The 52,892-nt window shown below is 66.9% G+C and carries 48 protein-coding genes, 1 tRNA gene and 1 riboswitch; of the genes, 35 read left to right on the top strand and 14 right to left on the bottom strand.

Annotation, left to right across the window (positions count from 1 at the left end; translation table 11 throughout):
- Positions 1 to 972 (bottom strand): HAMP domain-containing protein (locus AUCHE_RS13770; RefSeq protein WP_040322643.1); only part of this gene is annotated, 972 nt, incomplete at its 3' end.
- 128 nt (positions 973 to 1,100) lie between these two features.
- On the opposite strand from AUCHE_RS13770, the gene AUCHE_RS13765 reads away from it, so the two are divergent.
- Positions 1,101 to 1,889, top strand: a complete 789-nt coding sequence (locus tag AUCHE_RS13765) for an inositol monophosphatase family protein (protein ID WP_006503931.1) — start codon at positions 1,101 to 1,103, stop codon at positions 1,887 to 1,889.
- A gap of 110 nt (positions 1,890 to 1,999) precedes the next feature.
- Positions 2,000 to 2,818: an HAD hydrolase family protein gene (locus AUCHE_RS13760; protein WP_006503930.1), complete on the top strand. Its 819-nt coding sequence runs from the start codon at positions 2,000 to 2,002 to the stop codon at positions 2,816 to 2,818.
- Here the strand turns inward: AUCHE_RS13760 and AUCHE_RS13755 are convergent.
- Complete coding sequence (locus AUCHE_RS13755; protein ID WP_006503929.1) at positions 2,802 to 3,785, bottom strand: 1-phosphofructokinase family hexose kinase; 984 nt, start codon at positions 3,783 to 3,785, stop codon at positions 2,802 to 2,804. The genes AUCHE_RS13760 and AUCHE_RS13755 overlap by 17 nt on opposite strands.
- A gap of 240 nt (positions 3,786 to 4,025) precedes the next feature.
- On the opposite strand from AUCHE_RS13755, the gene AUCHE_RS13750 reads away from it, so the two are divergent.
- The 6 genes from AUCHE_RS13750 (at position 4,026) to AUCHE_RS13725 (ending at position 12,148) form a co-directional block, all read left to right on the top strand.
- Positions 4,026 to 4,913, top strand: coding sequence for a D-hexose-6-phosphate mutarotase (locus tag AUCHE_RS13750; protein ID WP_006503928.1), 888 nt, complete (start codon positions 4,026 to 4,028; stop codon positions 4,911 to 4,913).
- Positions 4,914 to 5,008: 95 nt separating this feature from the next.
- On the top strand, positions 5,009 to 7,960 hold the full coding sequence (locus tag AUCHE_RS13745; RefSeq protein ID WP_006503927.1) for an alpha/beta fold hydrolase: 2,952 nt from the start codon (positions 5,009 to 5,011) through the stop codon (positions 7,958 to 7,960).
- Positions 7,957 to 8,787 (top strand): ABC transporter permease, encoded by an 831-nt coding sequence (locus tag AUCHE_RS13740; RefSeq protein ID WP_006503926.1) that lies wholly within the window; start codon positions 7,957 to 7,959, stop codon positions 8,785 to 8,787. Before AUCHE_RS13745 ends, AUCHE_RS13740 begins: the two co-directional genes overlap by 4 nt.
- A 63-nt stretch (positions 8,788 to 8,850) precedes the next feature.
- A complete protein-coding gene (locus AUCHE_RS13735; protein ID WP_006503925.1) occupies positions 8,851 to 9,642 on the top strand; it encodes a hypothetical protein in 792 nt (263 codons plus the stop codon).
- 156 nt (positions 9,643 to 9,798) lie between these two features.
- Positions 9,799 to 10,875, top strand: a complete 1,077-nt coding sequence (locus AUCHE_RS13730) for a hypothetical protein (protein ID WP_006503924.1) — start codon at positions 9,799 to 9,801, stop codon at positions 10,873 to 10,875.
- A gap of 196 nt (positions 10,876 to 11,071) precedes the next feature.
- Complete coding sequence (locus tag AUCHE_RS13725) at positions 11,072 to 12,148, top strand: hypothetical protein (protein ID WP_006503923.1); 1,077 nt, start codon at positions 11,072 to 11,074, stop codon at positions 12,146 to 12,148.
- An 82-nt stretch (positions 12,149 to 12,230) separates the two neighbouring features.
- Here AUCHE_RS13725 and AUCHE_RS13720 read toward each other — a convergent pair whose 3' ends face one another.
- The gene (locus tag AUCHE_RS13720; protein WP_006503922.1) at positions 12,231 to 12,683 is read right to left on the bottom strand and encodes a pyridoxamine 5'-phosphate oxidase family protein; all 453 of its coding nucleotides are present in this window, start codon (positions 12,681 to 12,683) and stop codon (positions 12,231 to 12,233) included.
- 319 nt (positions 12,684 to 13,002) lie between these two features.
- Between AUCHE_RS13720 and AUCHE_RS13715 the strand changes: the two genes are divergently transcribed.
- Both AUCHE_RS13715 and AUCHE_RS13710 read left to right on the top strand, forming a co-directional pair.
- Complete coding sequence (locus tag AUCHE_RS13715) at positions 13,003 to 14,298, top strand: acetyl-CoA hydrolase/transferase family protein (RefSeq protein WP_006503921.1); 1,296 nt, start codon at positions 13,003 to 13,005, stop codon at positions 14,296 to 14,298.
- A 154-nt stretch (positions 14,299 to 14,452) separates the two neighbouring features.
- Positions 14,453 to 15,961 carry a hypothetical protein gene (locus tag AUCHE_RS13710; RefSeq protein WP_006503920.1) on the top strand — a complete coding sequence of 503 codons (1,509 nt, stop codon included), beginning with the start codon at positions 14,453 to 14,455 and terminating at the stop codon, positions 15,959 to 15,961.
- Positions 15,962 to 16,087: 126 nt separating this feature from the next.
- Here AUCHE_RS13710 and dhaM read toward each other — a convergent pair whose 3' ends face one another.
- The 3 genes from dhaM to dhaK are packed head-to-tail and all read right to left on the bottom strand — an operon-like array spanning position 16,088 to position 18,482.
- Entirely contained in the window at positions 16,088 to 16,852 is a 765-nt protein-coding gene (gene dhaM, locus AUCHE_RS13705; RefSeq protein WP_006503919.1) for a dihydroxyacetone kinase phosphoryl donor subunit DhaM, read from the bottom strand.
- Complete coding sequence (gene dhaL, locus AUCHE_RS13700) at positions 16,849 to 17,481, bottom strand: dihydroxyacetone kinase subunit DhaL (protein ID WP_006503918.1); 633 nt, start codon at positions 17,479 to 17,481, stop codon at positions 16,849 to 16,851. The genes dhaM and dhaL overlap by 4 nt, the downstream gene beginning before the upstream one ends.
- Entirely contained in the window at positions 17,481 to 18,482 is a 1,002-nt protein-coding gene (gene dhaK, locus AUCHE_RS13695) for a dihydroxyacetone kinase subunit DhaK (RefSeq protein WP_006503917.1), read from the bottom strand. The genes dhaL and dhaK overlap by 1 nt, the downstream gene beginning before the upstream one ends.
- A gap of 270 nt (positions 18,483 to 18,752) precedes the next feature.
- On the opposite strand from dhaK, the gene AUCHE_RS13690 reads away from it, so the two are divergent.
- Together AUCHE_RS13690 and AUCHE_RS13685 are read left to right on the top strand one after the other, a co-directional pair.
- Positions 18,753 to 20,246: a hypothetical protein gene (locus AUCHE_RS13690; protein WP_040322638.1), complete on the top strand. Its 1,494-nt coding sequence runs from the start codon at positions 18,753 to 18,755 to the stop codon at positions 20,244 to 20,246.
- A 229-nt stretch (positions 20,247 to 20,475) separates the two neighbouring features.
- Complete coding sequence (locus AUCHE_RS13685) at positions 20,476 to 21,804, top strand: anaerobic C4-dicarboxylate transporter (RefSeq protein ID WP_006503915.1); 1,329 nt, start codon at positions 20,476 to 20,478, stop codon at positions 21,802 to 21,804.
- A gap of 103 nt (positions 21,805 to 21,907) precedes the next feature.
- Here AUCHE_RS13685 and AUCHE_RS13680 read toward each other — a convergent pair whose 3' ends face one another.
- Complete coding sequence (locus tag AUCHE_RS13680) at positions 21,908 to 22,228, bottom strand: hypothetical protein (RefSeq protein ID WP_006503914.1); 321 nt, start codon at positions 22,226 to 22,228, stop codon at positions 21,908 to 21,910.
- Positions 22,229 to 22,377: 149 nt separating this feature from the next.
- Here AUCHE_RS13680 and AUCHE_RS17615 point away from each other — a divergent pair, with 149 nt between their 5' ends.
- Entirely contained in the window at positions 22,378 to 22,986 is a 609-nt protein-coding gene (locus AUCHE_RS17615) for an excalibur calcium-binding domain-containing protein (protein ID WP_006503913.1), read from the top strand.
- Here AUCHE_RS17615 and AUCHE_RS13670 read toward each other — a convergent pair.
- Positions 22,929 to 23,648 carry a response regulator gene (locus AUCHE_RS13670; RefSeq protein ID WP_006503912.1) on the bottom strand — a complete coding sequence of 240 codons (720 nt, stop codon included), beginning with the start codon at positions 23,646 to 23,648 and terminating at the stop codon, positions 22,929 to 22,931. The genes AUCHE_RS17615 and AUCHE_RS13670 overlap by 58 nt on opposite strands.
- Positions 23,645 to 24,850, bottom strand: a complete 1,206-nt coding sequence (locus tag AUCHE_RS15910; protein ID WP_143115254.1) for a sensor histidine kinase — start codon at positions 24,848 to 24,850, stop codon at positions 23,645 to 23,647. Before AUCHE_RS15910 ends, AUCHE_RS13670 begins: the two co-directional genes overlap by 4 nt.
- Before the next feature lie 119 nt (positions 24,851 to 24,969).
- Here AUCHE_RS15910 and AUCHE_RS15905 point away from each other — a divergent pair, with 119 nt between their 5' ends.
- The 9 genes from AUCHE_RS15905 to AUCHE_RS13620 all read left to right on the top strand — a co-directional run bounded on the left by AUCHE_RS15905 (position 24,970) and on the right by AUCHE_RS13620 (position 31,986).
- A complete protein-coding gene (locus AUCHE_RS15905; RefSeq protein WP_177175346.1) occupies positions 24,970 to 25,890 on the top strand; it encodes a CPBP family intramembrane glutamic endopeptidase in 921 nt (306 codons plus the stop codon).
- A 79-nt stretch (positions 25,891 to 25,969) separates the two neighbouring features.
- Positions 25,970 to 26,056, top strand: a tRNA-Leu gene (locus AUCHE_RS13655).
- Between the two features lie 119 nt (positions 26,057 to 26,175).
- On the top strand, positions 26,176 to 26,421 hold the full coding sequence (locus AUCHE_RS13650; protein WP_006503909.1) for a type II toxin-antitoxin system Phd/YefM family antitoxin: 246 nt from the start codon (positions 26,176 to 26,178) through the stop codon (positions 26,419 to 26,421).
- Positions 26,418 to 26,675 carry a Txe/YoeB family addiction module toxin gene (locus tag AUCHE_RS13645; protein WP_006503908.1) on the top strand — a complete coding sequence of 86 codons (258 nt, stop codon included), beginning with the start codon at positions 26,418 to 26,420 and terminating at the stop codon, positions 26,673 to 26,675. The genes AUCHE_RS13650 and AUCHE_RS13645 overlap by 4 nt, the downstream gene beginning before the upstream one ends.
- A 264-nt stretch (positions 26,676 to 26,939) precedes the next feature.
- Positions 26,940 to 27,404 (top strand): hypothetical protein, encoded by a 465-nt coding sequence (locus AUCHE_RS15900; RefSeq protein WP_006503907.1) that lies wholly within the window; start codon positions 26,940 to 26,942, stop codon positions 27,402 to 27,404.
- Positions 27,405 to 27,618: 214 nt separating this feature from the next.
- Positions 27,619 to 29,067, top strand: coding sequence for a sensor histidine kinase (locus AUCHE_RS13635; RefSeq protein ID WP_006503906.1), 1,449 nt, complete (start codon positions 27,619 to 27,621; stop codon positions 29,065 to 29,067).
- On the top strand, positions 29,064 to 29,771 hold the full coding sequence (locus AUCHE_RS13630) for a response regulator (RefSeq protein WP_006503905.1): 708 nt from the start codon (positions 29,064 to 29,066) through the stop codon (positions 29,769 to 29,771). Before AUCHE_RS13635 ends, AUCHE_RS13630 begins: the two co-directional genes overlap by 4 nt.
- A 125-nt stretch (positions 29,772 to 29,896) precedes the next feature.
- Complete coding sequence (locus AUCHE_RS13625) at positions 29,897 to 30,778, top strand: ABC transporter ATP-binding protein (protein WP_006503904.1); 882 nt, start codon at positions 29,897 to 29,899, stop codon at positions 30,776 to 30,778.
- The gene (locus AUCHE_RS13620; protein ID WP_006503903.1) at positions 30,775 to 31,986 is read left to right on the top strand and encodes an ABC transporter permease; all 1,212 of its coding nucleotides are present in this window, start codon (positions 30,775 to 30,777) and stop codon (positions 31,984 to 31,986) included. The genes AUCHE_RS13625 and AUCHE_RS13620 overlap by 4 nt, the downstream gene beginning before the upstream one ends.
- A gap of 83 nt (positions 31,987 to 32,069) precedes the next feature.
- Here the strand turns inward: AUCHE_RS13620 and AUCHE_RS13615 are convergent, their stop codons facing one another.
- The gene (locus tag AUCHE_RS13615) at positions 32,070 to 33,626 is read right to left on the bottom strand and encodes an alpha/beta hydrolase (RefSeq protein WP_006503902.1); all 1,557 of its coding nucleotides are present in this window, start codon (positions 33,624 to 33,626) and stop codon (positions 32,070 to 32,072) included.
- Between the two features lie 96 nt (positions 33,627 to 33,722).
- On the opposite strand from AUCHE_RS13615, the gene AUCHE_RS13610 reads away from it, so the two are divergent.
- The 6 genes from AUCHE_RS13610 to AUCHE_RS13585 all read left to right on the top strand — a co-directional run bounded on the left by AUCHE_RS13610 (position 33,723) and on the right by AUCHE_RS13585 (position 38,014).
- A complete protein-coding gene (locus tag AUCHE_RS13610) occupies positions 33,723 to 34,097 on the top strand; it encodes an RNA-binding S4 domain-containing protein (RefSeq protein WP_006503901.1) in 375 nt (124 codons plus the stop codon).
- A gap of 151 nt (positions 34,098 to 34,248) precedes the next feature.
- Positions 34,249 to 35,328 carry an alkene reductase gene (locus AUCHE_RS13605; RefSeq protein WP_006503900.1) on the top strand — a complete coding sequence of 360 codons (1,080 nt, stop codon included), beginning with the start codon at positions 34,249 to 34,251 and terminating at the stop codon, positions 35,326 to 35,328.
- 121 nt (positions 35,329 to 35,449) lie between these two features.
- A complete protein-coding gene (locus AUCHE_RS13600; RefSeq protein ID WP_006503899.1) occupies positions 35,450 to 35,905 on the top strand; it encodes a MarR family winged helix-turn-helix transcriptional regulator in 456 nt (151 codons plus the stop codon).
- Positions 35,906 to 35,992: 87 nt separating this feature from the next.
- A complete protein-coding gene (locus tag AUCHE_RS13595; protein WP_006503898.1) occupies positions 35,993 to 37,000 on the top strand; it encodes an NADP-dependent oxidoreductase in 1,008 nt (335 codons plus the stop codon).
- 101 nt (positions 37,001 to 37,101) lie between these two features.
- Complete coding sequence (locus AUCHE_RS13590; RefSeq protein WP_006503897.1) at positions 37,102 to 37,572, top strand: DUF3817 domain-containing protein; 471 nt, start codon at positions 37,102 to 37,104, stop codon at positions 37,570 to 37,572.
- Positions 37,573 to 37,597: 25 nt separating this feature from the next.
- Positions 37,598 to 38,014 carry a hypothetical protein gene (locus AUCHE_RS13585; protein ID WP_006503896.1) on the top strand — a complete coding sequence of 139 codons (417 nt, stop codon included), beginning with the start codon at positions 37,598 to 37,600 and terminating at the stop codon, positions 38,012 to 38,014.
- Positions 38,015 to 38,066: 52 nt separating this feature from the next.
- On the opposite strand, the gene AUCHE_RS13580 is transcribed toward AUCHE_RS13585, so the two are convergent.
- From AUCHE_RS13580 to AUCHE_RS13570, 3 genes are all read right to left on the bottom strand, one after another.
- A complete protein-coding gene (locus tag AUCHE_RS13580; protein ID WP_006503895.1) occupies positions 38,067 to 39,065 on the bottom strand; it encodes a zinc metalloprotease HtpX in 999 nt (332 codons plus the stop codon).
- A 189-nt stretch (positions 39,066 to 39,254) separates the two neighbouring features.
- Positions 39,255 to 40,970 carry a phosphomethylpyrimidine synthase ThiC gene (thiC, locus tag AUCHE_RS13575; RefSeq protein WP_006503894.1) on the bottom strand — a complete coding sequence of 572 codons (1,716 nt, stop codon included), beginning with the start codon at positions 40,968 to 40,970 and terminating at the stop codon, positions 39,255 to 39,257.
- 74 nt (positions 40,971 to 41,044) lie between these two features.
- A riboswitch (TPP riboswitch) is annotated at positions 41,045 to 41,154 on the bottom strand.
- Between the two features lie 43 nt (positions 41,155 to 41,197).
- The gene (locus AUCHE_RS13570) at positions 41,198 to 42,568 is read right to left on the bottom strand and encodes an MBL fold metallo-hydrolase (protein ID WP_006503893.1); all 1,371 of its coding nucleotides are present in this window, start codon (positions 42,566 to 42,568) and stop codon (positions 41,198 to 41,200) included.
- A 120-nt stretch (positions 42,569 to 42,688) separates the two neighbouring features.
- On the opposite strand from AUCHE_RS13570, the gene AUCHE_RS13565 reads away from it, so the two are divergent.
- Both AUCHE_RS13565 and AUCHE_RS13560 read left to right on the top strand, forming a co-directional pair.
- On the top strand, positions 42,689 to 43,006 hold the full coding sequence (locus tag AUCHE_RS13565; RefSeq protein ID WP_006503892.1) for a rhodanese-like domain-containing protein: 318 nt from the start codon (positions 42,689 to 42,691) through the stop codon (positions 43,004 to 43,006).
- Positions 43,007 to 43,085: 79 nt separating this feature from the next.
- Entirely contained in the window at positions 43,086 to 43,850 is a 765-nt protein-coding gene (locus tag AUCHE_RS13560) for a sulfite exporter TauE/SafE family protein (RefSeq protein ID WP_006503891.1), read from the top strand.
- Here AUCHE_RS13560 and AUCHE_RS13555 read toward each other — a convergent pair.
- Entirely contained in the window at positions 43,789 to 44,802 is a 1,014-nt protein-coding gene (locus AUCHE_RS13555) for a DUF389 domain-containing protein (RefSeq protein WP_006503890.1), read from the bottom strand. The two genes, AUCHE_RS13560 and AUCHE_RS13555, sit on opposite strands and share 62 nt — an antisense overlap.
- A 32-nt stretch (positions 44,803 to 44,834) precedes the next feature.
- On the opposite strand from AUCHE_RS13555, the gene AUCHE_RS13550 reads away from it, so the two are divergent.
- From AUCHE_RS13550 to AUCHE_RS15895, 5 genes are all read left to right on the top strand, one after another.
- Positions 44,835 to 45,608 carry an MOSC domain-containing protein gene (locus tag AUCHE_RS13550; protein ID WP_006503889.1) on the top strand — a complete coding sequence of 258 codons (774 nt, stop codon included), beginning with the start codon at positions 44,835 to 44,837 and terminating at the stop codon, positions 45,606 to 45,608.
- Between the two features lie 193 nt (positions 45,609 to 45,801).
- A complete protein-coding gene (locus AUCHE_RS16810; protein WP_143115253.1) occupies positions 45,802 to 47,013 on the top strand; it encodes a hypothetical protein in 1,212 nt (403 codons plus the stop codon).
- Between the two features lie 73 nt (positions 47,014 to 47,086).
- Complete coding sequence (locus tag AUCHE_RS13540; protein WP_006503888.1) at positions 47,087 to 48,040, top strand: exodeoxyribonuclease III; 954 nt, start codon at positions 47,087 to 47,089, stop codon at positions 48,038 to 48,040.
- A gap of 480 nt (positions 48,041 to 48,520) precedes the next feature.
- Entirely contained in the window at positions 48,521 to 48,727 is a 207-nt protein-coding gene (locus AUCHE_RS16805) for a hypothetical protein (protein WP_143115252.1), read from the top strand.
- A 248-nt stretch (positions 48,728 to 48,975) separates the two neighbouring features.
- Positions 48,976 to 52,892 (top strand): hypothetical protein (locus AUCHE_RS15895; RefSeq protein WP_006503887.1); only part of this gene is annotated, 3,917 nt, incomplete at its 3' end.

The following is a 52,892-nucleotide window of genomic DNA, read 5'->3' as shown; positions in this document are numbered from 1 at the left end:
GCTCTCGGAGACCTCCCCGACCTGCTGGGAAGCATCTGCGGCTTCGGTGGCCGAATTCGACGCCGATTCGGCCCCGTTGGAAGCCTTCGACAGCAAGTCGTCGGCCGACCCGGTCACCCGTGAAGCGGTCTGGGAGACCTCGGCGAGCGCACCGCTCAACCGGCCCATGGCTTCGTTGAAGGCCGACGCCATGAGGGTGAATTCGTCGCGTCCGCGTTCTGGGACCCGGACGGTGAGGTCGCCGTGGGCGACATTCTGGAGTCCGTCGACCTGGGCGCGGATGGGTGCGAGGACCCGTGCGGTGAGTCGCCAGGCGAGCAGGCCGGCGACGATGAGGGCGGCTGCGGCCAGGCCGAGGACGGTCCATTGGGATCGGCGGACGTCGGCCTGGAATTCTTCACCGGCGCTGATCGAGGTCATCCCGGCGTTGATGGCTTTGTTGAGATTGCCTTCGTAGGTCTTGCGGAGGTCGCGGTTGGGGCCGAAGGCGAGTTCGACGGCTTTCGTCCGGTCGGTGGTGAACAGTTCGAGTTCGGCACGTACTGCGGTGATCCAGGCGGTCATCTCGGTGCGGATCTTCTGCACCTGGGCTTTCTGCGTGGGGTTGCCGAGTTTTTCGGCTTCGGTCAGGGAGTTGTCGATGCCTTTCCAGCGGGTGTCGACTTCCTCGCGGAATTTCTTGTCGCCGCTGATCAGGTAGCCGCGTTCGTCGGTGGCTGCGGCTTTGGCGTCGAGGGCTGCCGATTGGAGGGCTGCCACGTAGGGGACGGACACGTTGAGTTCACGTTGTCGGACGTCGGCGAGGCCGCGTACTTGGATGATCGCGGTGAGGGCGACCACGGCCGACATGAGGGCGACGACGAGGAAGGTGATCCCCAGGCGCAGGCCCATGCCGAAGGAACGGCCGCCCCCTGAGAACGCGGAATCGGCTGTGGTGGAGGGGGTCCGACGTGTCTGATCCTGGGTTGGCACATCTGCTTCATCGGCGTCTCCGCGGGGAAGATGACGCCTTTGTGGGAAATATCGCCGGTGGTCTTCCGGCGGCCGGGTCCCGGACGCGGATGGCGGCCCTGGGCAGCGGATGTGAGACGGTGAGATACGTGGACACTCAGGCCGTACTCGAGCTCATGCAGGATGTCGCCGCTCAGGTCATCACCCCGCGTTTCCGGGCGTTGGCCGGTGGTGAGGTGATGGAGAAGAAGCCTGGTGACCTGGTCACCGTCGCCGATCGGGAGGCCGAGGTCCTCATCACGGAGGCGCTGCTGGCCGACGATCCGTCCGTCCTGGTCGTCGGGGAGGAGGCGACGAGCGCCGATGACGGCCTGCTCGGTCGGCTCGCGACCGCCGATCACGCGTACACGGTCGACCCGGTCGACGGAACGAAGAATTTCGTCCATGGTCGCGCCGAACACGCGGTCATGGTGTCCGAGCTGAGGCGTGGGGAGACGGTGCGTGCCTGGATCTGGCAGCCGGAGCTGGGGCACGCCTATGTCGCCGAGCGGGGTGCCGGTGCTTTCGCCGACGGGGTCCGTCTCGGCTCGGCGTGGCCGGGCGAGGACGTCGATCCGGCGTCCTTGCGGGTGTTGACCAGCCGCCCCACCCATGAGGGGGTGCACGGCGATCTGCGGCTCGACCCGTCGGCCTGGTGTTGCGGGGTGGACTATCCGTGGGTGGTCACCGGGCGGGCGCAGGCGATCCTCTACACGAACACCTTCCCGTGGGATCACGCCCCGGGCTCCTTGTTCCTGGAGGAGACGGGCGGTGTCGTGCGCAGACCGGACGGTTCCGGTTACCGTCCGGGTGAATACCGTCCCGGGGGGCTGCTGGTGGCGGCGTCCCCGCAGGTCTGGGATGTGGTCTTCCCCCGGGTCAGGCATTTGATGCCGTGACCCTGTCGGCGTGCACACCGGTGCACGTCCGTTGTCCGTTCTGGCCGTGGTCGGCCAGTCAGCTGCGATTTCTTCGGGGGCCGTCGATGTCCCCGAGGGGAGGAATGACGATGAACGACGCCCTGAAGACGCTCCGACTGGCCATGTTGGATGTCGACGGAACGCTGCGCGACGAGAGCGGGTGGAAACCTTCCGCAGCCCGCCTGATCGAGGCCCTGCACGACGCGGGGCTGGTCGTGGCCTTGTGTTCCGGGCGTAATACGGAGTCCTTGCACGGGTCGGCCGACGAGTTCCGGCAGATCTCCTTGGTCGCGCCGTGCAGTGGGTCTCTCGTGCAGGCGCGCACCGACGACGGTTGGTCGACCTTGGCGAACCGGTCGATCAGCCCGGAGACGGTCTCCTGGATCGCGGAGCAGACGGCCGAGGCCGATATGGAGCTGTGGGCGTACACCGACGGTTCCTGGATCGTGGAGTCGGTCAACGAACGGGTGACCGCGGAGTCCCATTACGTGGGGGCCCAGGCCACGGTGGGCTCTTTCACCGACCGGGACGACATCGTGAAGATGTTGGCCTTCCCGCTGTCCCGCCGTCAGCGTCAGGTCCTCGAACGTATCGACGCCCAACGGGATCTGGCTGTCGTGCAGTCCTACCCGGGGTATTTCGACATCGTCCGGGCCGAGGCTGCGGCGACCAAGGGCGGCGACATCCTGACCGAGCACCTGGGCATCGGATGGGACCAGGTCGTCGCGATGGGCGACGGGGAGAACGACCTGGGCATGCTGAGCAAGGCGGGCGTCGCGATGGCGATGGCCCCGCTGCGGTCGACCCTGTTGGACCCGACCGGAACGGACCGGCGTCGTTTCGACTGCCCCGACCTGGCGACCGCGATCGACCACCTGGCCGGGCTGGGGGTCATCGCGGCCGGGTGAGTCCGTCCCGGAGAGGGTCGGTCGCCGGGGCGAGCTCCAGTTCGGTGTCGGCGTCGACCTCCTCCACGACGACCAGGCCTTCCAACGCCTGGACGTCCTGCGGGTCGACCAGACCGGTCAACGGCTGCCGCACCGAGGCACCCGACCAGGCCACGGCCCGTCGGACGAGGACGTCCCAGGGTTCTTCCCCGATGCCGGTGGCCACGGCGGCGGCGAGCGCGTCACCGGCCCCGGTGGAGTCTCCGTGCTGTCGTTCGGTGAGATAGGCGTGCAGGGCCGGACCGGTGGCGGGCAGCAGCAGCAGTCCTTGGTCGCCGAGGGTGATGATGACGTTCTTCGCGCCGCGTTCGCGCAGCCGCCGGGCGCCTTCCATCAGCCCGCACTCGGGGAAGAAGTCCTGCAGTTCCCACCGGTTGGGTTTGACGACGGTGGGTTCGCTGCGCAGGGCTTCGTCGAGGGCCAGCCCTGCGGCGTCGACGACGGTGGGCACGCCGTGGTCGCGGGCGAGGTCGAGGATCTTCGCGGAGGATCCGGGGCGGGAGCCGGCGGGGAGTTTCCCGGAGAAGACGAGCGCGGTGGCCGGTCCGGCGACGAGGGGTTCCAGCGCGGTGCGGAGCTGTTCCCAGGAGGACAGCGGAAGTTTCGGTCCGGGTTCGTTGAACTTGGTGACCGCCCCGGTGGCGTCGTGGACGGAGACGATGCGCCGGGACGGGCCGATGACGTCGGTGAACAGGTGCGGGACACCACGGTCGGTGAGATCGGCCAGCAGGGTCTGCCCGGAGGGCCCGCCCGCGAATCCGGTGGCCAGGGTGGGATATCCCATCGCCATCAGGATCGAGGTGACATTGACGCCTTTGCCGCCGGCTCGGGAGCGTACTTCGCCGACCCGATGGACCTCACCCGGCCTGAGCGTGTCGACCTCGTAGGAGATGTCCAACGCCGCATTGGGCGTGACGGTCAGGATCATGGGGTCTCCCCGTTTTCGGCGGCTCTGCCGGGCACCAGCTTGTTCTGCGTTTCACGCCCGAGCGAATGCAGTACGTCCTCAGGATTCTACGATGACGGACCAACTGGACGTCTGTCCGGTCCGACCGGACCCGGAGGATTTCTCCGATGTAGCGGGAAAGGAGACCCGCACCCGGTCAGGACACTCTGATCATCTTCCCGGTTACCGCGATTCGCCTCGCACAACGGTTACCGTCGACTCATGGTTCCCACGACCTTGCCCCTCCCCGAGTCCGTGACCCCGGCCGACGGCGACGGCGGGCTGCCCTGCCTGCGGGTGCGGACGTCGTCCTGCACGGGAGAGATCTACCTGGACGGCGCCACGGTGACCGGGTGGGCTCCCAGCGGCGCCGACCCGGTGCTCTTCCTCTCCCGGAAGGCCCGTTTCGCGGCAGGAACAGCGATCCGTGGCGGTGTCCCGCTGTGCGGGCCGTGGTTCGGGCGCGGCCCGGGGAACGCGAAGGAACCCGCTCACGGCATCTTCCGGATCAGCCGGTGGACGCTCACCGAGGCCCGGGAAGAGCAGGGCGCGGTGACACTCGTGCTCACTCTGGACAGCGACGGGTCCCGGGAGGAGTTCCCCCTGGGTTGTCGCGCCCGGTACGAGGTCTCCTTCGGGGAGGTCCTCGATCTGCGGCTGACGGTCACGGCCGGCCCGGCGGAGCTGCCTCTGGAGGTCGCTCTGCACACCTATCTCGCCGTGGACGACATCACCCGGGTGAAGGTCGACGGTTTCGACGGTTGTCGTTATGCCGACAAGGCCCCCGGCGGGCGGGCGGTCAACGCTCAGTACGGGCCGGTGTCCTTCGCCCGGGAGACCGACCGGATCTACGCCCATCAGGGTGAGGTGCGGGTCGTGGACGAGGCCGCCGGGCGGACCCTGCTGTTGACGAAGGAGAACTCCGGGTCGACGGTGTTGTGGAATCCGTGGCAGGCGAAGGCTGCGACGTTGACGGATCTCGACGACGACGAGTGGCAGCGGATGGTGTGTGTGGAGGCCGCCAATGTGGCACGGACGGCGCTGACCCTCGCGCCGGGCGAGTCGCACACCCTTCGGCAGACGGTCGCTCTCGACGCCCGGACGGTGTGAGTCGGCACTTCCACAGATATCCCTCGTTCTTCGCGGAGCCGACACATAGCTTGCGCCCGTAGGGTGTCCGTCGACACACATGTGACGAGGTGATGATGACGGTTCCCCACCGGGGCGGGCTCTTCCGCCGTTCCCGTCGTACCCGTTGTGCGCGCGCGGCCACCGCTGTGGTCGCGGCGGCGGCGCTGGCCCTGTCGGCGTCCCCGCCCGTGTCGGCGCTGCCTTCGGGGCTGCTCCGTCAGGAGTTCGCCGGGAGCCCGCAACCAGTCACGGTGGCCGTCGAGCCCGAAGCCGACGGGACGCCCGTCACCCTGGACGGGGCGATCTACGCGGCCCCCGATCAGGGGCGTCGACCTGCGGTGATCCTCGCCCACGGATTCGGCGGGTCCTGGAAGGACCTCGACCGGGACGCCCGGGAGCTGGCCGGGCGCGGCTATGTCGTGCTCGCCTACTCCGCCCGGGGTTTCGGACGTTCCGAGGGCCGTATCCACCTGCAGGATCCGCAGGTCGACGGGAAGGACGTGTCCCGGCTGGTCGATCTCCTGGCGTCCCGCGAGGACGTGCAGTCGGACGGTGAGGGCGATCCCCGGGTCGGTATGGCCGGTAGCTCCTACGGCGGCGCGGCCACCTTGATCGGTGGGGCTCTCGACCGGCGGATCGACGCCCTGGCCGCCGGGGTCACCTGGAACGATCTCGCCGACGCCTTCTTCCCCAGCAGTGTCGCCGCCGACCTGCCGGGTTCGGCTGCCGCGGTGGACGCGGGGCGGGCCGATGCCCCGGGCGGGGCCGGTGTCTTCAAACGCCGTTGGGCGTCGCTCTTCTTCTCCGCCGGGCTCGGTCGCAGTCGCGGCCTGTCGGTGCCCGGTGACGGCGACGGCGATGTCGCGTCCACGGTCCCGCCGCCTCCGGAGGCCTCCGACGGCGCCCAGCCGACCTCGCCGGCCGCCGGGGCGAGCCTGTGCGGGCGTTTCGACCCGGCGGTGTGCCGTCTCTTCCTGGAGACGGCACAGAGCGGCACCCCGTCGGAGGAGATGGTCGCCGAACTACGCCGCCGCAGCCCGGCCCGTACGAACGACCAGGTCACCGTGCCGACGCTGCTGGTGCAGGGGGTGAACGACTCGCTGTTCGGGTTGGATGCCGCCGATGCCAATGCCCGACAGATCTCCGCCGGGGGTGCTCCGGTCGCCGTGCAGTGGATCTCCGGGGGGCACGACGGCGGCAGGGTCCCGCCCGCTGACAGCACCTATCTGCCCTGGTTCGACACCTACCTGAAGGGTGATGGTTCCGCGCAGGAGCGGGCCGCCCGTCCGCTGCCGGGGCCGGGTTTCACCTACCCGGTGAAGGCCGGGAAACGTGGCGCCCCGGACAAGCAGGCCTCTGCGGCGTCCTATCCGGGGGTGGGCGACCGTACTCGTACGGAGACGATGCGGGTGCCCTTCACCGATGCAGGACGGTCCGGGGCGATCCTCTCCCCGCCCGGCGGTGATCCTTCCGCGGTGTCCTCGGTCCCCGGCGCCGGGGGGCCGGCTCGGGATGCGATGTCCGCCGCGGGCTACCGGCTGGCCGCCTTGCCCGGGCAGCATCTGGCCTTCGACACCGGTCCGGTGTCTTCTCCGGCCACCGTCGTCGGGTCGCCGCGGGTCCGGTTGAAGGTCACCTCGACGGCGGCCGATGCGACGCTGTTCGTGTCGTTGTGGAAGGTCGTCTCGGGGTCGCCTTCGCCGGCGAAGCAGACGGTGGCTCCGGTGCGGGTGCGGACCACGCCGGGCACTCCGACGACCGTGGAGGTCGCCCTGCCCGCGGGGACGTACGCCTTCGACCAGGGCACGACCTGGCGGGTGTTGGTCTCCTCCTCGGATTCGGCGTTCGCGACTCCGACCGATGTCCGTTCGTACACGGTGGCGCTGGCCGACGACGCCTTGTCCGTCCCGACCTTGCCGACGGTGGTCTCCGCCGAGGAGAGCTGGGACGGTGAGGTCGTCGGGTTGTTGATCGCCCTGGGTGTGCTGTCGGTGGTGGTCGGGGCCGTTGCGGCGGTGTTCGTCTTCCGCCGGCGGAGTGGTGATGCGGCACATACGCGGGAGGATCTGGCCGAGGTGCCGTTGTCGGTGTCGGGTCTGGTGAAGACCTATGCCGACGGGCATCGTGCGGTCGACGACGTGTCCTGGCAGGCCGGTCGCGGGCAGGTGGTGGGTCTCCTCGGCCCGAACGGTGCCGGGAAGACGACCACGATCCGGATGATCGTCGGTCTGATCACCCCGGATTCGGGGGATGTCCACGTCCACGGTCGTCCGGTTCATGCCGGGTCGCCGGCGTTGGCCGGGATCGGTGCGCTCATCGAGGGTCCTGGTTTCCTGCCGCATCTGTCGGGGCGGGCGAATCTGGAGGCCTACTGGGATGCGACGGGCCGTCCCCGTTCGGAGGCCTGTTTCGAGGAGGCTTTGGAGGTCGCCGCGCTCGGTGGCGCCTTGGACCGCCCGGTGAAGTCCTACAGCCAGGGGATGAGGCAGCGGCTCGGGATCGCCCAGGCCATGTTGGGGATGCCTGAGGTGTTGTTGTTGGACGAGCCGACGAACGGGTTGGATCCGCCGCAGATCGCTGCGATGCGTCCGGTGTTGCGGCGTTATGCCGAGACGGGGCGCACGGTCGTGGTGTCCAGTCATCTGCTGTCCGAGGTGGAGATGACGTGTTCGCACGTGGTGGTCATGCATCGGGGGCGGGTGGTGTTGACGGGGGCGGTGCCGGATCTGGTGGACAGTGCGGAGACGACCGTGGTGGAGCTGTCCGCCGACGCGGTGGAGGCCGAGCGGGTGGCGTCGTCGCTGCGTGGGCTGGCGGAGGTGGATGCCGTCGAGGTCGATCTCGGGGAGGGGACTCCGCGGTTGGTGGTCCGTGCGGGGCTGTCCCGTCCGGACGTGGTCGCGGCGGTGTCGGCTGCCGGTGGGCGGATTCTTTCGGTGGGGGCCCGCCGTCATCTGGAGGAGGTCTTCCTCGGGGTGATCGCTGCGGAGGATGTCGAGTCGGCACGTCAGATAAGGCCACGATGAGTACTTTTTCCCGCCGCCCGTTGGCGTGGCATGTCGAGTTGCGCAGGCAGTTGCGTCGGCGCCGCACGGTGTGGTCCTACGCCTTGTTGGTGGCGCTTCCGGTGGTCCTGGTGGTGGCCTTCTCCTTCGGGGAGCGTGACCGGTCGGGCGGGTCTGCTGCCCGTCTGGTGGATCTGGCGCAGCAGGGGTCGGCGAATTTCACGATCTTCACGGTCTTCGCCGCGGCCGATTTCCTGTTGATCGTGGTGGCGGCCTTGTTCGCCGGGGACACCCTGCCGTCGGAGGCGTCGTGGTCGTCGTTGCGTTATCTGTTGGCGGCTCCGGTGCCTCGGGCGCGGTTGTTGACGGCGAAGTTGGCGGTCGCGGTGGGGTCGATGGTGGCGGCGGTGGTCGTGCTGGTGGTCTCGGCGGTGGTGGTCGGCGGGGTGGCCTACGGCTGGGCCCCGTACACGGCGACCGGTGGGTTCACGTTGGGGTGGTCGGAGTTCCTGCCGAGGTTGTTGCTGGGTGCGGCTTGTATCGCGGTCTCTCTTCTGCAGGTGTGCGGTATCGCTTTCCTGATCGGGACGCGTACGGACTCGCCGTTGGCGGCGGCCGGCGGGGCGGTCCTGGTGACGATCGTCTCGTCGATCCTGCAGACGATAGATGCCTTGGGGGACCTACGTCATGCTCTGCCCATGGCGTATTCGCGCACGTGGTTCCAGGCTTTCAGCAGTGACATCTCATGGGTTGACATCCAGCGTGGGGCGCTGTGGTCGTCGGTATATTTCCTTGCTACGGTCGCGACGGCATATATCTTGTTCCGACGTAAGGATGTCTTGTCCTGAACCCCGCAGGATGCATCGTTCGGCGTTTTCGCCTGCCTGCTCGACGCCTTTGAGAAGGATCTCGTGTTCGTCGCCATATGCGCTCTTTTCGCGGCTGTCGCCGCTTACGGTTGGTCAGGTCTGGTTCTCGCAGCAGGTTCCCGGGAGAGCGGGAGCGCCCTGCACTCCAAGCTGTGGTGGATCGGGACGGCTCTGCAAGGTGTCGGTTTCGGTGCTTCCGTGATGGCCAGGACGGTGATGCCGCTGCTGCTGGTGCAGTCGGCGATCGCCGGTGGGTTGGCGGTCACGGCTTTCCTGGAGCATGTGACGGGGGTGCGGCGTATGCGCCCCACCGAGGCGTTCAGCGTGGGCGCGGTCGTCCTGGGGGTGATCGCGGTCGCGGTGGCGGTCGTTCCGGGGACCACTCGTCCCCCGGAGCCCAGTGACGTCGTGATCTCGCTGGGTCTGTTGGCTCTCGTGGCCTGTCTGGTGCCTTTCGCCCGGACGTCGGCGTTGTCCGGGGCGTGCTCGGGGACGTCCTTCGGGGTGGGTGCGATCTCGGCGCGTTTCCTGGTGGGCACCGATGCTCCGTGGCAGGACCTGCTGCGTTTCTGGGACTGGTCCGGGATCACCTGGGCGTTGGTGATGATGATGCCGTTGAGCATGGTGGTCGGGCAGTGGGCGTTGACCCGGGGCCTGTCCTTCGGTGCGTCGGTCGCGGCCTTGGGCAGTGACTATCTGGTGGCGACGATCGTGCCGAGTATCTTCGGGATGCTGTTGATGGGTGAGCAGATGCGGTCGGGGTTGATGCCGGTGGCCGTGGCCGGGATGGTCATGGCGGTGTGGGGCACGAGGAGGCTGCTCGTCCACCACTGACCCGCCCCACCCCGGACTGCCGGAAGTTCTCCGGATCTAGTTCTCCCGTGCGGGAACTCACCTCCTGAAGCGGTACCGGTCCGCGGGTCAGCGGTGGTACCTATGGAGGAGAGCGGCCGCAGCGCCGGCCGGGAGACCCACGGCAGGAGGCTCACCATGCGAGTCGCGGTGAAGTACGGGGCATTCGATCAGTTGCCGGTCGTCGACGAACGCGGCGGCATCGTCGGTCACTCGGCCGGGATCAGCCTGGTACGTCGACTCCTGCGGCTCTTCCCCGATCCGATCCTGGTCGGCTCCCAGGACAGGCGGGGACATGGTTTCACGGTGATGCCGTTGAGTTTCCTCGACGCCCGGGACACCCTCGTCATCAATATGGACGTCATCGACTCCGTGGCTGTCTGGCAGACCTTGCACAGTTCGGGCGCCGAACCGCTGTTGATGAATTTCGAGTGGAAAAATCCTTCCGTCTACCACCACCGGGTCAATTTCGCCGCAATGGGCTTGTCCTATGCCATGTTCCCCACCTTCTGCAATTCGTCCCGGACCGCTGAGGAAGTCCGGGAGGTGGTCCACAGATGGACCGTCCAGCCACTGGCGGAAAAAGCCCGGATCTCGTGGGCGAACCTGGGGATCAACGTCGAACGCGTCCGCCCCCGGGCTGACCCGGAGATCCCCCTCGTCCTCTACCCGGCCATTGCCATGGATGCGCGGAAACAGCCTCGTCTCTTCACCGAGATCGTCGACCGGGTCGCGCGGCGCACCCCGATCAAGGTGGAGGCCCGGCTGCACGAATCCCATCTGGTCAGCGATATCGCGATGTCCCTGTCCACGAAGGAGTACGCCTGGGTGGGGCCGTTGACCGCCACCCGGGAGGCCTATTGGGACGCCCTGGCCCGCACCACCGCCTTCCTGGCCACCGCGGACGAGGAGTCCTACGGGCTGGAGTACGTCGAGGCCATGCTGGCCGGAGCGGTGGGGATCCTGCCCGATCGGGCGTGGGCCCACGCGCTCGTCCCGGCCGACTACCCCTTCTTCTATCGCACCGTCGAGGAAGCCGAAGAGTTGCTTCTCCGGGCCGTCACCGAAACCGATCAGTGCCGAAACGAATTGGATCGGGTCGTGGAAGGGGGGTCCTTTGTCAATTGGATCAGAGGTGCGCACAATGACGACGATTTCGAACTGGCAATTGTGACGACCGTCCAAGAATGGTTCCCGTCCGACAGGAATAAGTAAGCCTTTCTTTCCGTCGATATCCCGTTATCCTCGAAAGGACGGCGTAAAACGCCGACCGGTGACGGGGGAGGCGACGATGAGCGCGGTCACAGCCAGCATTCTGATAGGCACCAAGAGCCGATCGGACGTGGGAATTCAGCCACGGTGGATAGCACTTCTTCATGAGGCCAGCGGATATGCGTGGCATCTCCTGAGATTGCAGCTGTCCAGTGGCGACATCGTCCCGCCACCCCGCGTCGGGGCCACCGACACCGGGGCACCCGGCACCCATCCGGGGCTCGACGGGCCGCCCGGGATCCTGTGGCGGGTCGAGTCCGACGGTGACATCGCCGGGGAACTGGCGTTGATGTTGCACGTCCATGCCGCCCGCACCCCTGAGGTGATGTGCGCGGTGCAGCGGCTGTCACCGCTGGCCAAGCGTCGGGTGGACCTGTGTCGGATGACCGAGGCGCAGAACGGCGACCTGCGGAATGCAGTGCGGGTCGCCCGGGAGAACGGGGGCAGCCTGTACCTGGCGGCGACCCTCATGGCGGGGAGCCGCCTCACCGAGGAAGACCTGCTGTCGCTGCCCGACTGGGAGATCAGCATCGCCCATACGGCGATCTCCCGGGACTGGGTGCGCGCCGACAACGGCTACCTGGAGGTCACCGACTACCGGCAGCCGTTCACCGCCCCGCAGGAGGTGGTCACCGAGTCCGGGACGGACGGCTCGGAGTCGAGGCTCCGGTCGGTCGAGGAGCCGCCCGCCGAGGCTTCGCCGCCCGAGGCCGCGGCCGACGAGGTTCCCGCCGCCGAGCGGAATTCTCCGGCGGAAGCGGTCGCTGCCGTTCCGGCGGAGGATGCCCCGGCGCAGAACGAGGAGGATGTCCCCGAGCCGGTCTACACCGGGGTCTCCTTCCGCGGCTCCGACGGGTCGATGTACGCCGAGTACACCTACGGCGAGCATGCCGCCGGGTCCCCGTCGTCCTATGTCGTCGATCTACGGGCCGTGGGAGAGACGGCTGCGCTCAAGCAGGGTGAGGTGATCACGCCGATCCCGCCGCCTGCGGTGGCGACCGACAATCCCTGGGCCGAACAGCAGGGGCATATGAGCCAGCATCTCCAGGAGCAGGCGCGCCGTTTCGGGGTGATGCGGGCGGAGACGGTCCAACGTTCCCGGACCGGCCGCCGCGAACGCGACCATCGGGGGGAGGCCAGGGCCGCGGAGAAGAGCGCGGCCTCCGGGGCAGGTCACAAGGCGAACACCTGGTGGGACGACCTGCTGGGTCGCTGACCTCCTGAGCCGCTGATTCTCCGGGGTGTGCGGAGGCGTCCCGGGGTTTCCCGGTGTGCTCGGGGTCGGCGGCGGTGCGTGGTCAGGGGCGGGGCCGCATCGACCGCCACGGCCTGGCCAGGGTGAAGCTGCGTCCGCTGACCAGGGTCGGGGTGAGCCCGATGACGTGGTCCTTCTCGGAGACCACCCAGGGACGTAGCCGCATCTGGTCCGACCAGCGTGCTTCGTCGTGGGGTAGTGCGCGTGGGATCGCCCGGACGATGACGCTGGTGGCGCGTTCGTCGGTGATGTCGTCCACTTCGAAGACCACTTCGTCGCCGGTGAGTACTCCGGCGAGTTTGCTGCCTTCTGCCGTGCGGAAGACGATTTCGTCGCGGTGGACGGCATAGTTCACCGGGACCAGCTCGATCCGCCCGTCCAGTTGGTAGGCGAGTCGGCCGAACTCGAGTCGGCGGAGGATGTCCAGGCAATCCTTCTCGTCGAGGTGGGTGCCGGGGCGTACTCCTTCAGGGCCGCTGTCGGCAGTCGGTGTCATCGGCGCCTCCCCTCATGCCCGCGCACCGGGCGGTGCGCTCCAGGATCAGCTTAGGGAGACCGGGCTGCTTTGCGCCCGTACGACATCCGGACTACTTCTTTCTTGTCTTCTCTTGGTCGAAAGCTAGACAGAGCAATATTTCCCGATCGACGGAGAACTCCTCGCCGGCCGGTTTCCGTCGCCGGCCCACCGGATCCCACTCATCGGCTCCGCGCGCATCCCGTCGCACCGTTTCCCCGGAGCTCTCCCACTCGCCCCCACACCCACGACGCCGTCGATAGCCTGGAGACGGGACATCCCCGAGCCACGAGGACGTGACATGACCGCGCAGGATCGCTATGCCGCCAAGCTCCGCCCAGCCCACGACGTCATCGACCTGATCGGTGACGGTGACACGGTGGTGGCCCCCACCGGGGTCGGTGAGCCTCCCGCCGTTCTGGACGCGCTCTCGGATCGACGCCGGGAGAAACGGGGAGTGACCGTCAGCCAGATCCTGCCGATACGCCCCTTCGGCTATCTCGACCCCGACACCCAGGAGCATGTCCGGCACACGTCGTTCTTCTTCGGGGCGTCTTCCCGGGCAGGTGGCCAGGCCGGTTGGATCGACTACCGGCCCAGTTATTTCAGTGAGATGCCCTCCTTGTTCCGGGAGGGTTTCTTCCCGGTGGACGTGGTGGTCGCCCTGGCCTCACCGATGGACCATCACGGCTATTTCTCCCTCGGCCTGGCGCCCGACTACACCATGGCGGCCCTCGAGCGGGCCCGGACGGTGGTGCTCGAGGTCAACCCGAATGTTCCCTATACGTACGGCCAGTGCCATGTGCACATCGACCAGGTCACGGCTGTCGTGGAGGACGACCGTCCGCTCAGCGAGGTGGGTCTGCCGCGGATCGGCCCGGTGCAGAAGGCGATCGGCGGCTATGTGGCCGACATGATCCCGGACGGGGCCACGGTGCAGATCGGGTACGGTGCGATCCCCGACGCCGTGGTCATGCAGCTCACCGACCGTCGTGACCTGGGCATCCACACGGAGATGATCGGTGACGGCATCCTGACGCTGGTGGAGTCGGGGGCGGTGACCAATGCGGCGAAGAACATCGACCGTGGGCATATGAAGGCCACTTTCGCCTTGGGGTCGCGCCGCCTGTACGACTTCCTCGACCGGAATCCGGCGGTGCAGATGTGCCCGGTCGATATCACCAACGACCCGTATCTGGTGGGGCGGCACGACAGTCTGCACACCATCAATGCCACGATGCAGATCGATTTCCTGGGGCAGTGCGGTTCGGAATCCTTAGGGCCGGTGCCCTATTCGGGTACCGGCGGTCAGTCGGACTTCGTCCGCGCGGCGAATCGTTCCCGGGGCGGGAAGTCGTTCATCGTCCTGCCGTCGACGGCGAAGGGGGATTCGATCAGCCGGATCGTACCGATGTTGACGCCGGGTACCCACGTGTCGACCAGCAAGAACGACATCAATTTCGTGGTGACCGAGTACGGGGTCGCTCAGTTGCGGGGGCGGAGCAACCGGGAGCGGGCGCGGGCGTTGATCGGGATCGCTCACCCGAATTTCCGGGACGAGCTGACCGAGCAGGCCCAGCAGATGAAGCTGCTCTGAGCAGCTCGGGGTCGCTGCGGGGTCATACCTGGTTCAGCCGCCCCGATAGGCCGAAAGTGTTGATGCACAGAAGATTTCATCTTTTTCAAGGTGCGTCTTCCGGGCAGTGGGGGCAGGCTGGAGAGGTCATCCGGCTATGTCACAGAGGTGTGCCATGAAACCCGCGTTGTTTCCGTTGAGGAATCTCTTCGCTGCCGTCTGCCTGACCATCACCCTGGTGTTCAGCCTGATGATCACCACGATGCCCGCACAGGCCACCCCACCGACAGCGCCGGTGCAAGGCCCCTCGTTCCGGCTGCACTGGATGTACGGCCCGGAGATCACCGCGCACGAGTACAGAGCGGGGCCGTACGGTCAGTTCATCGTCCTCACCAATGACGGCACGGTTCCACTCTCGGTGACCTCGGTCGTCCTCGACGGCAAGGATGTCACGGCCCGAACGGACTCGTTCGGCACGGATGTTGCGACCAAGACCGCCTCGCACAACGATTTCCCGTCGCTCGACCCGGGCTACACCCTCACCTTGGTGATCAAGGTCAGTTTCGACGGGGTCGATTATCCGATGCGCCGCACGGCCGTAGCAGCTGTCTCCGCACGCACATCTGAGGGCACCAGCCTGACCCGTTCTGCGAGTGTGCGGGTCGTCGCGGTGGACGATCCGCCGTACGCAAACCGCTTCATGATCCCCCACCATCCAGAGAAGTTCGCCGTCGGACAGCGTCCCGGCTACGGCATGATGTACGTCATCAGCAGGATTGAGCATGAACCCACCACGATCATCTCAATCCACAGCGCCCGCCTGGGCAACATATTGGACCCGAAGAATCCCAAGGTCATCCGACATCCGGAATACTTCCCAGAGGTCTGGTACGCAGCCGAGGTCGCCACGACCCCCGGGGAGATCCACGACACGGTGACGATGATCTTCGCCGACGACGAGGGCAACACGACGGACCGGGTCAGCGAGCTGACGTGGACGGTGGTCGACAGCGCTTCGTTGCGGCTGAGTCTTGCCACCGCAGACCCGTCCCTTCCCGAAACAGGTGGCATCGCCCGATATGCCGCGACCGTCACCAATACCGGCTCCCACCCGTTGACCTTGCAGACGCTCCTCGCGGAAGGACGGAACCTTCTCGCGGCCGGGCAACCACCGGACACTTCCTGCCCCTGGCTGCGACCGATACCGCCAGGCGGCACCTACACCTGCACCTTCACCGCAGCGAAACCCCTGTCCGGGAAACCCGGGTCCACAGTGGTGCGCGAGGTGTCCGTGAAGGCCTCCGACGGATACAGCGATGCTTCCGGAAAGGCCGCAGTGACACACACCTTCACCGATGTCCTCCCGGACGCCGGGATCACCCTTGATGCCCCCGGGTCGGCGAAGGTCGGCAGCACCGTTGCGATTCCGGTGACCGTACTGGGCAGTTCGGCCGAACCTGGCGTGATCGAGTCCATCACCCCGTCGACGACGGCCAAACTGACGAGTCACACCTGCACCCCTGGGGCGACCTTGCCCGCCGGACGCGCCCAGGTCTGCCGGGTCGTCATGCAACCGACAGCAAAACCCCGTGAGTCCCAGGATGTCTCGGTCACCGTGGTGATCAAGGACGACGAGGGCAACCGCGTCACCCGCACCGCCACTGCCCGCGTCATCTCCTCCTGACGCACCGCTACTGCCAGCACCTTTCCGCAACTGCTGCCCGTATTCATCCGAGGGCCCAGTCGAGGAAAGGTGCTGGCAGTGCGTCTCCACACGCGCGATACGACGAGCGGAGCACAGCGCACGAGATCAGTCGGCGGGTCCGGCCTCCAGCACGGCGGCCACCGCTTCGACCGCTTCGACCGCTTGAGCACCGCTGGCCCGCACCACGACCCGCTCACCATGACGCGCACCCAATCCGAGCAGACCGAGGATGCTCGCAGCGTCCCCTTCCTGTCCGCTCTGGGCGACGAGCACGACCCGGGCGTCGAAGCGTGCCGCCGCAGCGACCACCAGACCTGCCGGACGGGCATGCATCCCGGCGGGGTCGGTGAGCACCACGGTCCGCTCGGCCAGCTCCGGTGCGCTCCCGGCAGAGCCGGTGTCTCCACCGCTCACACCGTCACCTGTGGTCCGGTCCTCCCCGGCGGCAGCACCGTCTACCGACTGCCCCAGATGGTCGGACTTGGCCCGCAGTGCACTCTCGGCCTCGCGTCGGACCGTCGACAGGTCGGCCCCGGTGGCCGCGCTGGCCGCGGCAGCCACCAGCCCTTCCACCAGTGGCGCCGAACTCAGGACGACCCGCTCGGCCAGCTCCGGTTCGACGAACTCCAGGGCCATCTCGGCGGAGAGCAACGCCGACCCGAGGTCGAGGAGAACCAGGACCCCGTCGGGCGAGTCGGCCTCGGCCAAGGCATCGGCGACCCGGGCCGCGTCGGTACCGAAGGTCTTCTCGTCCAGTCCTGCGGCGAGCGCGATCTTCGGTCCACCTTCGGCGGGGACCATCTCGGAGGCCAAGGTCAGCGCAGCGGTGGCGAGGGCATGGCTGTGCGAGACGACGACGATGCCGATCATGCGCTGAAGGCCTTCGCCGCTGCGGCCAGGAGCATCGCGGTGGACGTCGCTCCCGGGTCCTGGTGTCCTGCGCTGCGTTCGCCGAGGTAGCTGGCGCGTCCTTTGCGTGCGACGAGGGGGGTGGTGGCGTCCCGTCCCTGGGCGGCGGCGTCGGCGGCTGCGGTGAGGGCGGCGGCCAGTCCGTCGGTCGAGGCTTTCGCGAAGGCCTCGACGGCGGGGGCGAGGGCGTCGATCATCGTCTTGTCGCCGGGTTCGGCTTTGCCGCGGGCGATGACTCCGTCGACTCCGGCTTGGAGGGCGGCGGCGAAGCGGTCGGTGTCGGGTCGGCTCTCGTCGCCCAGCGCGCCGGCGAAGCGCATGAAGAAGGTGCCGTAGAGGGGTCCGCTGGCTCCGCCGACCGTGCTGACCAGGGTCATGCCGGCTTTCTTCAGGTAGGCGGGGGTGTCGGCGAAGCTGTCGTGGTCGAGTGCGGTGACGGCTTGCATGCCGCGGTCCATGTTCGATCCGTGGTCGGCGTCGCCGATCTGTCGGTCGAGGTCGGTGAGCAGGTCGGCGTCGGTGTGGACGGCCTCGGCGAAGGCGACCATCCAGGCGTGGGCATTCTGGAGGGTGAGTGCGCTGTCGGTCATCAGCATCCCCATCGCAGGCCGGGGGTGTTCACCGGGGCGTCCCAGAGGGTGAGGATGTCGTCGTCGGCTTTGAGGACGGTCACCGAGCAGCCGGCCATCTCCAGGCTGGTGATGTAGTTGCCGACGAGGTTGCGGGCGACGGTGATGCCTTTGCCTTCGAGGATCCGGGCGACTTCGGCGTACATGACGTACAGCTCGAGCAGGGGGGTGCCGCCCATGCCGTTCATCATCACGATGGCGGGGGCGCCGGTGAAGTCGAGGTCGGCCAGGACGGGTTCGACGAGTCGTTCGGCGATCTCCCGTGCTGTCCCGAGTTTGGTTCGTTCTCGGCCTGGTTCGCCGTGGATGCCGACGCCGATCTCCATCTCGTCCTCGGCGAGTTCGAAGGTGGCTTTTCCGGCGGCGGGGACGGTGCAGGAGGTGAGTGCCATGCCCATGGAGCGGCCTTGGGCGTTGACGGTGCGGGCGAGTTCGGCGCAGGCGTCGAGGTCGCGGCCTGCTTCGGCGGCGGCGCCGACGATCTTCTCGACGAGGACGGTGACGCCGACTCCGCGTCGTCCGGCGGTGTAGAGGGAGTCCTTGACGGCGACGTCGTCGTCGGTGACCACGGAGACGACGCGACAGCCGTGTTCGGCTTCGGCCATTTCGGCGGCCATTTCGAAGTTCATGATGTCGCCGGTGTAGTTCTTCACGATGTGCAGGACGCCTGCGCCGGCGTCGACGCCGTGGGTGGCGGCCATCATCTGGTCGGGTACCGGTGAGGTGAAGACCTCTCCGGCGCAAGCTGCGTCGAGCATGCCGAGTCCGACGAACCCGCCGTGCATCGGTTCGTGGCCGCTGCCTCCGCCGGAGATCAGTCCGACCTTTCCGGGGCGGGGTGCTTCCTTGCGGTACACGATGCGCTGTGCGTGGTCGATGCGGAGCCGGTCGCCGTGCGCGTGTTCCATTCCGCGCAGGGCGTCGGCCACGACCGAGGCGGGGTCGTTGATCAGCTTCTTCATGGGCCTATCCCATCACCGTGCGCTGCCCATCGGAAGAGCTGAGGAATGCACGTTCGTGCAGTTCTCGGCGACGGTGCTGCACATTTCCGACAGTTTTCGCGCCTGGCGCCTTCCGGGGCCGCCCCGATGTCTGACATGTCCCGCGCCGGCTCCGGAATGTGCTTGCTCCCGGATTGCACCCCAGGGGTATTCCCATCGGCTTGTCGGAGTGGCACCCTGAAATAGTCATTTCGCATATTTGCGTCATCCACCTCATTTCGCTAGGTAGCCATGACCAATTCTTCGCGTCAGTCGACCCTTGTTCCTGTTTCCTTCCTGGCTTTCTTCCTGGGCGTGTTGATGGCAGTGGCAGCTGCAGCGCCTTCGGCATCGGCGGCCTCGCCGCCCCCCGCCGGGTCGGCGTCCTTCTCCTTGTCCTGGAGTGCCCCCAAGGAGATCCATGAATTCACCACTTGGGGCACCTATCAGATGGTCGATGTCCGTAATGACGGCGCGGTCCGACTGGTGCCCGTCGCGGCGTCCCTCGACGGTCAGAAGCTGGATGTCGAGTACTCCGGTTGCTCTCCTGTGGAGGCTGGGGAGAGCTGCCGGTTCCTCTTCCCTCATTCCATGGACGGGGTCCCGTATCCGAAGAATTGGGATTCGACGTTGTCGGTGACCATGAAGTCCCCTGACGGTGCCTTGCATGTCCGTAAGGACACCCATCGCGTGTCGGTGGTGAACGACCCGCCGGAGCAGCTGTTCATCATGCAGGCGATCAGCGATGCCGTGGACCCCGATCAGGGTGTGGGTTATTGCCGCATCCCCAATTACTTTCGCCGCATCCCGGAGATCTCGAACCTGGTCAGTTTGAGCAGTGAGGTGTTGGGCGATCTGATGGACAAGAAGAATGCGAAGATCGTTTCCCGCGGCACGATGCCCTGGTCGTGTGAGGATTCGTGGGTTTCTTCGGTGAAGGTCGCCCCGGGTGATTCGCTGAAGGACGTGGTGACGGCGACGGTGGCCGATGACGACGGGCTGACGGTGAGCACGGCGTTCGCGGTGACCTGGCGCAGCACGAAACCGGCGCCGAAGCTGAAGGCGACGTTGGCGGTCGATCAGAAGGATCTGGCCGAGACCGGTGAGCAGGCCAAGTTGACCTTGACGGCCACGAATGTGAGCACGTCTCCGGTGACGGTGTCCCGGGTGAGCACACCTGAGGGCGCGGTTCCGCTCTCTTCCTGCCAGGGTGGTCCGGTGGTGTCGCCGGGGAAGAGCCTGGTCTGCAGGTATACGACCAAGGAGGCGCTGAAGGGCAAGCCGCGGAGCTCGGTCGCCTTCGAGGCGTCGGTGGCGACGACGGACGGGGAGGTGGTCGCGGCGAAGGCTTCGACGACTTTCCGGGATGTCTATCCGTTGGCCGAGGTCACCTTGCAGGTCGAGCATCAGGGTGACCGGAGTGCTCTGGTGACGATGGTCGCCCGCGGGGTTTCTCCGGAGCCGGGGAGGGTGCATGCTTCCGGCTTGGAGACTGCTGCTCGGGTGACCGGTGGGCGCTGTGAAGATATCCCGCCCGTGCTCACCATGGGGGCGGAGTGGCGGTGCAGTTTCACTTATCAGCTGAACTTGAGCCATCCCCAGGCGGTGAATTCTTTCGATGCCTGGGTGACCTTGGTCGACGACGACCGGACCTTCGGGACGAGTGCCGCGCATGCCCAGGTGCTGTCCGGGGGGCCGTTGGCGAAGAAAGCACTTGTCGACAACGGCCGGGAAAGGCACAGCTGACAACAAAAAGATCATATGCAAAAAAGGGGGTACTTCGGCCGTTCCCCTCCCGGCCGATATGTCCTCGGTAGTCAACTTTCCTAAAGTAGGTACGTTCTGTCATCCCCTTTGAGAGAAGGCAGGTCGTGGCCGCCGTCCCCCCGAGCGTGAAAACCTCAACGACGCAGAGAAATATCTCCTTGACCACGTCACCCGCCTCGCTACACAGGCCCTCGTTGAGGAGCACACATTGTTCTGGATCCAACTAGCCGTCGTCCTGGCGGCCATCGTCATCGGGGCCCGCCTCGGTGGCATCGCCATCGGTTTCGCCGGTGGCATCGGCGTGGTCGCCCTGGCCGCGCTGGGCGCCAAGCCCACCGCCGCGGGGATGCCCCTCGATGTCATCTCCATCATCCTGGCCGTGATCTGCGCGATCGCCGCGATGCAGGTTGCCGGCGGCATGGACTATCTCGTCGATGTCGTCGACAAGGTGCTCCGCCGCAACCCGCAGCACCTCATGTTCCTGGCGCCGTTCATGACCTACCTGATGACGTTGATGGCCGGCACCGGCCACACCGCCTTCTCCGCGATGCCCGTCATCACCGAGGTCGCCAAGGAGAACAACATCCGGCCCGCCCGGCCCCTGTCCATCGCCGTGGTCTCCAGCCAGATCGCCATCACCGCGTCCCCGATCTCCGCAGCCGTGGTCTTCCTGTCCGGCGCACTGGAGAAGAAGGGCGTGGACTACCTGCAGATCCTCGCGGTGTGCATCCCGTCGACCTTCCTGGCCTGCATGCTGACCGCCGGGCTGATGATGCTCTGGGACAAGCGCAACCCGCGTAGCGCCCTGGAGTTCGACCCCGAGTTCCAGCGCCGCCGCGACGCCGGGCTGATCGACACCACCTCGCACGCCGGACGCACCCTCAAGCCGGGCGCGAAGCAGTCGGTGCTGGTCTTCCTGGTCGGTCTGATCACGGTGATGCTCTACGCCACCGCCATCAGCGACAAGGTGAAGCTGATCGACCCGAAGAATGCGCCGATGCCCCGGGACGCCGCGATCATCTCCATCATGTTGGCCGTCGCCACGATCATCGTGTTGATCTGCAAGGTGCAGCCCGCCGAGATCCTCAACGCGTCCACCTTCAAGTCGGGCATGAGCGCTTCGATCTGCGTACTGGGTGTCGCCTGGCTGGGCACCACCTTCGTGAAGGCCCACGAGAAGGAGATCATGGCGTTCTCCGGCGACCTGCTGAAGCAGCACTCCTGGCTGTTGGCCGTGGTGCTCTTCTTCGCCGCGTCGCTGCTGTACAGCCAGGCCGCGACCGCGAAGGCGATCATGCCCACCGCGATCGCCCTGGGCGTGTCGAATGTGGCCATCGTGGCGGCCTTCGCCGCGGTCTCCGCGCTCTTCGTCCTGCCGACCTACCCGACCCTGCTCGCCGCGGTCGAGATGGACGACACCGGTTCGACCCGGATCGGCAAGGCCGTGTTCAACCATCCCTTCCTGGTGCCGGGCATCCTGGCCATCGGGTTCTCCGTGGCACTCGGTTTCGTCTTCGGCGGCATCTTCATCCGCTGACCCGCCCGGAACACACTGCAGGCCGAGAAGCGCCGGCGATCGGGAGGCCCCCGGTCGCCGGCGCTTCTCACCTTCGGGGAGCAGAGCCTGCGGTCACCTGCGGTCAGTGTGGCCGCGAGTCCGAGACGAACTGCGCCGCTGCGGCACTCGCCGCGGTCACGGTGAGCACGGACGGCCAGGCGCCGATGGCCTTCGCCAACGGGTGGGACAGCCCGAAACCGGCGAGGTAGATCGCGGAGAGCAGCGCCGTGTCCCGCACGCCGCCGCGGGCGTACCAGGTGCGTCCGGCGTAGATCCCGGCGGCGGCCAGGACCACCCCGCCGATCGGACGTACCCCGGTCTCCCGGGCGGTCACGTACCCGCCGAGAAGCCCGAGCACGACGACCGGGGCGGTGCAGACGGAACTCGCGTCTTTAAGGGTCATAGTCGGATCGTAGGCCCAGCGTCGAGCGGAATACCGTCCTTCCACTCCCCGACGCCGAACCGGCAAAGCGCATGAAATACGCATAAGAGTCATAGAATTCCGGTGTACGGGCCCGCCTGACACGCCTTCCACGTACGGAGGGGCATCCGATGACTGCTCGATTCAACCCACCGCCTGGCTGGCCGTCGCCGCCGAGCGACGACTGGCGGCCGGAACGCGGGTGGTTCCCGCCGGAGGACTGGCCGGAGGCGCCGCCCGGCTGGGGTTTCTGGGTGGACGAGGAAGGGCATCGGGCGCGCGGCCCGTACGGCCTCTACGAAGGGGAGACCGCCCGGGACCGCGGCAAACGAGCCGCGATCGGCGCCGTCGTCGTCCTCGGACTGATGGGGGCCTGCACGGGGTTCAACAGCACGAACCGGGTCTCTGCCCCGTCGAACACGCTGACCCCCACGGTGACCACGACTTTCACCCACACGGCCACCGCCACCACCACAGCCACCACGACCGCCACCGCCACGCAGACCGTCACCGAAACCGCCACCACGACGGTCACCCAGACCGTGCCGGCCGCCGCCCCCGCAGTACCGGCCCCGCCCCAGCCCGGCAGCGGCGCCGGCGGCACGACGGCCTCCGTCTACTACAAGAACTGCGACGAAGCCCGCCGCGCCGGAGCTGCTCCCCTGCACCGCGGCGACCCCGGCTACCGGCCCGGACTGGACAGGGACGGCGACGGCACCGCCTGCGAACGTCGCCGCTGATCCGTGGGTGCAGCCCTGCGCATCCGGTCCACGAACAGGGCCACCTGGGTGCGGTCGGGCAGCCCTGTCTTGCGCATCACCGTCGACACATAGTTCTTGACCGTGCCCGGGGCCAGGTGCAGGATCCGCGCGATCTGGTCGTTCGACCTCCCGTCCGCGATGAGCAGAGCCACCTCCCGTTCGGAGGAGGTCAGTTCGTGCAACGGATCTTCCCGGGGCCTGCGCACAGCAGCGCGCGCCATCCGTGGGTCGATCACCAGTCCGCCGTTCATGGCGTTTTCGACCGCTTCGACGATCCGTTCGGGTGAGACGTCCTTGAGGAGGAACCCGGCGGCGCCGGCGTCCAGGGCGTCCTGCACGACGTCGTCGGTGTCGAAGGTGGTCACCACGATGACGGGCAGCCCGGGGAATTCCGTTCTGCAGGCTCTGATGAGGTCTGCGCCGGATGTTCCCGGCATCACCGCGTCGGTGAGTACCGCGTCGGGTGGGTTCTTCCGGATGAAGGCCAGCGCTTCGGCGCCGTCCCGGGCCTGGCCGATGACGTCGACCCGTCCGGTGGATTCCAGGAGGAGGTGCAGTCCGCGTCGTAACAGTTCCTGGTCGTCGACGACGATCATCCGCAGTCGGGGCTTGTCGTCGCCGCGTGGTGTCGGCGGGGTCATGCCGTGGCCTCGGCGGGATATGTGGCGTCGAGGAGGAACCCGCGGCCGGTCCATCCTGTGGTCAGTGTGCCGCCGGCGGCTTCGACGCGGGATCGCAGGTGGCTGAGCCCGAAGCCTTCCAGGACGGTTCGGCCGGGGTTGTCGTTTGCTCCGGTGGGGTCGGCGGAAGGGTTTTCGCCGTCGTCGAGGATCCGCACGGTGGTCAGGTCGCCGATGGTGTGCACGATCTCCACCCGGGAGGCTCCCGAGTGTCGGACGACATTGGTCAGTCCCTCCTGGATGATGCGGTAGGCCAACGGGTCGACCCGACGGGCCGGGCCGGGGTCGTCGGGTCGGGTGATGACGACGTCCAGCCCGGTCCCTTGGAATACTGCGGTCAGTCGTTCCAGGGCCGAGTCCAGGTCGAGTCGGTCGAGGTCGTCGGCGGGCAGCGGACTCAGGGCGCGTACCTGTCGACGTAGGCCGGTCAGGGCGTCGGTGGCGATCTCGTGGACGCGGTCGATCTCCGCCCAGGCCGCTTCGGCGTCGGTGTCGCGCAGGCGTCGTGCCACTTCCGCGCTCATCAGGATGGCGGTCAGGTCTCGTCCTACGTCGTCGTGCAGGGCACGCGCTTGCGTCATTCTTTCCTCGGCGAGGGCACGGTCGAGTTCGCGCAGAGCTGTCCGGCGGCGTTCTTCGGCGAGCAGGAGTGCGTCCCGGTGTGCTTCGGTGAGTTGGCGGAGGGACTCGGCGACGAGCAGACCGATGGTCAGCAGGCAGGTGACGACGAAGATGTTCAGTGCGATTCCGCCGGGGATCTGCCGTCCTTGGGTGGAGGCCCAGGTGTAGAGCACGCAGAGGACACCCAGGTAGGAGGCTGCGGCGAGCAGCACGCCTCGCCGTCCGTATTCGACGGCCACGCTGCACAGTCCCAGGACGAAGACGGGCAGGCCCAGCGGGCTGTCGTTGAGGAACGACGCGGACAAAGCTGCCGTGGCGAGGAGCAGGGACCAGCGCCGCGCGGCCCGGGGCGAGCTCGCCCGGCTCCACGACCACCAGCTCAGACCGGTGACCGCGACGCTGACCGCCAGTGCGAGTGTGTTCGTCGTCGGCCTGGCTGTTTTCCAGAGGACACCTCCGGCCAGGAGGAGAACCACCACGGCCAGGAGGTGGATGCTGCCGGGAAGATAGCGGGGACGTGCTCTTCTGGGCAGAGTCATCATGTCCGACAGATTAGGTCGCAGGATTCCCGCGGACATCTGACCACGGTCACATCGTCGACGTCGCGATCTGTGACCGCGGTGACTTCTGCGCCGGCCCGCAAGAGCGAATCGTGTCCGGTATGGAAATCACGACGTCATCGCCCAGTACTTCCGAGGAAACCGGACGTCGAGCGCGTCCTTCTGCGGTGTGGAAACGCTCGGTGGTGGCCGCTGTGGCGACCGTGCTCTGCGCTTTCTCCCTGACCGCGAAAAAACTTGTCCCGCAAGAGTTCTGGCAAAGGATGGATGATCTCGCCACCGGGGACGGCTTCGTCCTGGTCGTGGCCGTCGAGATCGCGTTCATCGCTCTCCCCCTGGTGACGACGTTGTTGGCGCTGCTGGTCCTCGCCCGTTTCGAGAAGGTCTCCCTGGGCCACTATCTGAACGGTTGCGGACGGCCGGGCTGGGGATGGCTGGTGCCGGCCGCAGCGGTCACCGCCGGGTTGACCTTCGCGGCATGCCTGCTGGCGCAGTCCCTGCCGGTCGAGTCGAGGACGACGCCACTGCGCCTCCCCGATATCGCTTGGCCTGCGCTCGTGCTCGTCGGCCTGGCCAGGGGTTTCCTGATGCAAGGCCTTCCCGAGGAGTTCTGGTTCCGGGGGTTTGCCTGGCGGCACGCGCAGCGATTCCCGTGGCTGACCCTGGCGGTCACGACGGGGGTCTTCACCCTCCTGCACCTGGCCTCCAGCGGCGGGCAACAAAACCTGGGCGAACGGTTCCTCTATCTCGCGATGCCGTTCGGGATGGGATTCCTCGCCGGATGTGTCCGCTGGTGCACCGGATCAGCGTGGGGCGCGGCCGGCGTCCACGGCGGAATGCATGCCGCTTTCATCCCCGCAGCGTGGATGCCGATGTCGACGGGCCCGGCCACCTGGCTCACCGTGGGGATCATGCTGACCTGCGCCGCCGTGGCACTCCTGGCCTGGCAGCGACCGTGGTCTACCAGCGGCGACGTCCCGCCGGCGAAGGCCCTCCCGAGGCAGCCACTCGAGGACGAATGACCCCACATACAGGGCGAAACAACCCGAGCAGCAACCACGTTTGGCGATCCGGCGCGCTCCTGGCATGATGGCAGAGCGCGCGCGAGTGGCGGAATAGGCAGACGCGCACGGTTCAGGTCCGTGTGCCCGAAAGGGCGTGGGGGTTCAACTCCCCCCTCGCGCACCACTGAGAGAGACTCCCGACCGGAGCAATCCGGCCGGGAGTTTTTTTGTTGCCGAAGACATTGAGCCCTCTCACAGATCACGGCATACTGGTACCAGATTCGGTACCAATCAGGAGGCGTCATGGCTGTGACCGCGACCGAGGCCCGCAAACAACTTTTCCCACTGATTCAGCAGGTCAACGAGGATCGTGCGCCGGTAGAGATCACCTCCCGGCATGGCGACGCCGTGCTGATGTCGCGCGCCGACTACGACGCGCTCGAAGAGACAGCACACCTGCTGCGTGTCCCGGCCAACGCCCGCCACCTCCTGGAGAGCCTCCAGCAAGCTCGTACCGGCGAACGCTCCGAACACGACCTGGTGCGATGAGGCTCGTTTTCACACCAAACGGCTGGGACGACTACACCTTCTGGCTCGCTAACGATCGCCAAACCCTCAAGCGCATCAACCGCTTGATCGACGATGCGCTCCGCGATCCCACTGCCGGGATCGGCAAACCCGAACCGCTGCGTCACATGCTGGCTGGTGTCTGGTCGCGGCGAATCACTGAGGAACACCGACTCGTGTACCTCGTAGACGGCGACGACCTCGTCATTCTGCAGGTTCGTTTTCACTACAGCTGACGCACGTCAGCGAACATTGCAGAGCCCACGCTTTTCCCAAAGGGCGAGGCTGCCAGTAGCCGAGATGCTACCGTCCAGCGAATGACGCGCCTCTGTCCCGATTCCGCCACGGGAAATGTTGCAGAGCAGGAGAATCGGCGACAGCCTCTGCCGTAGTGGATCGTTCTGGCCGTCTGCATCTCCGGGTTCGGCCTATGGGCGTTGACGCCGGGGCTGCACCGATATGGCATCGGTCGGCTCTTCACCGATGACAGGGCGACGTCGGTGCTGATCGAGACAACGTTCGCGGCCGTGCTCGCCGTCGCCCTCGTGATGACGCATCAGCGCTACAACCGGGTACTTTTCGCCCGCTCCCGGACGGTGCGGCTCTACGCCCTGCTGGTCGTCTTGGCGATCGCGGTGCCTTTCCACTACCAGTTGCCCTTGCCGGTCTTCCTCTACATGGCGTGGATGACCGTCTCGGTGTTCTGGCAGGACTACCTCACCTTCGGGCTACTGCACAGCTACCTCGGCGAGCGCCTTCCGTCGTGGGGAGTGATCGTCATCAGCGCGATCATGTTCTGGCTGGGTCACGCCGTGTTCATCCCGCACCGTTTCGCACCGTCCCATTGGCTGCCGAGTTTGGCGATCGTCGCTCTCGGCCTGCTCTTTGCGTCCCTTCGGGTGCGTTTCGCGTCCTTGCATCTGCTGCTCGTGTTGCACCTGTCGTCCTATTTCATCCTGTGCTGACGCCGGATCACCGTCCTGCAAAGGCCATCGAGAACCCCGCCGACTTCCTTGTCGCCTCACCAGGTGCGGGTCATCCCGACCCCTGACGGCGACCCGGCATAACGGTGACCCGTCTGAGGGCGACGTTGAGACCTGGACGACTCATCCCACCGACGTCCCCGTCTCCTTCTCACGACGGAGGTCGACGGCCACGCCGCGCTCTAGGCTGAAGACCATGCCTCTGACCTGGGCCTCGACCGGTGACTGTCTGCGCACCTACTTCGCACTCGACGACGACTGGCATCGGCCTGCACCCACATCTCGGCAACGCCGCAACGACCTGTGGGTCGCCTTGGGAATGTGGGCTTTCGGCGCGCTCGGCATGGAACTCTCCCGCAGCACGCTCAATCCCCATTTCGTCTCGGACCCGACCTGGCTGCAGCATCTGTTGATCGCGGCGGGCACCCTGCCGCTGATCTGGCGGCGCACTCACCCGTTGACAGTCATGGGGTTGCTGCAACTGCACATGTTTCTCTGCGGGATCACCGTGACCGTGGTGATGACGATCCTGCCGATGCAGTGCGTCTACGTCTTCGCCCTGTTCACCGGGGTGGCCTGGGCCGGTTCACGGCGGGTCATGCTCGGCCTGGTGGCAGCGGTCCTCGTCCTCATGTTCGGCTGGCTGACCTGGCAGTTCGCTCTGGGAACGGCTCTGTTCGAGTTCGCCGCCCACCACACCGGTTCGTCGACCCCGGAAGGGATCTTCCCGACACCCGTCGCGCTGATCGCGCTGACTTTCCTCCTCAACATCGTCTACTTCGGCAGCGGGATCCTCGGCGGACAGGCGTCATGGCGCCAGGCCCGCGCCCACGCGCAACTGTCGGCGCAGGCAGACCTGATCTCCGCACAGGCCGAGGAACTCGCCGACCGGAAGGTCGTCGAAGAACGGCTGCGCATCGCCCGGGAACTGCACGATGTCGTCGCCCACCACGTGTCCGTGATGGGAATCCAAGCAGCAGCCGCCCGGCGGGTGATGGACAAGGACCCGGGCGCCGCGGCGGCAGCCCTCGCCCGGGTCGAGGAGTCCTCACGGCAGGCCGTCGGAGAGATGCGAGGCCTGCTGGGCACGCTGCGTCGCACCGACCCCGCCCGGAAAGAAGACGCCCCCGCCTCCGCATCCTCGACGTCCCACGACCCCGGTGCGACCCACCGGTCCCCACAACCCGGCGTGGAGCAGATCGCCGAACTCGTCCAGTCCTCCTGCTCGACGGGATTCTCGGTGACCTACCAGGTCGTCGAGGACGGGGCGGGCATGGTGGACCAGATCCCGATGCCCGTCGGGTTGACCCTGTATCGCACCATCCAGGAAGCCCTGGCCAATGTCCGCCGACATTCGACAGCACCGTCCGCGACCGTGGTCCTCCGCATCGGAGGCGACCAGCAGCACCGGTACGCCGAAGCCGAGATCCTCGACAGCGGACGGCCACGCGAAGGCACCTCCGGCAGCGGGTTGGGGCTGCTCGGCATGCGGGAACGCGTCGCCTCCCACGGCGGCACCACGGACATCGGCCCCCGGGTGTCCGGTGGATACCGGGTCCGGGTCCGGCTCCCCCTACGCGCCACGCCAACCCTGCCGGCCCGGGGGAAACACCCCACCGACCGAGACACCGAGAAGACAGGATGAACGACATGGACGACGTGGACGACCCAGCCCGGGTCAAGGTGCTCCTGGTCGACGACCAGGCCTTGGTACGCAGCGGTTTCCGGCTGATGCTGTCCATCGAGGACGACCTGGACGTCGTCGGCGAAGCCGCAGACGGCGCGACAGCGGTCGCCCAGGCCAGAGCGCTGCGTCCGGACGTCATCCTCATGGATGTGCAGATGCCGGTCATGGACGGCGTCGAAGCGACCCGCCGGATCGTCGAGGAAGACCTGGGCAAGGTCATCATCCTGACGACCTTCGACCGGGACGACTACCTGTTCGACGGGCTACGCGCAGGAGCCAGCGGCTTCCTGCTGAAGAATGCCGACCCGGAACATCTGGTCGAAGCGGTGCACACCGTCGGCTCAGGTCATGCCCTGCTCGCCCCGGAAGTGACCCGCCGAGTCATCGCCGAGATGACGACCGCCACCAACCGCCAAGCGACCCAAGCCGGGACGGACACCACCCCGCACCCGCTCCTGGCCTCGTTGACCTGCCGCGAGCGCGAAGTGCTGCGGTGGGTGGGGCGGGGTCTGTCGAATGCGGAGATCGCGGCGGAGTTGGTCGTCGGGGAGTCGACGGTGAAGACCCATGTGTCGAACTGTCTGGCGAAACTGAAGGTGCGGGATCGGGTGCAGGCGGTCGTCCTCGCCTATGAGACGGGTCTCATTCATCCGGGGGAGTGACGGCCCGGTGGGTTCCTCCTCCCAGGGGAGGTGTGGTCGGGGCTTCGACGCCTAGTTTCTTCGGTAAGGGCCGGTCGACCGTCGACCGGTCGTTCTTGCAGACTCCGGTGGGAAGAGGTGTCGACATGCTCGAAGTGCAGGAGCTGACCCGCCGTTTCGGTGATCACACGGCGGTGGACGGGGTGTCCTTCACGGTGCCGGAGGGTCAACTGATCGGTTTCGTCGGTGGAAACGGCGCGGGGAAGACCACGACGATGCGGATGATCATGGGTCTGTTGCAGATCCATGGCGGGCGGGTGTGTTGGCGGGGCAGGGAGGCCACGGTCGCGGACCGGCGTGCTTTCGGGTACATGCCCGAGGAGCGGGGCCTGTATGCGAAGCAGGCGGTGGCCAGTCAGCTGATCTATCTGGGCCAGTTGCACGGGATGAGCCGGGCTGATGCGCGGGCTTCGGTGGAGGATCTTCTGGAGCGGTTCGGTCTGGCGGGCCGGGCGAAGGACAAGTTGGAGTCGTTGTCCTTGGGGAATCAGCAGCGGGTGCAGATCGCGGCGGCGGTGATGGCCCGCCCGCAGGCGTTGATCCTGGACGAGCCGTTCTCGGGGTTGGATCCGACGAGTGTGGACGTCATGGCGGATCTGTTGCGGGAGCACACGCGGGCGGGGGTTCCGGTGCTCTTCTCCAGTCACCAGTTGGATCTGGTGGATCAGCTCAGTGACGGTCTGGTCATTCTGAGCAGGGGCAGGGTGGTCGCTCAGGGCACGTCGGAGGAGTTGCGTTCGACCGGTCCGCGCCGTCACCGGATCGTGGTGGAGGGGGATGCCGGTTGGGTGCGTGATCTGGCCGGGGTGCACGTCGTGGATGTCGACGGTTCGGTGGCCTTGGTGGAGTTGGCTGAGGAGTCGGCCGGGAAGACCTTGCTGTCGCAGGCCCTGGCCAGGGGTTCGGTGTCCGAGTTCGCTCCGGTACGTATGAGTTTGAGCGAGATCTATCGTGAGGTGACCGCATGAGCACGCTCAGCCCGTCGTCCGAGGTGGCGGATGGTTCTCCGCGCAATGCGTGGATGTTGGTGGCCGGTCGGGAGATTACGACGAAATTGCTCACCAAGAGTTTCATCGTCGGCACCCTGGTGACCTTGTTGATCATCGTGGGGTCGATCGCTCTGCCGGCGTATCTGTCGTCCCGGGGGTCCACGACGACGGTGGCGGTGACGACCGACGAGGCGAAGGAACTCGCGGAGAAGGTCGGGCGGGCGATGACCGCGGCAGAACCGAAGGATCGGGTGGAGATCGTCCGGGCGTCCGATCAGGGCGCGGCCGAGACGCTGTTGCGGGAGGGGGAAGCGGACGTCCTGTTGTCCCGTTCGGGGAACGGCTGGCAGGCGGCGTCGAAGGACGACCCGTCGAAGGCTTTCGCCCAGCACACCCGCCAGGTGCTGTCCGCCCAGGTGTTGTCGGAGGTGGCCGGGCAGGCGGGGACGTCGGCGGACGAGGTCGCGTCGCGGTCGGCGGTGTCGACCAGGAGTCTGACGGACAAGGACGGTTCGCAGCGCGCAGCCGGTTTCGTCCTGAGCATGATCTTCGCGATCCTCTTCTACATGTCGGTGATTGGGTACGGCATGCAGATCGCCCAGTCGGTCCTGGAGGAGAAGCAGTCCCGGATCGTGGAGATCCTGGCTGCGGCGATCCCGGTGCGGCAGCTGTTGATCGGCAAGGTGGTCGGCAACACGGTGATGGCGGTGGGGCAGATCGTGCTCTATCTCGGTGTGGGTTTCGCCGGTGCGGCGTTCACCCCCTTCTCCTCGATGATGCCGTCCTTGTCGGGTGCCCTGGTCTGGTACATCGTGTTCTTCCTGGCCGGTTTCCTCGCCCTGGCCTGTCTGTGGGCGGTGGCCGGGTCATTGGCGACCCGGTCGGAAGATCTTCAGCAGACGGCGAATCCGCTCCTGATGTTCCTGATGACGGCGTTCTTCGCGTCCTTGTTCGCGAAGGGGACCTGGGCGACGGTGATCTCGTATGTTCCGGTGGCCTCCTCGATGGTGATGCCGACCCGCCTGGTGCAGGGTGACGCCCAGTGGTGGGAGGCCGTCGTCTCCTTGCTGTTGACCGTGGCCTTCGGTGCGCTGTTGACCCTCTTCGGGGAGCGGATGTACCGCAATTCGTTGATGCAGACGTCGTCGCGGATGTCGTTCAAGGAGGCGTTCAAGGCGACCGACTGAGCTCTGCTTCCGGGGGAAGCGGCCCGGCGTCCCGGACAGTTGCGGCGCCGGGCCGCTTCCGCGTAGGAGGGGAGGCGCGCAGTTCAGCGGCGTTGTTCGCGCTCGCCGTGCTGTTTCAGGAAGTCGTCGACGGTGAAGGCCCCGCAGGTCTTGTCGGCTTTGTCCCCGTCGGCTCGGGCGGGCAGTTTTCCGTCGCGGAAGAAGTCGTCGACGGCTTGTTGGGTGCACTGGTTACCGATGTAGGCGGTGCCGTGATTGCGTCCGCCCTGTTGGGCGACCAGCCGGGAGCTGGGGAAGGTGGCGCGCGCTTTCAGGGCTCCTGGGTAGGGGGTGGCGGCGTCCTCGGTGTCGTGCACGATCAGGATGGGCACTTTCACCTGTGATCCGTCGATCTTGGGGGTGCTGTCCCGTTTGACCTTCCAGAAGGTGCAGGGGGCGTGGGTCCAGGCGTTGCCCCAGGATTCGAAGGTGCTGCCCTCGTCGTGCGACTTCTTCGCCGAGGCGACCCAGGAGTGGGGTGTGGGTCGGGGGGATTCGCTGCATTCGGTGGCCCAGTAGACGGCCATACCGTTGTCCGGCGGGTGTGCGACGCCGAGGTCGTCGGTCTTGCCGTGGACGAGGAAGTCGGACAGTGCTTTCGCTTTGGGTTTCCAGTCGTGGACGCCGTAGGTGGCGGAGAGCGCGGTGCTGGACAGCTGGTGTGAGGTGACTTTCCCTCGGGGGGTGTCGATGGGGTTGTCTTCGAGTTTCTTCAGGCCGGTCTCGTACTTGGCCTTGACCTCCCCGTGGGTCTTACCGAGTTTGAATTCTTCGTCGCGGGTGGCGATCCAGGTGAAGAAGGCGTCGGCGGCCTTCTGGAAGGAGGCGTTCTGGCCGAGGATGTTGGCGGCCCATTGGCCGTTGGGTTCGACGGCTCCGTCCCAGACCATCCGTTCGACGCGGTTCTGGTGGCGGGTGGCGAAGGTCTGACCCAGGTAGGTGCCCCAGGAGACCCCGAAGTAGGTGATTTTCTCCACGTCGAGGGCGGCTCTGATCCAGTCCATGTCGTCGGCGATGTCGGTGGTGCGGGAGAAGGGGAGCAGTTTCGCGCCGTCACCGGAGGAGCAGGATTCGGCGGTGTCTCGGCTGTGGGCGAGCCAGGCGTCGATGTCGGACTGGTTGCGGGGGGTGGTCCGTGGGGGGCGGGCTGACTTGGGTTCGCATTTCAGTTCGGGTCTGCTGCCGGTGGCGCCGCGGGGTGCGAAGCCGACGAAGTCGTAGGAGTCGGCGATGTCCTTGGCGACATTGCGGGCCATGCCCACTCTGGATCGTCCGTCGAGGCCGGGTCCGCCGGGGTTGACGAGGATGACGCCGCGGCGTTCGGGGCCGGTGTGTGCGGCTCGGCTGAGAGCGATGGTGATCTTTTCACCGTCGGGTTTGCTGTGGTCGAGGGGGACCTGGAGGTCTGCGCATTCGTGTCCTTCGAGGTCGCCGGTGCATTTGTGCCAGTTCGGCGCGGGGATTTTCGCCGGTGCGGCGGGGGTGGTGCTGGGCGGCGGGGCGGCGGGTTGTTGGTGGGCTTCGGTGGCGAGGGCGGGGGTGGTGGTGCCGGCGACGAGCGCCAGCGCGGTGACGATGGTGAGACGTCGGTGACGCGGCATGGGGCAAGTATGCCGGTGACCATCTTTCACCGAACGGCTGGCTCCGGGGCGGGTTCGCGCTGCTGGGAGCGGGGTTCGCCGGGCTAGGCTCGGGATATGGCGGAGGGTTCCGGGGTACGGGTGGACTCGTGGTTGTGGTCGGTGCGGGTGTACAAGAGCCGGTCGTTGGCCACGGCGGGGTGCAAGGCGGGGCATGTGCATGTGGACGGGGTGCGGGTGAAGCCGTCGGCGCTGGTCCGTCCGGGTGATCGGGTGGTGGTCCGGGGTGGTCCGCAGGTGCGGATCCTGGTGGTGAAGAAGTTGTTGTCCAAGCGGGTGGGGGCGGCGGTGGCGGCGGAGGCGATGGTGGACGAGTCGCCGCCGCCTCCGCCGAGGGAGGAGCGTCCGGCGGTGGTGGCGGCGCGGGAGCGTGGTGCGGGTCGTCCGACGAAGCGGGAGCGTCGGGAGTTGGATCGTTTTCGGGGGCGGTGATCCCGCCCACGCCAATGTGACACATCACACGCTTAGATTGTGCACAATTGAGTTGCGGACAATTAGATGCTGTGCCAGCCTGAGGAACCAAGAAGAAGGACCCCACACCCCGTCCATCAGCGCGGACATCCGCACGACGACAGGAGAAACCGTGCCGACCCCCTTCGAACCCATCACCCTCGGCGCCTTCCAGGTCCCCCAACGCTTCATGATGGCCCCCCTCACCCGCAGCCGCGCCGGCGACGGCGAAGCCCCCACCGAACTCAACGCCGAGTACTACGCCCAACGCGCCGGAGCCGGCCTCATCATCAGCGAAGGCACCCAACCCAGCGCCGTCGGCCAGGGCTACCTGCACACCCCCGGCATCCACACCGCCGAACAGATCGACGGCTGGCGACTGGTCGCCGACGCCGTCCACGCCGCCGGAGGACAGATCGCCGTCCAGCTGATGCACGCCGGACGCATCTCCCACCCCGACAACAAGAACGGCCTGGAGACGGTGGCCCCCAGCGCCCTGCGTGCGCCCGGCACGATCGTGACCCGGCAGGGGATGGCCGAACATGCCGTGCCGCGCGCCTTGGAGACCGCGGAGATGGTGGAGATCGTGGCCGAGTTCGTCCAGGCGGCGAGGAACGCCCGGGAGGCCGGGATCGACGGTGTGGAGATCCATTCGGCGAATGGTTATCTGCTGCATCAGTTCCTGTCGCCGGTGAGCAATGTGCGCACCGACGAGTACGGGGGTTCACCGGCTGCGCGGGCCCGGTTGACGGTCGAGGTGACCCGGGCGGTGGCCGAGGCGATCGGGGCTGATCGGGTGGGTCTGCGGATCTCCCCGGCGCACAACATCCAGGGCGTCCTGGAGGAGGATGCGGCGCTGACGCGGGCGACCTATGAGGCCGTGGTGGACGGGGTCGCCGACCTCGGGTTGGCCTATCTGTCGGTATTGGCCGATCTGGAGGATCCGGTGAAGGCCGGCCTGGTGGCTGATCTGCGTCGGCGGTTCGGAGGGCCGTTGATGGTGAATCTCGGTTTCGCGCGGGTGCACGATCTGGCGGCGGTGGCCGACATCCTCGAACGGGATCTGGCCGATGTGGTGGCGGTGGGCCGGTTGTTCCTGGCGAATCCGGATCTGGTGCGGCGTTGGCGTGAAGGTGCGGCGTTGAACGAGCCGGATGTGGCGACTTTCTATACCCGTGGGCCGGTGGGTTATACGGATTATCCGATGCTCTGAGCGGTGTTCTCCGGTGGGTGTCGAGAGGTGTTCTTCCGGGACGTTCGGCGTGGTCGAGAACACCTATTGAATTGTTCACAATTCAATTGAAGGCAATTTGATGCTGTGTCACGATGGTCCGATGGACCGGGATCTCACCCTCGACAACCAGCTCTGTTTCGCGCTCAATGCCGCGGCGCGAGCGGCGTCGAATGCCTACCGGTCCGAACTGGCCGACCTCGGGCTGACCTATCCCCAATACCTCACCCTTCTGGCGCTCTGGGAGAACGACGGGCTGACCGTCTCCGAATTGGGCGGTCGGCTCCGGCTCGACAGCGGCACGCTCTCCCCTTTGTTACGGCGACTGCAGGACACCGGCTACGTCGAACGCCGGCGCCACAGCCGCGACGAACGGCGGGTATCGATCTACCTGACGCCCGCCGGGCACGAGCTGAAAGGCCGCATGGCCGAGGTACAGAGATGCCTCGCCGGGCGGATCACGATGACAGCGGAGGAGATCGCCACCCTGCACCGGCTGGCCAGGCGCTTCTGCGAAGCGCTCGGCGAGAACGAACGCACCGTCCTGCCGAAGGACTGACACGGACCCACCGGTTCGTCCCGGCGGCAGGCGCCGACCGGGCGGGCGAAGCCTTCTCCTCCCTCCGACGACGAGAAGAGGAAATCCGTGAGTATCCCCACCAGCACCCGCCAGGTCGTCCTGGCCTCCCGCCCGCAGGGGCGGCCCACGCCGGAGAACTTCCGTGTGGAGGACGCCGAACTGCCCGAGATGGGGGCCCACCACGTGGTGGTCGCCAACCGGGTGATGTCGGTCGACCCGTACATGCGCGGCCGGATGAACGACACGAAGTCCTACATCCCGCCGTTCCAGATCGACGAGCCCCTGCAGGGCGGCGCGGTCGGCGAGGTAATCGCCTCGACCAGCGACGCCCTGCCGGCGGGCACGATGGTCGTACACAGCCTGGGCTGGCGGGAGCATGCCGTGCTGCCGGCCGAGGAGGCCACCCCGGTGGACACCCGCTCGGTGCCGGCATCGGCCTACCTGGGCGTCCTGGGGATGCCCGGACTGACCGCCTACGCCGGGCTGCTCGCCGCCGCCGGATTCCGCGCCGGTGACGCCGTCTTCGTCTCCGGAGCGGCTGGCGCGGTGGGTTCCCTGGTCGGGCAGCTCGCCCGCCTCAAGGGTGCATCCCGGGTGGTCGGCAGCGCCGGCACCCCGGAGAAGGTCGCCCGCCTGCTCGAACTCGGTTTCGACGCCGCCTTCGACTACCACGACGGCCCGGTCGCCGACCGCCTGCAGCAGGTGGCCCCGGAAGGCATCGACGTCTACTTCGACAATGTGGGCGGGGAGCACCTCGAGGCCGCGATCGGCCACCTCAAACTCAACGGCCGGGTCGCGATGTGCGGGGCCATCTCCCAGTACAACGCCACCGAGCCGGCACCGGGCCCGCGCAACCTGACGGCGGTCATCGGCCGCCAGCTGACCTTGCGCGGCTTCATCGTCGGCCAGTACGCCGACATGCGGGAGCAGTTCGTCCAGGAGGTCGCGCCGTGGGTCGCCTCCGGCCAGATCCGCTACGACGAGACCTTCCGGGACGGCCTGGACGAGGCACCGCAGGCCTTCATCGACCTGCTGGCCGGTGCGAACACCGGCAAGATGCTCGTCCGGCTCTGACCTGTCGCGTGGCCGGTCCGTCCACGGGTCGTCGGACCGGCCACGCCACCGGCACCTGATGCCAAAATGGGAAATTCTGCCGTACGACCCGAAAGGGCCCCATGTCTGCCGTCGTGTCCCGACCCGCCCGGCTCTACCGGGCCCTGGCCCTCGCCGAGATGGTCACCTGGACCCTGCTCCTGCTGGGAATGGCCGGTAAGTACCTACTGGATCTGGGCGAAGTCGGGTCCCGGATCGGAGGCGGCGTCCACGGTTTCGTCTTCTTGGCCTACTGCCTGGTCACCGTGCTGATCGCCGTCGACCAGCGGTGGACGGTCCGCGACCTGGCCCTGGGGTTGGGTTCTTCGGTGCTCCCGTATGCGACGGTGCCCTTCGAACGGTACGCCGAGCGCCGCGACCTGCTCGGCCAGACGTGGCGGCTGCACGCCGAGGAGCCCGGCAACGGCCAGGAACGCCTGGTCGGTCTGGCGGTGCGTCGCCCGATCCAGGCCGGGCTCATCGGGATCGTCACGGTCACCGTGGTCTTCGCAGCCTTGTTGAGCGCGGGGCCCCCGACCCGATGGTTCAGTTGATCCCCGCCCGCGAGGACGACGAACGGTGAGCCGTGCGAAGAAAACCCGACGCCGTCCGGCCCCGCCGCCGGATGCCTGCGGGCTGACCGTCTGTCACGGCTGTTGTTGCGCCCGTGACGGCTACGGTCGCCGCGATGCGGAGGCCGTCGAACGCCTCGACCGTTTCCGTGCCGCAGCGGCCGCCGTCGAAGGCACCGTCACCGTCGCCAACTGCCTGGGGCCTTGTGCCGACGCCGACGTCGTGGTCGTCCGGCCTTCGGCGCTCGGACGCCGCGACGGTGGACGCCCGGTGTGGCTCTGCCGGGTCACCGACGTCGAAGCCGATCTCGTCATCGCCTGGGTGGAGGCCGGCGGACCAGGGGCCGCCCCCATGCCGGAGCTGCTGGCGACGAAGGTCTTCGTCCCGGCCCGTCGGCATCGGGAAGAGCTCGAAGGGCACTGACCTGCCGCCCGGCCCATCGGCATCCGGTGGACGTCGGTGAATTCGCCGGATGTCAGCCGACCGACCGGTCCTGCCCGGCTTCGAGCTGACGGTCGATGCCCTGGATCCTCGTCCGGCAGGTGGGGTGGGTCGCGAACAGCGCAGCCCGCATCCCGGCCTGTTCGGCGGCGGTGTCGCAGCCGGCGGCCTGGAACTGCTGGAGGGCTTCACGCAGAAGGGGCCCGTACCCGATCTGCACGGCGAAACTGTCGGCGTACAGCGCGGCGTACCGGTTGAAGAAGGCCGCGGCCAGAGGAATCACCGGCACGACCAGCCAGGCCGGGTTGATCGTGAAGACGATCTGCATGGCCAGGAGCGCCACCCACACCGGCACCAGCAACGAGAGCATCCGCGCGGCGGCCCGGAGATTCCCGCTGAGTTCCACCTTGGACGTGTGCCGGGAGACGACCCCCAGGACCTGGCGGAAACCCCAGGTCACCAACCGGGCGACCCACCGTCCGGGCATCGCGTACCAGACGGCGAGCCTGCTCGGCCAGGTAGGACCGGCCTGATGGTGGCCCAGTTCGTGGGCGAGGACGGCTTCCAGCCTGGACTGGTCCAATGTCCTCATCGCCCCGGTGGTCACCGAGATCATGTGCCCCCCGGCAGCGGCGGCATTGGCGTACTTCAGGTCGGCGATCCACACCGAATACACGGCGGGGTCGACCCCGGCCCGTGCGGTGACGGCATGCCAGGCCGGGGTCAGCTCTTCCAGTTCGCCGGGCGTGGGCCGACGCCAGCCGAAGAGCACTTTCGCCAGGATGTTCTCCCCGGCCGGTTGCCATGCCGTCACCCCGGAGAGCAGCCAGACCAGGACGAGGCTCCACAGCACGGTCTCCCCGGAGCCTGGTCGCACCAGGTCGACGAGCATTCCCAGGCAGACGAAGGCCACGAATCCCAGAGCAGTCCACGGCGCGGCCGCCAACAGGGTCACCACGGAACTCACATGCATACCCTCGATGCTGCGCCACTTCCATGCGACTTTCAGCCCGCTGAGCGGTGAGCTCGTCATGGTCTGCCGTCCTTGTGTCCCCGTCGTTCCCCGAATTTGTCGACAACTTTAAACAACGTGCGATGGTTCCCCCATCGGAGACCGGGCTCGTCGGCCGCGAGCGCCCGTCGCCGACAGGCGAAGAGCTCTTACTCGCCGACGACGACGGAAGTGCTGCCCCGGCCTGTCGATGGCCCCCGAGTGGGTCGGTCAGATTCCCGGGGCCGGCCGTACGACCGTGGCGTGGTCTTCGCGCGCCTCACCGTAGGTCTGCCGGATGTCGGCGCTGATCCTCATGGAGCAGAACTTCGGCCCGCACATCGAACAGAACCTCGCTTCCTTCGCCGGTTCCGCCGGGAGGGTCTCGTCGTGGAAGGCCTGCGCGGTCGCCGGGTCGAGCGCCAAGGCGAACTGGTCGCGCCACCGGAATTCGAAGCGGGCCCGGCTCATCGCGTCGTCCCAGGCCTGTGCGCCCGGATGGCCCTTGGCGATATCGGCGGCGTGGGCGGCGAGTTTGTAGGTGACGACGCCGGTCTTGACGTCGTCGCGGTTCGGCAGGCCGAGATGCTCCTTGGGGGTGACATAACAGAGCATGGCGGTGCCGCCCATGGCGATGGTGGCGGCACCGATCGCCGAGGTGATGTGGTCGTAACCGGGCGCGATGTCGGTGACCAACGGGCCGAGGGTGTAGAAGGGCGCACCGTCGCACAGGACCTGTTGGATCTCCACGTTCTCGACGACCCGATGCAACGGGATGTGCCCGGGCCCTTCGACCATGACCTGCACGTCGTAGGCCCATGCCCGCCGGGTCAGTTCGGCGAGCGTACGCAGCTCGGCCAGTTGGGCCTCGTCGCAGGCGTCAGCGGTGGAACCGGGGCGTAACCCGTCGCCGAGGGAGAAGGCCACGTCGTACCGGGCGAAGATCTCGCAGAGCTCGTCGAAGTGTTCGTACAGGAATGATTCCTGCTGGTGGGCGAGCATCCATCCGGCCATGATCGACCCGCCCCGGGAGACGATCCCGGTGACCCGACGTGAGGTGAGCGGCACGTGGGCTCGCAATACCCCGGCGTGGATCGTCATGTAGTCGACGCCCTGTTCGCACTGTTCGACGACGGTGTCACGGAAGATCTCCCAGCTGAGGTCTTCGGCGATACCGTCGACCTTTTCCAGGGCCTGGTAGATCGGCACCGTCCCGATCGGCACCGGTGAATTACGCAGGATCCACTCGCGGGTGGTGTGGATGTCCTCACCGGTCGACAGGTCCATGACCGTATCGGCGCCCCAGGTGATCGCCCAGGTGAGCTTGTCGACCTCTTCGGCGATGGAACTGGTGACGGCGGAGTTGCCGATATTCGCGTTGACCTTCACGAGGAATTTCCGGCCGATGATCATCGGTTCGGACTCCGGATGGTTGACATTGGCCGGGAGGATGGCACGCCCGGCGGCGATCTCGTCGCGGATCAGCTCGACGGGGAGCCCTTCCCGCGCGGCGACGTAGCGCATCTCCGGGGTGATGAGACCGCTTCGGGCGTAATGCATCTGGGTGACCCTGCGGCCATGACGGGCGCGCAGCGGTTCCCGGCGCGGCCCCTGCCAGCATTGCGAGGCCTCACCGCGTCGCACCGCGGAACGTCCGTCGTCGGCGAGCGCCCGGGCCCGCCCGGGGTAGGTCTCGGTGTCCTCCCGCTGGGTGATCCAGTCGGTGCGGAGGGCGTCCAGGCCGTGGCGGGGGTCCGATCCGGGGCCGGTGGTGGTGTAGCGGTCGAAGGTCTCGCCGTTGGTGAGGTGGACCCGGGCGACCGGGGTGTGCATCCCGGGTCGGCCGTCCATGCCCTGTCCGGTGGGTTGGGGCACGGGGATCATGACCCGTTCGTGGGTGTCGTGCACGGCGGTCAGGTGGCTGGGTGTGCTGATCTGACTAGTCATGACGCTCGCTTCCGCTCGGCCGGGTATGCCGTGCGCAGAAGCACCGTGACCTGGTGGGTGGGCGGGGCCCTGCCTCCGGGTCGGCCGGACGTCCCTCCGCCGGTATGACCCGGATCAGGTATGACGGTCAGGGCGGCTCCAGCCCTTTCTCAGCCCGCTGCCGCGGGCTCCCGTGGTCGACCTGCCCACCTTAGCCCGAAGGTGGGTTCTCCTGCAGCGCGAGCGGTTCAGACCTTGTGGTGTTCGGCCGCCCAGGCGTTGTACCCGCCGGTGATGTCGGCGACGTCGGTGAATCCTCGGCTGCGGAGGTAGCTTGCTCCGACGTGGGAGCGCCAGCCTCCGGCGCAGTAGACGACGGTGGGGCGGCTTGGGTCGAGTTCTGTTTGGCGTTCGGCCAGTTGGGGCAGGGGGATGTGGGTGGCGCCGGGAATCATGCCTTGGGCGACTTCGCCGGGGTTGCGGATGTCGAGGAGTTGGGTGTCCGCGTCGAGCCGGTCGGTGTGGTCCGCGGGGATCTTGGCGGCGTGGTCGACGTGGTCTGCGTGGCGGGCGAGGTAGTCCTCGATCTGTGGGATGTAGCCGATGACCTGGTCGTATCCGATGCGGGCCAGGCGCATGGCGGTGTCCTGTTCGAGGCCTTCGGGGGTGGCGAGGACGAAGTGTTGCCGAGGTGGGAAGAGCATGCCTGCGGTTTCGGCCATGCGTCCGTCGGTGGGGACGTTCACCGATCCGTGGAGGTGTCCGGAGGTGTACTCGGATGCCGGTCGGGCGTCGTGGATGACGGCGCCGTCGGCGAGGGCGTTGTCGATCTGTTCGTCGGTGAGGGCGGGGATCGTCGTGTGGGGGTCGCGGAGGGGCCGTTGTCGTTTGTTGAGGGTGGCGTCGAAGGTGAAGTAGGCCGGTGCGGTGGGTTGGCCTTCGGTGACGATGTCGACGAAGTCGTCCTCGCTCATGGGGGTGCAGGCGTAGTTGGTGCGTCGTTGTTCACCGATGGTGGATTGTTTTTCGGTGGAGAGGTTCTTGCCGCAGGCTGATCCTGCGCCGTGGGCGGGGAAGACGCGGACCTCGTCGGGCAGGCTCATCAGGATTTTCTGGATGGAGTGGTAGAGCTTGCGGGCGAGTTCGTCGGCGGTGGTGCCTTCGGAGGCGAGCAGGTCGGGTCGGCCGACGTCGCCGATGAAGAGGGCGTCGCCGGTGAGGACGCCGTAGGGGGTGGTGTCGTCTGCGTGTTCGTGGACGAGGACGCTGATGGATTCGGGGGTGTGTCCTGGGGTTTCCAGGATTTTCAGGTGGACGCCGCCGAGGTCGATGCGGTCGTCGTGGTGGAGCGGTCGGAAGTCGAATTCTGGGTTGGCGTGGTGCCCGTAGCCGATCCAGGCGCCGGTGGCCTGGGCGAGTTCGAGGTGTCCGGAGACGAAGTCGGCGTGGAAATGGGTGTTGATGATGCCGATGATCTGTAGGTCGGCGTCGCGGGCGGCGGTGAGGTAGTCCTCGATGTCGCGGCGTGGGTCGACGATGACGGCTCGTCTGCTGGTTTCGTCGGCGATCAGGTAGGACGCCTGTGAGAGACAGTCCAGGTAGTACTGGGTGAAGATCATGGTCCCCTCCTTGAGTTCTCGGCCGCCCCGAGTTGCTCTCCCCTTGTTCGCAAGATACCCCCGGGGGTATCTTGCGAACAAGGTCCGATCGCCGGAAGGCCTTCACGAACGGAGCAGCAGATGCGCGAGTGCACCATCGACGACCTGGCCCGAGCCCACTCCGAGGGGGCCACGGTCGTCGACGTCCGTGAGCCGAATGAGTACGCCGGAGGTCACGTGCCGGGCGCCATGACGGCACCCCTGTCCCGCCTAGCCGGACACCTCTCCGAAATCCCTTCTGGCGGTGTGGTATACGTCATCTGCGCCAGTGGGAACCGTTCCAAGGCGGCCACCACCTTGCTGACGAACGCCGGACACGACGCCGTCTCCGTCCAAGGCGGGACGAACGGATGGATCCAGTCGGGTCGACCGGTCGTGCACGGCATGTCACCACGCTGACCATCGACCAGGAGGCTGAAGCACCGGTGTCCACCCTCGTCACCGCACCGACCACGGGCCCCGACCGACAGGACCGACGGTGAACGATCTCCTCGTCATCGCCCCCTTCGGGCTGCTGGTCGGCCTGATCCTGGGCGCACTCGGCGGCGGCGGCGCCATCCTGACGGTGCCGATCCTCGTCTACCTGCTCGGACAGTCCCCCACCGCCGCAACCGCCGGGTCGCTGGTCATCGTGTCCTTGATCTCATCGGTCGGAGTACTCAGCCACCACTCCCGCGGAAACGTCCGGTTCAAGGACGGTCTGCTCTTCGGCCTCTTCGGAGTCGTCGGATCACTGGCCGGTTCCAAACTGTCCATCGCCGTGCCCGCCGTGATCCTGATGACAGCCTTCGGGGTGCTGCTGCTCGCCGTCGGCACCCTGATGGCGCGGCGCGCGCTCACCGGGGCCAGCGCCCCTGGGGAGGGCGACCGACGAGGAGTCGGAGCCGTCGTACTGGCCGCGACCGCAGTGGGCCTGCTGACCGGGTTCTTCGGCGTCGGTGGAGGTTTCGCCGTGGTCCCCGCGCTGGTGCTCGTCCTGGGTTTCCCGATGCCCGCCGCAGTCGGCACCTCCTTGGTGGTCATCGTGGTGAACAGCCTGGTCGCCTTGGGTGCCCGGGTCACCGGCGGTGTGGAGATCGAATGGCCGCTGATCCTCGTCTTCAGTTTCTTCGGCGCGCTGGGCAGCCTGCTGGGGGGTCGGATCGCGGCCCGGGTCGATCCCCGTCATCTCACCGCCGCGTTCAGCGTCCTGCTCTTCGTCGTGGCGGCCTATGTGCTCGCCATGAACGTCCCGCAGCTCTGAGCCACGCACCGACCTTCGTCGCCGGTCGCAGGTGGAACCGGTCACCCGCGACCCGTTCGACCCACAGGGTCGCGATGCCCCCGACGAGCATCCCGATGATGTTGACCACCAGCTGAGTCGCGCTGCCGACCATTTCATCGGTCACTCCCGTCGCCGAAGCGACCGCCAGATTCCCTGCCGCGGGGATCGTCGTCACCGCGATGAACACCCCCACCAAGGTGTTGGACTTCTCCGTGGCCAGGGCCAAGGAACCCACGATGCCGGCGACGACCGCGACGATCACCGACCACAGGTCCGGCCGCCAGATGAACCCGGTCATCGGACGATCCGCAGCGACCATCGCCGGGGTGACCACTCCGGCGAACCGACCCAGCAAGGCCAGGCCGGCCACCAGCAGGACAGCCCACAGGTAGCCGACGGTGAGCAGCCGCGCCGCCCGCAGGGCCAGCTTCCACCTGCGGAGGACGACCCCCGCGCAGAAAGCACCCACCGGACCGAAGTCCGGGCCGACGACCATCGCCCCGACCACCAGGATCGGTGAATCGGTGAGCACGGCGACCCCGGCGAGAACCGTGGCCAGGACGAGGAAGGCGTAGAAGGTCCACGATCCCTGCGCGGCCGCTGTCGCCTGATCGATGACGACACTCCACAACACACTGTCGTCGGGTTCACCTCGGGCTGCTTCGTCGAGCCGCTCCGCTTCGTCGAACGGCGTCGCCTCGGGCGTCGTCACCGAGATCGCGCCCTCACCGGCCAGGCCGAGCCCGATGAGCCGGTCGATCAATTCGTCGGCGGTCTCCCGGGTGACGTCGACACCCACCAAAGCCCCAGGTGGCCGGATCGACTGGCCATCAGCCCAGGTCACATTGGTGGCATAGGTCTCGGCGAGCAGTAGGGCGCGGGTCTCGTCCGCCAGCTGCGGCGGCACGACGAGACGCAAATGGACGAGCATGCCGCCATCATCGCGTGTGGAACGATGCGGATATGGCTTCTCCACCGACGGTCGTCGCCCTTGTGGACAGCATCAGGATCGGACGGGTCCGCGTGCACCGGTGGGCCGGACGCGATATCGCCAGCGGTGCGGTGAAGGACGAGGCACCCGGCCCGGTCGAGATCGGACCGACCGGCCCGGACGGCGACGAACAGGCCGATCTGCGACATCACGGAGGACCGGACAAAGCCGTCCTCGCCTACGCCGGTCATCATTACCGATCGTGGGCGGACCGGTACGGGTTGGACCTGCCCCGCGGCGCCTTCTTCGAGAACCTGACCCTCGCCCCGCCGCCGGGGAGCGACTGGCCCCGCGGGTCGACCGGCCCGGGCGTCGACACCGGTGGTCTCCCTCTCGTCGACGAGAACAGCGTCCGACTCGCAGACATCTGGCAGGTCGGTTCGGCAACCCTCCAGGTCACCCAACCCCGCAGGCCCTGTTTCAAACTCGCCCGACGGTGGGAGGCACCCGATCTGGTGCGACATGTCCAGGACACCGGGTGGAGCGGTTGGTACCTACGAGTGCTCACCCCAGGGACGATCCGTAGAGGCGACCAGGTGCGACTGGTCGACAGCGATGCCCGTCAGCCGACGGTCGCATTGGTCTCCCGGGTGATGAACACCCCGACGGACCTGACCGGAGCCCGCGAGCTCGTCGGCAATGCGACACTTCCCGAGAAATGGCGCGCCGACCTGCGCAAGCGACTGGAGGGCAAACCGGTCGACGAGGACTCGGAGAAAGCACGGATCTTCGGCCCGGCCGATTGAGAGCGGGCTCCTGACCATGTGCGCCGAATGTTCCCTGAATAAATTGGCGCCATTTCTTGACAGATCGGCCGACGAGCCGGCTGAGGTATTGCAGGCGCTTCCGTCCGAATCTTCATAGCTGTCGGAGGCTTCGCTCCTGATCCAGGAACAGAGGCCCTGAGATGCGGGCGATCTCGCTGGCAAAATATGACCCATGGAAAACCCAAAAAGGATAAACCAGTTAAACTTCCTAAAAAGGAAAAATTATTTCAAAACTTCTGACCTCCCCCCGGTGCGGATATATGGCCGCGACAAGCAACTGACGGAGACCCGCAATGAGATGAAGAAGATCGGATACCAAATCCTCGCGATGTCATTAGGAGGGTTGGTAGTAGCAATAGCAACAACACTCATGATCAGCATCATCAAACATGCAGGTGACACCACCGGCGCAATCAACTCATGGCATGAATCTCTCGGAAAAAAGACTGCAGACGGCCTTCAGCCTGCCGCAACAGTCTTAGCCCTGGATGCAGTCATGGTCGCCATTTTTATCTCGGTTTCAGCAGGCTCAAGGCCACGCAAAACAACACGCACCATGCCACATGTCGGCACCAGCATCCCCATCATGATCGATAAAACCGTCTCATTCACCCTTCTCTTTGGGTGCATAGCTTCATGGCTTCTTACTGAAATCTCACCCTCACCAGAGGACCCACGGTCGCTCAACACCATCATTCCAGTAGCTTCAGCCTTCCTGTGCGCAACGCTGAGCAGGCTTGCCGACGAGTCGGCTGAAAGTCGGAAAATTGCCCAAACCGAGGCATCGATCAGGGAGAAAAATCTTCGGTCAGCGCTCCGCACCTACCGAAAATCGGTAGTAAATTCCCCACAGCTTCCCACAAAGCCACTGACCGAAATATCTTGGCAAAAAACGTTTCCCATCAAGTGGGTGATCATCTGGGATGCGCTGCCACTCCTGGGAATCCCGCTGGCAATTTACAGCCAAAGTGGATCGACAACTCGACTGGGCGAAATCGCCGGCATCACCATCTCCCTCGCTGCCCTGACCGTTATCAGTCAGATAAACCTCATCGAGAGCACGGCCGAGAATCATATATTGAACTTATCCCATGGGCGATCCGGTGCAACATGGCCACATCCCGTAATTTTCCTTCCCGCATTATTTTCCGTCATCAGCTCCCTCATGGTTGCCCTCATATCTCCCCCCTTGAGTATCCCCATCATCCTCCTGTCCTGTGCAACCCTGGGGATCTACCATACGACCAAGAGAGATCCCGGATATCTCATTTTCATTCTTCGAAAGATTGAATTCCGGCTTGGACTGGACAAGCCCTCCGGAATCATCTTGACCCGCAGAAAAATATCAGAAGCAACAAAGTGCCTGCGAAAGATCTTTACGTAATCAGTGAGAAGTCAAGGTCAGCCAGCATCCAAAGATTCAGCCTGCTGTCGGCCTCGCCGGATAGTCTGCCGACGTGTTGCGCATCGCTACCTTCAATATCAACGGCATCAGGGCCACCCAGCGTCGAGGCTTCGAGAACTGGCTCGCCACCCGCGGCTGCGATGTGGTTGCCCTGCAAGAGGTGCGTTGTCCCGTCGCGTCCCTCCCCGAGGGAGTCTTCGGCGACTACCACCTGACCTACGACTCCGGTCAGCTCGCCGGGCGCAACGGGGTCGCCCTGCTCACCAGGACGAAACCTGAAGCGATCCGCTCCTGGGGTGCCGGAGTGCTGGTCCGCGCCCCAGGAGACGGTCACCTCGAGATGAGCGAGCACGAGGAGCGCGGGAAACTCGCCCGGGAGCTGCACGCCTTCGCCGACGAAGGACGCTACCTCGAAGCCGATCTGGCCGATGTGCCGTTGACCATCGCCTGCCTCTACCTGCCCAAGGGCGGCCTGCCGGCGCACCTGCAGGACCCGAAGCGGATGCGCGAAGCCCCCGACGGCGGAGCCAAGTACGAACGGAAGATGAGCTTCCTCGCCGGTTTCGCCCGACACCTGACGGCAGCACGCAAGACTGCCGCCGCCACAGGGCGGGAATTCCTCCTCGTCGGCGACCTCAACATCGCCCACACCCCGCAGGACATCAACAACTGGAAGCGCCAGCAGAAATCCGAAGGTTTCCTCCCCGAAGAACGAGCCTGGCTCGACGAGATCACCGGCCCCCGCACCCTCGTGGACGTCATTCGTCGGCTGCACCCCGATGCCCAGGGCCCGTACTCGTGGTGGTCGTGGATGGGCAAGGCCTTCGCCAATGACACCGGATGGCGGATCGACTACCAGCTGGCCACGGCGGCACTGGCCGCTGCCGCCGTCGAAGGCGGAACCGACCGCGACCCTTCGCGGGAAGAACGGATGAGCGATCACGCCCCCGTCGTCGTCGACTACGACTTCCCGACCCAACAGGAACGACCGACCACGGCCCCCTGACGTCGGATCCCCCGGAAGCACCACCTCAGAAGCATCGCCTCGGCCACATTCGGTCGAGGCGATGTCATATACCGTTCGGGGCGAATTCTCTGGCACAGACCCACCTCACCGCGGCCCCTATATTCGCAGTCGATACTTTTCAGCCCGGATCCGAGCACCATCCGCTATCACCGGCCGCCCGGCGACATATCTGCGGGACCAAGCCGAACAAGGCCCCGAGCATCCCGTCAACGCCCCGCCACCCGCCCCGCCACGTGACAGACCGGCCGGTAAAGATATCCACCGACCGGACTAAGGACGCGTCAACTATCTCCGCCAGGCCGAGATGGGCTGCGCAGCCCTCCCCCTCTTTCTTCGACGCTCCGGAGAAAAAGCACCCAGCCGTAGGACCAGGCCTTCTTTCAGAACATCAGCTCCCGCTGAAGATAATTGCGCCGAACAGGTATACGAGCGTTCAAGTCGCACGCTCAGGGACGTAACATGACGACGTCCCCACGGGATACGACCGTCCGGCCGACCGCACCCTGCACCGGCCACCGACGACGGTCGTCCCCGGTTCGTCGAGGAGTGCCCTACTTGTCCTACCAGTACGACGAAGCAGCCACCGGCCTGTCCGCCGGCACCGCCCTTCGCGTGGGCAAGCGCACCGACACGGCTCCGCCACCGGATCCGCGAACAGGACGATGATGTACGCCCCTGACTCGCACCGGCTGCCGACTCGACCTCGCCAACCGGAACCGGGTTCCACGCCCCACCCCACCCACCGATGCGCCCGGACGACAGCCGGACCTTCAGCTATGGCGTGCATCCTCCTCCGGGGCCTAGCATGCGCACTGCGCCGACGGCATCTCCCCGTGCCGTCACCCTCCCTACCGGTCAGGTACCTCCGTGCATGACACCGGCATCCGCCCCCTCTTCCAGCGAAAGGACAGCCGTTGACCGACAACATGCCATCGGGCCGTCCTGACACCAGCCCGACCCCGGACCTCCCCCGCCGCCGAGGACGCCACAGCTCGGCAGCACCCCCTGGTTGGCGCACCTTCACCTCGGACGCCCACAAGAGCAACCTCGCCATCCCGCAAGAGGACTACCCCACTGCGCCCTTGCTCCGCGTAGCCCTCAGCCCACGCTCACGCCAGAACGGAGGCCCCCGATCCGGCGCGCTGTCGATCGTCCCCCCGATCGCGCCGGAACGTGACGACGCTGCGGCGACCAGCCGCACGTCCCGCCCCGAAGAACCTGCTCAGCAGACGGAACAGTCCGACGACCGGTCCGGGGTGCTCCCGGCCCTGCCCGCCCTGAACGGCAAGAAGACGGCCGCACCGAACGGACGGCCGCTCTTCCCCGAGAACACGAAAATCGTGCCGGAGCAGAACGGCAGCGCCGCCGGAAGATCCATCAGGATCACCATCCCGCAGAAGGACGAACCCCCCGCCACGGAAACCGCCACGGCGCAGAAACCGGCAGACGATGCGTCGACGGACGCCACGTCGGTAGACGGGCCGCCGTCGATATCGATGTCCGCAGCGCTCTCAGGTTCCATCTCGACCCTGCCTGCCAGCATCCCCCTCCCCGTGGTCGCCCCGGTGATCACCTCCGCATCGATCAGCATCCCGCTCCCGACGAGCTCCCCCGACCAGAAATCGACACCGATCAGTGTCCCGATCCCGGTGGTGTCACCGTTGATCGCGCCGCCGGTGCCCCCGTCCTCGGTGGGCTCGCCCCGCCCGGCTCCGGACGAACCCGGGTCCACCATCCCGATCGCGCGGACCCCCAAGGCCCGACCGGAGAGCACCCCGGACGAAGCACCCGCCCCCGCCGAGGGCAAGACGCCCGCCGACAAACCCCGGACCGTGGTTCCGCCACGTCGACCTGCGCCGGAGGAGAAGAAACCCGCCGCCGCGCCCGAAGCCCGAAAAGCATCCTCCGAGCCGGGGCCTGCGGGACAGGACCAGGATCACAAACCCCTGACCACCTCTCGATCCGCGCTACGTGCATCGATTCCCCCGATGTCCGCGCCTTCGACGTCGTGGTTCGGCGACCCCCGGTTCGCGCCGGCCTCGGCCCGTCGCCCCTCCCCCTCCGGCCCCCAGAAGGACTCCGACAGCGACCTGGACACCAGAGAACTGGCTGTCCGCCGGGCGCCGACCAGGTCGAAGATCTCCGCTCCGCCACCGCCGGAGGCACCCCGAAAGCCCGAGGACGCCCCCTCCGCGAAACAGCCGCCCGCGGAGAATCTCCGCGCCGCCGAGCCTGCGACCACACCTGCACGCCAGGAATCCCGCCCACCGGCAACCACCGAGGCAACGGGAGAGACACGCTCGGGAGACACCCAACCCACCCGGGTCAGTACCCGGGCTGCAGCGCGGGCTGCCGCATATGCCGCCGAAATGGCGGCGAAATCGCTGGCGGACGATTCCCCGCTCGGCCCGGACATCACCACACCCAGCCGGTTGAAGATCCCGGCCAGACGCCCGGCTCATGCGAAGAAGACCGAGGAAGCGCTCCCCGAAGCTCGGCCGAAGAACACAGCTCCGCGCAAGGAAGAAACTCCGGCCACGAGCGACCGTCCGTCGGTGAAACCGGTGGTCGACCGCGCCACCGGGCAGACGCCGACCAAAACGTCCGAACCGCCGGCGGCGGCAGCGGCAGCGAAGCCGACAGCGAAAGCGGCACCCATCGCGGAGCCTGCGAAGGCCACACCTACCGCGAAAACCGCGGTGCAACCGGACGTGAAACCGGCGGAGCCTGCGGCGACATCAGCCGAGCAGCAGGCGAAGACCCCCGAGCCGACCGCTAAGACCTCCGAACCGGCGACGAAGAACACCGATTCGACGGCCTCCGGACCGGCGACGAAGACAGTTGTCCCCACAGAAAAAGAAAAGTCGACTGAGTCCGCCGTAGGGTCGGCCGGACCGGCCACGCCGCAGGACAAGAGCGAAAATACGCCTCTCACGACTGCGACCGCCCCGCCCCGGAACGACAAGGTCGATTTCCCCGGCGACCAGGTCGAAATTCCTGACCCCGAGAAGGGCTCTCCGGCCAAGAACGATCAGCCGGACGCCCCGACGTCCACGAGAAGCGAACCGGAACAGCCCGCCGAAGAAGCACGGAAAGTCGAGCCGGACAAGGCTTCTCCAGCACAGAAGGCATCACCGGAACAGAAAGCCGAGCCCCAGCAGTCACGGCCGGAACCACCGGAGAAAAAACCGTCCGAAGCAGCCGAGACCTCAGCGAAAGCCGACGCCCCAGCAGCCGGGCCCGCCCCGGCGACAGTGACGACCGCATCTCCAGCCGTCGGGAAGACCGACGAGAAGACCGGGCCCGAATCGCTCACCCAGAAGGCCGTCGACCCGCCGCAGAAGAGCCCCCGGCCGGAGACGCAGACCGATCAGCCCGACCTGAAGGCTGCGACGCCACAGGCCACACCAGCCAGATTGCCGCGGCACGCAGCGCCCTCTCCCCGCAATGCCGACGCCACGCCCGAAAACGACGGCCGTCCGGCGAACTGGGAGGAGAAGACACCGGCACGGGGCGAGAAGGAAGAGCCCAAGGCCCCCGCCACCGAACAGCAGAAATCCCCGGCCGCTGACGGCTCAGCAGCCGAACGTCCTACGGACGAGCCGAAACCCCGCCCGTGGGAGATCCAGCCCACCCGAGCCGCCACCCGCGCCGCCAGCAGGGCCGCAGCCCGTGCGGCCGAAGCCGCAGCGAAACCTCTGCTCGACGACTCACCGCTGGGTGCAGACATCACCACACCCAGCCGGTTGAAACTCCCGGGACGGCCCACGTCGACGCCCCAGGCGACCCCTGCGTCGTCTCCCGCGTCACCTTCCGCGTCGTCTCCCGCGTCGGTCTCCGCGCCAGGCGCGAGAACGACGCCGGCTCCGGAGAAATCTGCGGCCGACACGAAGAAACCGACGACAGAAGTCCCGCTCCCGCCCCAGAAGGAGCCTGCTCCGGCCGAGAAAAAGGCCGAAGCGCCGAAAACCGAACCCCCGAAGGCAGAACCGCCGAAGACCGAACCCCCGAAGTCGGCCCCCCGCCGAGAACTCACGGCAGCAGACGAACCCGCCGAACAACCACCGGCGAAGAACAAGCCAGCGACCGAGAAGCCTGCGGAAAAAGTCCGGTCGAAGAGCCGCACGACCGAGAAGAAGGACGAACCGGACACCTCGCCTCTCCGGGTGATCGCCGACCCCCAGGCCGGCAAGGACTCCCCGCAACCCACGCGAGCCGCAAAACGTGCTGCGGCGCGGGCCGCCGAACTCGCCGCCTCCGCGGCCGGACCCGTCGCACCTTCGAAGGATCGGGCAGCCACACCACCTGCAGCTCGCCCCTCGGAGAAGGCTCGCCCCTCGGAGAAGAAGACTCCGCCGGCACCGGAGCAGCCCAGATCGGCACCGCCGTCGACAGCATCGACGCCGTCCGCGTCCTCGACCGCAACCGGACCGATGGCGAAACCGACCGAGCGGAAGCCGGCCTCCCTGCGTCCCGGCCCGGTCGACCCCGACCTGACCATCCTGAACCCCAAGGTCGTCCTACCGCCGACGTCGCCGAAGGACGACACCGATCAGGGCACCGGGCGCACCGAGCGGTCGACCCCGCCTCGCGAGGAAACGCTCTTCCCCGACGAGCCGGCGGCGCGGAACGAACCGCCCTTCCAGACCGGGTCCCCTTTCCGGACAGGGTCACCTCTCCAGACCGGGCCCTTCCGACCGGACGAGCCGGCACGGAGCGACTCTCCTTTCCGGTCGGGTTCGCCCTTCCAGACCGGGCCCTTCCGACCGGACCCCCCGTCCCGGGACGAGTCGACCTTCCGCGGTGGGTCTCCGTTCCAGAGCGAGACTCC

The organism is Austwickia chelonae NBRC 105200, from assembly GCF_000298175.1.
In the GTDB taxonomy this organism is placed as follows: Bacteria; Actinomycetota; Actinomycetes; order Actinomycetales; family Dermatophilaceae; genus Austwickia; species Austwickia chelonae.
Note: the sequence above shows the minus strand (reverse complement) of the source record. Positions and strands in the feature narration are given on the sequence as shown.

Excerpts from the sequence above, each read along its gene's own strand:
- AUCHE_RS13580 (WP_006503895.1), bottom strand. The coding sequence starts at position 39,065 with ATGACGAGCTCACCGCTCAGCGGGCTGAAAGTCGCATGGAAGTGGCGC.
- AUCHE_RS13615 (WP_006503902.1), bottom strand. The coding sequence starts at position 33,626 with ATGCCGCGTCACCGACGTCTCACCATCGTCACCGCGCTGGCGCTCGTC.
- AUCHE_RS13755 (WP_006503929.1), bottom strand. The coding sequence starts at position 3,785 with ATGATCCTGACCGTCACGCCCAATGCGGCGTTGGACATCTCCTACGAG.
- AUCHE_RS13620 (WP_006503903.1), top strand. The coding sequence starts at position 30,775 with ATGAGCACGCTCAGCCCGTCGTCCGAGGTGGCGGATGGTTCTCCGCGC.
- AUCHE_RS13650 (WP_006503909.1), top strand. The coding sequence starts at position 26,176 with ATGGCTGTGACCGCGACCGAGGCCCGCAAACAACTTTTCCCACTGATT.
- AUCHE_RS13555 (WP_006503890.1), bottom strand. The coding sequence starts at position 44,802 with ATGCTCGTCCATTTGCGTCTCGTCGTGCCGCCGCAGCTGGCGGACGAG.
- AUCHE_RS13625 (WP_006503904.1), top strand. The coding sequence starts at position 29,897 with ATGCTCGAAGTGCAGGAGCTGACCCGCCGTTTCGGTGATCACACGGCG.
- AUCHE_RS13670 (WP_006503912.1), bottom strand. The coding sequence starts at position 23,648 with ATGACCCCGCCGACACCACGCGGCGACGACAAGCCCCGACTGCGGATG.
- dhaL (WP_006503918.1), bottom strand. The coding sequence starts at position 17,481 with ATGACCGACAGCGCACTCACCCTCCAGAATGCCCACGCCTGGATGGTC.
- AUCHE_RS16805 (WP_143115252.1), top strand. The coding sequence starts at position 48,521 with ATGACGACGTCCCCACGGGATACGACCGTCCGGCCGACCGCACCCTGC.
- AUCHE_RS13710 (WP_006503920.1), top strand. The coding sequence starts at position 14,453 with ATGAAACCCGCGTTGTTTCCGTTGAGGAATCTCTTCGCTGCCGTCTGC.
- AUCHE_RS13730 (WP_006503924.1), top strand. The coding sequence starts at position 9,799 with ATGCGAGTCGCGGTGAAGTACGGGGCATTCGATCAGTTGCCGGTCGTC.
- AUCHE_RS13565 (WP_006503892.1), top strand. The coding sequence starts at position 42,689 with ATGCGCGAGTGCACCATCGACGACCTGGCCCGAGCCCACTCCGAGGGG.
- AUCHE_RS15905 (WP_177175346.1), top strand. The coding sequence starts at position 24,970 with ATGGAAATCACGACGTCATCGCCCAGTACTTCCGAGGAAACCGGACGT.
- AUCHE_RS13750 (WP_006503928.1), top strand. The coding sequence starts at position 4,026 with ATGGTTCCCACGACCTTGCCCCTCCCCGAGTCCGTGACCCCGGCCGAC.
- AUCHE_RS13610 (WP_006503901.1), top strand. The coding sequence starts at position 33,723 with ATGGCGGAGGGTTCCGGGGTACGGGTGGACTCGTGGTTGTGGTCGGTG.
- AUCHE_RS13715 (WP_006503921.1), top strand. The coding sequence starts at position 13,003 with ATGACCGCGCAGGATCGCTATGCCGCCAAGCTCCGCCCAGCCCACGAC.
- AUCHE_RS13720 (WP_006503922.1), bottom strand. The coding sequence starts at position 12,683 with ATGACACCGACTGCCGACAGCGGCCCTGAAGGAGTACGCCCCGGCACC.
- AUCHE_RS13760 (WP_006503930.1), top strand. The coding sequence starts at position 2,000 with ATGAACGACGCCCTGAAGACGCTCCGACTGGCCATGTTGGATGTCGAC.
- AUCHE_RS13550 (WP_006503889.1), top strand. The coding sequence starts at position 44,835 with ATGGCTTCTCCACCGACGGTCGTCGCCCTTGTGGACAGCATCAGGATC.
- dhaK (WP_006503917.1), bottom strand. The coding sequence starts at position 18,482 with ATGAAGAAGCTGATCAACGACCCCGCCTCGGTCGTGGCCGACGCCCTG.
- AUCHE_RS13740 (WP_006503926.1), top strand. The coding sequence starts at position 7,957 with ATGAGTACTTTTTCCCGCCGCCCGTTGGCGTGGCATGTCGAGTTGCGC.
- AUCHE_RS13645 (WP_006503908.1), top strand. The coding sequence starts at position 26,418 with ATGAGGCTCGTTTTCACACCAAACGGCTGGGACGACTACACCTTCTGG.
- AUCHE_RS13630 (WP_006503905.1), top strand. The coding sequence starts at position 29,064 with ATGAACGACATGGACGACGTGGACGACCCAGCCCGGGTCAAGGTGCTC.
- AUCHE_RS13590 (WP_006503897.1), top strand. The coding sequence starts at position 37,102 with ATGTCTGCCGTCGTGTCCCGACCCGCCCGGCTCTACCGGGCCCTGGCC.
- AUCHE_RS16810 (WP_143115253.1), top strand. The coding sequence starts at position 45,802 with ATGGAAAACCCAAAAAGGATAAACCAGTTAAACTTCCTAAAAAGGAAA.
- AUCHE_RS13745 (WP_006503927.1), top strand. The coding sequence starts at position 5,009 with ATGACGGTTCCCCACCGGGGCGGGCTCTTCCGCCGTTCCCGTCGTACC.
- dhaM (WP_006503919.1), bottom strand. The coding sequence starts at position 16,852 with ATGATCGGCATCGTCGTCGTCTCGCACAGCCATGCCCTCGCCACCGCT.
- AUCHE_RS15910 (WP_143115254.1), bottom strand. The coding sequence starts at position 24,850 with ATGATGACTCTGCCCAGAAGAGCACGTCCCCGCTATCTTCCCGGCAGC.
- AUCHE_RS13570 (WP_006503893.1), bottom strand. The coding sequence starts at position 42,568 with ATGATCTTCACCCAGTACTACCTGGACTGTCTCTCACAGGCGTCCTAC.
- AUCHE_RS13680 (WP_006503914.1), bottom strand. The coding sequence starts at position 22,228 with ATGACCCTTAAAGACGCGAGTTCCGTCTGCACCGCCCCGGTCGTCGTG.
- AUCHE_RS13690 (WP_040322638.1), top strand. The coding sequence starts at position 18,753 with ATGACCAATTCTTCGCGTCAGTCGACCCTTGTTCCTGTTTCCTTCCTG.
- AUCHE_RS13635 (WP_006503906.1), top strand. The coding sequence starts at position 27,619 with ATGCCTCTGACCTGGGCCTCGACCGGTGACTGTCTGCGCACCTACTTC.
- thiC (WP_006503894.1), bottom strand. The coding sequence starts at position 40,970 with ATGACTAGTCAGATCAGCACACCCAGCCACCTGACCGCCGTGCACGAC.
- AUCHE_RS17615 (WP_006503913.1), top strand. The coding sequence starts at position 22,378 with ATGACTGCTCGATTCAACCCACCGCCTGGCTGGCCGTCGCCGCCGAGC.
- AUCHE_RS13600 (WP_006503899.1), top strand. The coding sequence starts at position 35,450 with ATGGACCGGGATCTCACCCTCGACAACCAGCTCTGTTTCGCGCTCAAT.